Below are 57,671 nucleotides of genomic sequence, written 5' to 3' on the forward strand. Positions count from 1 at the left end.
GAGGACAGGCGGGCGCGTTATGTCGGCGATACGATTACTGTCACGATCACGGAAAGTACCTCTGCGTCGACCAAGTCGAATGACAAGCTCGACAAGTCGAATACTTCGAGTGCTTCGATTACCGGGCTGAACGGTGTTTTGGGTAAATCACTGGTTGGCCTGAATTATGGGACGAACAGCGCCAATTCATTTAGCGGCAAGGGCGAGGCGGCGAACAACAATATTTTCACCGGCAATATGACTGTTACGGTGATCGATGTCTATGCCAATGGCAATCTTCTTGTTTCCGGTGAAAAGCAGCTGGCGATTGGTCATGAGCAGGAATACGTGCGGATCTCCGGGGTGGTTAACCCGAGCTTCGTTAGTGCAGCCAATACCATCGCTTCGTCGAATATCGCGGATGCCCGCATCGAATACAAATCCTCCGGGCAGATCAGTGATGGGCTGGTTATGGGCTGGCTGGCACGTTTCTTCCTTAATGTGATGCCATTCTGAGAAATATCTCGCGGAGGCGCATCATGAAGAGCAATAGCGGCAAAGTATTCCGGCAAGCGGCAATAGTGGCCGCCTGCCTGTTGCCGTTCTGGAGCCAGATGGCTTTTGCGGAACGCATCAAGGATCTGGCCAGTATCCAGGGGGTTCGCAACAACCAACTGATAGGCTACGGGATTGTCGTCGGGCTCGATAACACCGGCGACCAGACGACGCAGACCCCATTTACGACCCAAGCAATTGGCAACATGCTTTCGCAAATGGGGATCAATCTGACCTCCGATCAGGCATCCAAGCTGCAGTTGAAAAATGTCGCGGCGGCGATGATTACCGCAACCATGCCGCCTTTTGCCAAGCCCGGGCAGCCGATCGACGTGACTGTTTCATCCATGGGTAATGCCAAGAGTCTGCGTGGCGGCACGCTGTTGATGACGCAACTCAAGGGGGCGGACGGGCAGGTATATGCGATTGCCCAAGGCAATATCCTGGTGGGTGGTGTGGGGGCTTCTTCCGGTGGCTCAAAGGTTACAGTGAATCACCTATCGGCTGGACGCATACCTGATGGGGCGACGGTTGAACGAGCCGTCCCCTCGGCGCTTGGTCAAGGTGGATTCGTCTATTACGAGTTGAGTGCGACCGACTTCGGTACGGTGCAGAACGTCGTTGATGCCATCAACAAGAGCATGGGGCCGGGGACGGCCAATGCGGTTGATGGTCGGCGCATTGCTGTCCGAGCTCCGGAAGAGAGTGATGCACGGGTCTCCTTTCTCGGTCGGGTCGACAATCTCGATGTGAAGCCGGTGCAGAGTGCAGCCAAGGTCATTGTCAATCCGAGAACCGGATCCGTGGTCATGAATCAGCGTGTGACCCTGGATGCATGTGCTGTTGCGCATGGTAGTCTGTCCGTGGTTGTCGATGCGCCCAATCCGGCTATGGGTCAGGGCGCCGATATCCAGGTCAAGCAGGAGGGGGGCAGCTTGATGAACGTGAAGGCAGGAGCCAGTCTGGCCGAGGTGGTCAAGGCACTGAATGCACTGGGGGCGAATCCCCTGGATCTGCTGGCCATCCTGCAGGCCATGAAGGCCGCAGGTGCGCTGCGCGCTGATCTCGAAATCATCTGATTCATCACCATGTCGTTCAAAATTCAGGACAGTCCGAATCGGGCAGCGTTCGACGTCACGTCGGCCCAGGATTTGCGCGCCCAGTTCAAGAAGGATCCGCAGCAGGGGCTAAAGGCGGCAGCCCAGCAATTCGAGACCTTGTTTCTGCAAATGGTCATGAAAAGCATGCGTGATGCAACGCCTCAGGATGGCATGCTTGATAGCGATTCAACACGTTTCTACAACGGCTTGCTTGATCAGCAGATGGCGCAGAATTTGTCGACCAGTGGCAAGGGAATTGGTTTTGCGCGTTTGATCGAGCAGCAGCTTGGACGCAACATGATTTCTGCGGAGGGGCAGGCGGCTCTTGGTGCGCCGGCAAATGCTGCCGGCAATGCCTTGCCGCTGACCGCCGCGGATGCGCGTCATCTGCAATATACGCCAGTGCCAAGCAGTCTACCGACGTCTGCCGCGTACTCTTCCATCAATACGCCAACTAATTCAGCCGCCACCTCCGCGGCGGTGGATGTCCCTGCATCATCAAAAGACTTTGTTAATAGAGTTTGGCCAAATGCGGTGGAAGCGTCGCGGTCGACCGGAATTCCCCCTCAGTTCCTGGTTGCCCAGGCTGCACTTGAGAGCGCCTGGGGGCGCAGCGAGATACGTAGAAGCGACGGTTCGACCAGTTACAACCTCTTTGGCATCAAGGCCGGCAAGAACTGGAATGGGGCAACGGTCGATGCGGTAACGACCGAGTATGTCGATGGTCAGGCGCAGCAGAAGATCGAAAAGTTTCGTGCTTACGGCTCATACGATGAAGCATTCCGCGATTACGCATCCTTGCTGCGCAGCAATCCGCGTTACAGCGGCGTGATCGGCTCGCAGGATGGCGCGGAGTTTGCTAAAGGATTACAGAAGGCCGGATATGCAACCGATCCGGCTTACGCCGAAAAACTGAGCCGGATCATTAATGGTCCTACCTTGCGTATGGCATTGGTTGGTTAGGGATCAAGTTAATCCTGCTGGTGTCGTTAACAAGCAGGAAGGAGAGTGGAAATGGGCGGTTTAATCAGTATTGCGGTCACAGGAATCAATGCAGCTCAGGCTGGCTTGCTGACCACCGGCAATAATATTTCCAACCTCGGTACGGCGGGGTACTCCCGTCAGCGGGTGGTGCAGGCCTCTAATCCAACCATCATGACCGGGGCTGGCGGCATTGGTCAGGGCACGCATGTCGTGACTGTCGAGCGTATGTATAGCGAAGCATTGACCAAGCAGGTGCTGAATGCTCAGACCAACGTCAGTTCGCTTGATACCTATAATGCCCAGATTTCCCAGATCGACAATATGCTGGCGGATAAAACCTCGGGCTTGACGCCTGTGGTTCAGGAGTTCTTTGATGCCATTCAGTCGGTGGCAACCAATCCGTCTTCCGCCTCTTCGCGCCAGTCGATGCTCTCCGCTGCCGATACCATGGTGACTAGTTTTCAAAGCATGTATAGCCGCCTGGATGAATTGAAGAATGGTGTCAATTCGCAGATTTCAAGTTTGGTAACTTCCATCAATACCTATACCCAGGAAATTGGTGATATCAATCAACGCATCATTTCTGCCAGTTCGCTGAATGGACAGGCGCCGAACGACTTGCTGGACAAGCGTGATCAACTGGTTTCCAAGCTCAACGAGCTGGTCAAGGTCAATGTGACGACCGATACCGACGGCAGCTACAACGTATTTGTTGGGAGTGGCCAGCAATTGGTGGTCGGCAGTCGGGTGACCCAGATGGCTGCGGTTGCCTCCTCGGCCGATCCGTCCCGGATTGTGGTTGGACTGGTCGGTGCGGCGGGTAACGTGCAGGAACTGCCGGAGTCCTTGATTACTGGCGGGGAACTGGGGGGATTCCTGAGCTTTCGCTCGCAGGCGCTTGATGCCTCGTTCAATCAACTTGGCTTGATGGCGAGTTCAATGGCGCTGACCTTTAATTCCCAGAATGCCTTGGGTCAGGACATGCTAGGCAATATTGCCGGAGATACCGGCTTCATCGCCGATTTCTTCAAGATCAGCCAGCCAACTGTAACTTCCCGCTCCAGTAACGCGGTTGGTAGTCCGACAGTTTCTGCTAGTTTCGATGCGGCTTCCTATAACGGAACGAATTTCTACACAAACCTGACCTCCAGCGACTATCAGCTTTCTTATGATGGCAGCAATTTTTCATTGAAGCGTCTCTCTGATAACACTGCCTGGTCCGGAGCCTCAATCGCCGATATCAATACCGCTTTGGCGGCTGATCCCCAAGGCTTCAGCTTGAGTTCAACCGCCGGCGCTTTCGCTGCCGGTGATAGCTATCTGATCCAGCCTACACGTTATGGTGCGCGCCAGTTTTCTGTTGATAGCAGTGTTGCTGCTGATCCCCGACTGGTTGCAGCGGCCGCCCCTGCAAGAGCTTCCGCCGCATTGACCAATACAGGAAGTACTACGGTAGGTTCAGTCAGTGTCGGCCCCAATTATTCGACAAATGGCTTGCCACTGGCGATCAGCTATGACGGAACCGGTTTGACCGGCTTCCCGGTGGGGTCGGTAACGGTATCAGTCGGTGGTAATCCGCCTGTGACTTATCCGATTACGGCGACAACCGATACGGTTACTTTTACTTCGGGGGCCACCTACACAATCAATGCAGCCAATACGGCAGCTTCGCCGGCAGGAGTGTCGCTGGTGTTTTCCGGTGTGCCGGCTACCGGAGACACGTTCACCGTTGCTGCAAATACCAGTGGCGTTGAAGATGCCAGCAATATGGTCCGCCTTGGCAATTTGCAGACCCAGAATACGATGTTGGGTGGCTCGGCAACCTATCAGGATAACTACGCCGCTTTTGTTAACGATATTGGCAACAAGACTTCAGCCTCCGAGATTTCTTCATCTGCCCAGACTACTTTGCTGTCGCAGGCTACTGCTGCGCGTGAATCGGTTTCCGGAGTCAATCGTGACGAAGAGGCGGCTAAATTGATCGAGTATCAGCAGGCGTATCAGGCCTCTGCGAAAATTCTCGAAATTGCCTCCAATATTTTTGACACCTTGATCTCACTTGGGTAACACCAGAGGTAAATCATGAGCATGAGAATTAGCACCCAACAACTCTATAACGGTGGAACCAGTGGTATCCAGCGTCTGCAGAGCGAGGTTTACACCTTGCAGAATCAGGTGGATACCGGACGGCGGATCGTGACGCCCAAGGACGACCCGGTTGGTGCGGCGCAGGTTCTGGTGGTGACGCAGACCCAAGCGGTTAACGAGTTGTATATCAAGAACCAACAGACGGCTACCACCAAGCTCGGGGCGCTTGATAACGTATTGGGTGGGGTTGGTGATGAGCTGAAAAACATTTACGACAATGCTCTGGCGGCAGGTAATGGCAGCTACTCCGACTCCGAGCGAGCGGCAGTGGCGAGCGAACTTGCCGAGCGGCTAAAAAATCTGGTGTCTCTCGCCAACTCGCAGGACGGAACCGGACGCTACATATTTTCCGGCTTTCAATCAACGACTACGCCATTCGCCTTGAGTGCAAATGCTTCACCCTATTCGTTGAGTAATGGTTACATGAATTACAGCGGTGACGATGGTGTTCAAACCTTGCAGGTCAGTGCCAGCCAGAATCTGGAAACCAGCGTGCCGGGGAGCGAGGTCTTCATGCGTGTCAAGGATGCTGCTGGCAATGTGACCGGACGAAGCATGTTTGATGCGGTCCAGAATATGGTGAACTTTCTCAAGACTCCGGGGGCAAGTGCTTCCTCTGCGACCTACACCCAGGCGCTCGGTGATATCACAGCTTCGATGGACAATGTTTTGACTGTTCGTGCCGCGGTCGGCTCGAAACTCTCCTCCCTTGAGACTATTTCGAACATGGCTGCGGATCAAAAGCTTCAATACAAAGAACAACTTTCCAATCTTGAAGATCTTGATTACGCCTCGGCACTTACCAGTGTGTCACAAAAGAAACTCCAGCTCGATGCGGCCATGGCATCATTTACGCTGACTTCCAAGCTCAGTCTTTTTGATTACATATGAATACTGTCAAGGTGTTGCTGGCCAGCTTTCTGTCAGCATTGATTCTCGCTGGCTGCAGTACGACGGGTGACTCCAGTGCGTCGCCTCTGATTCCGGACAAGGCGCTGAGGTTGACCGCCCAGACCTCGATCTCCCTTTCCAATCTGGCAACCGGTGCGCTGATTGTTGGTGCCATACAGTTGATTTATGACCCTCTGGCGCCCAACTGGGAAATTGAGGAAGCTCGCCTTTCGGAAAATACCTATCGGTTTTCGATGAAAATGAAGCGCTACCATACCGGTGGTGCTGGCGAGTCAATCCAGATACTTAAGCGCCGGGCGCGGCAGTTGCAGTTGGCACAAGGCTACACTGCGTATCAGCTGATGGAGTTTACCGAAGGTATCGATTCGCAGACGTTAGGTGCACGCCGGATTGCCGAGGGAACGGTTCGTCTTGTGCAGCGGGATCAGGCTGACTCCTTCATGCAGAACGAGCTTTACTGAGCATGCACGCCTTAGTGTGAGGGAACCGCGAAACCGAGCATGGCACTCATGCCGAATTCGAAGAGAGCCTGGAGCGGTTCGGCAAGGTAATTGAGGCTGATCGCCAATCCGACGAAACCGATGCTGAGGGTCAGGGGGAAGCCCAAAGCGAAGATGTTCAACTGTGGTGCTGCCCGTGTCAGCACAGCCAGGGCGACGTTGGTAATCATCAATGCAACGACGATCGGCAGGGCCAGCAGAAGCCCGGCAGAAAATATCTTGCCGCCCAGTTCGGCGAGGTTGAGCCAGCTTTCGGCTGCGAGTGGCAGTGCGCTGACCGGAATGGCTGTAAAACTTTGAGCCAAGGTGCCGACATAGAGCAGGTGGCCATTCAGCGAGAGAAACATGAGCAGGGAGAGAAGACTCATGAATTCAGTGATCACCGCAGTTTGTGATGAGTTGAGCGGGTCGTAGGAGGTAGCAAATCCCAGACCCATCTGGGCGCCGATGAATTCCCCGGCAAAATCTACTGCACTGAATACGATCTTTGCAGCAAAGCCCATTCCCATTCCGATCAGAACCTGCTGAACCAGAATCCATAGTCCGAACAAGGATGCCGGCTGTACCGTCGGCATCGCCGGGAGTCCTGGTGCGATTGCAACAGCGATACTGATGCCGAGCACCAGGCGAGTACGGCGAGGAATGCCTGCCGTACTCCAGAGCGGGGCCGCAGCGATAAAGGCAAGGATGCGAGCCAGTGGATAAATGAAGGCGGCAATCCACGTATCGAGCTGAATTGAGGTCAGGCTGATCATCTCAGCCGATCAGTTGTGGAATGCTCTCGAACAGGCGCTGGATATAGTCCATCAGGTATTGCAGCATCCAGGGACCGACCAGAAGCAGGACGAGAAACATCACGACCAGCTTGGGAACGAACTGCAGTGTTGCTTCGTTCAATTGAGTGGCGGCCTGGAAGATGCTGACGATCAGGCCGACTACCAAAGCTGCCAGAAGCATCGGGGCGGCAATGGTCAGCGTGACTTCGATGGCCTGGCGGCCGATTTCCATGACGGTGCCGGGGGTCATGTGCCAAAACTCTGAATCAGTGAACCAATGACGAGATGCCAACCGTCAACCAGCACAAAAAGCATGAGTTTGAACGGTAGAGCAACCATGACTGGCGACATCATCATCATACCCATGGACATCAAGAGACTGGCCACCACCATGTCGATGACTAGAAAGGGAATGAAGACGATGAAACCGATCTGGAAAGCTGTTTTCAGTTCGCTGATGACGAAAGCGGGTACCAGGATGCGCAGCGGTGTGTCTTCGGGCTTTTCTATCTTGTCGATCTTGGCTATGCCGGCAAACAATGCCAGGTCTGACTCGCGGGTCTGCTTGAGCATGAAGCCGCGCATCGGAATGGCAGCTCGATCCGCTGCCTGCATGACGTTGATCTTGTTTTCGGCGAGTGGTACATAGGCATCGGTATAGACCTTTTCGAGCACAGGGGACATGACGAAGAAGGTCAGGAACAGCGATAGCCCGACAATCACCTGATTCGGAGGCGAAGTCTGGGTTCCCATCGCGTGCCGGAGGAGGGAGAGGACAATGATGATGCGAGTAAAACCGGTCATCATCAGCACCACGGCCGGGATGAAGGTCAGCGCCGTCATCAGCAGCAGTGTCTGGATTGTCAGCGAATAGGTGGTGCCACCGCCTGATGCCGGGCTGCTGGTCAGCGCCGGCAGGCCGCCAACTTGCGCGATAGCAAGCGTGGTCGGTACCAGGAGTGCGAAAAGAACGAGCCCCCGTTTAAGCACTGTCGTTACCTCGCTCGGCAACCGTTTTAAACCATTGGGCAAATGGCTTGTCGTCTGCAGAGCCTTGTTTGTCTGTTGTTTGGCTATCTTTCGGCAGTCTGTGCAGTGTGCGAATCTGGCCGGGAACAATTCCGATGACCAGCCAGTCTTCGCCAACCTCGACGAGAACGATGCGCTCACGCGGGCCGAGTGCAACGCCACCGATGACTTTCATGTTGCCCTGGCCGAATCCCTTGCCTCCGGATACCTTTCTTGCCATCCAGGCTGTGCCGAACAGGATGCCTACGATCAGCACCAGGGCGAGCCCTGCCTGCAGGTAGGTGCTGGCCGAAACGCCTGTATTGACGGCTTCGGCCGCGTGGACGGAAAAAGGAAGCAGCAGGAGAAGGATGCGCAACAGACGGCCCGGCATGAGTGGTGGTCAGGGCGCTATCTTAATGCAAAGCAGCCCGCAGGTTAGCGATTGAGTTTTCGCATCCGCTCGGATGGCGTGATGATGTCGGTCAAACGTATGCCGAACTTGTCGTTCACGACAACAACTTCACCTTGGGCGATCAGGGTGCCGTTTACCAGTACGTCCATCGGTTCGCCGGCCATGGCATCAAGCTCGACGACCGAGCCGTGGGCCAGTTGCAGCAGGTTCTTGATGGTGATTTTGGTGCGCCCCAATTCGACGGTGATCTGGACGGGAATATCCAGAATCATGTCGAGCTCGTTCATCATGCCGTTGTTGCCGGTGGTGCCGCCGAAAGAAGGGAATATGTCGGCGGGCTGGGCTGCCGGGGCGGTATCAACGATTGCCTGTTCCGCCATGGCTGCAGCCCAGTCATCTTCACTGATTTGTTCTTCTTCTGCCGCCGGGTTCTCGATATTTTCCATTTCTTCAGCCATTTTTTTCTCCCATCGCCGGTTCTCCGGGCGGTGCGTCGGGCAATGCAGCGATGAATCGCTCGACTTTCAGTGCGTATTGGCCATTGAGCTGGCCATAGGTGCATTCCATCAGAGGGACGTTGTCGACCAGTGCCTGAATTTTTTCCGGAATGTGAAGCGGAACGACATCGCCCACTTTCAGGTTCAGGATCTGTCCCAGCGTGATTTTTCCGCCACCCAGGTGGGCAACGATTTCAACTTCAGCGCCTTGTAACTGCTTGCGCAAGGTGCCGATCCAGCGCTTGTCAGTTGATAGCTGGTCGCTCTGCATGGTGCTGTACAAGAGGTCGCGGATCGGTTCCAGCATCGAGTACGGGAAGCAGATGTGCATATCAGCCGTGGCGCCGCCGAATTCGAGGGTAAAGGTCGTTGAAACGACGATTTCCGATGGTGTGGCGATGTTGGCAAACTGCGAGTTCATTTCCGAACGAATGTATTCGAAAGTGATGTTGTGTACCGGTTTCCAGGATTTCTCGTATTCAGTGAAAACAACGGTGAGCAGGCCCTGAATGATGCGCTGCTCAGTCGGCGTGAAGTCGCGCCCCTCGACCCGGGTATGGAAGCGGCCATCGCCGCCGAACATGTTGTCCACTACCAGAAAGACCAGGTTCGGATCGAAAACAAAGAGTGCTGTTCCGCGCAGTGGCTTGGCCACGACCAGGTTCAGATTGGTCGGTACGACCAGATTGCGGATGAACTCGCTATATTTCTGCACCCGGATCGGACCGACCGAAATTTCTGCATTCCGGTGCATGTAATTGAACAGGCCAATCCGCAAATATCGGGCAAATCGTTCGTTGACCAGTTCCAGCGTCGGCATGCGCCCGCGGACGATGCGTTCCTGGGTGCCAAGATTGTACGAGCGTATGCTTCCGCCGTCGCCCTCGGCTTCTTCGGGCTCGTCAGATTCCCCGGTGACGCCCTTGAGTAGGGCGTCAACCTCGTCCTGGGAGAGAAAATCGCCCGCCATGACTCCTTACTGGATGATAAAGGAGGTGAACAAAACCGACTTGGCCGGACCCTCAGGCATGACCAGCTCGCCCTTCCGGTTTTTCTTCGGCGGTTCAATTACCGAGTTGATTTCGTCTTTCAAAGCTTCGGCCAGATGTTCCTTGCCTTCCTTCGACAGGAGTTCCGAAGACTTCTTTGACGACAGCAACAGGGTGATGTTGTTGCGAATCTTTGGCATCTGCGCCTTGAGTGCCGGTTCGGCCAGCGGGTCTTCGAGTTCGAGCGACAAAACAACCTGCAAATATTGATCGCTGCCAGCAGTTTCCGGGATCAGATTGACGGTAAACGGTTCCATATTGATGAAAACCGGTGGTACTTCATGGCCGTCTTTTTTCTTTTCTTTTTTGGCCGGCTTTTCGGTCTCTTCCGCAGCCTCTTCGTCGTCCGGATTGTCGCTCTTCTTGAGCAGCATGAAGGCCGCGCCTCCACCGCCGAGTACCAGCAGGAGCACGACAGCCAGAATGATGATCAACAGTTTCTTGCTTTTTTTCTTGGGGGCTTCTGCCCCTTCTTCAACTGGTTTGGCATCTTTGGCCATATGTTTCCTCTCTTGTTACCTTGTGGTCGCTCAGGCGAACAGATCAACCATGCCCCTGCCGCGCTGGACCGGGGTGCTGACCGTGTTATCCACGGTATTTCCGATGCCCGGAAGTATAGCGTTTTCGCCCGTCGAACGGTTCCCGTTCGCTGACTGGAACGGTGCTTCGCGGTTTTGTTGGGCCATGTTGGCGCCAACGTCTGCCTGGCCAAGATTGATTCCCGCGCCGGCCAGCATTTCTTTCAGCTGCGACAACGAACTTTCAATTGCCTGGCGCACTTCGGCGTGTGGCGAGGCAAAAATTGCGGAAGCCTGATCGCCGTTTATCTGCAGGGTGATTTGCACGGGGCCCAGTTGTGGCGGGTTGATATTGATCTGAGCAGTTTGCTGGTCGTTTTTTGCCAGCCAGACGATTTTCTCGCTGAAGTTTTGTGACCAGTTGTTGGCATGCAATGGCGTGCTGACTTCAGCGTGGGCGCTTTGAGCTTGTGTTGCCTGCTTTTGTTGGGCAGCTGCAGCCCCGGCGGCAAGCGCGGCGGACGAGTCTTGTTGCGCAGGTGCCTGGGCGAGTGTCTCAGCGGCAATATTTGCCGCTGCCCCTTGTTCCGTCTGCGTTTTCAGTTTGAGGGCAGTGGCAAAATCATCCTGAGAGGCAGTTTGGCTCGGGAGTGCATTGCCGGTTTGATTTGCTTCTCCCTTTGACTGGGTGGCAAGCTTTTCGCCGAGCACATTGCTGATTTCTGCGGCGAGTCCCTTTGTGCCGGTTGTGTCTGATGAGGCGAGAGACAAGGACGGCGTTGCCGCCGGTATGGCCTGGGCAGGAATGGCCATGAACAGCGCAAGGGCCGGGTCTGTTGTGATCAGGTCCGACGTGGCCTTGTTTTCGGCGCTGCTGCCATCTTCTTCTTTGGTAGCCGTGCCTGAGGATAGGGTGCTGGCCAGCGATGCGCTGTTGCCAATCTGTCCGGAAAGCAAGGCTGCGAAACCTGCCGGCAGACCGTCGCCGGGCTGTGCACCCGCAGGCGTCGGGGAGCTTGCAGCGGTCGACACGCTGGAAGTGGAGATAATCGTGATTCCCATCATGAACCTTTACCGGGCGTTGATTTGCCTGGATATCAGCAAATAGCATGCCTGAAGCTTAGTTGTCAGGGTTCTCCGGCATGCTGTATTTGCGTGATGAAAACTCGTCCTGCAGCTTTTGTTCCTGTTTCCCTTCCTTGTAGCGTTCGCGCGCATCGTGGCGCAGGGAGAGTGTGTCGATGGCTTTGAGCTGCTTGTTCTGGTTCTTCCAGTGTTCCTGGCCTGCCTTGGTGCTGTTCTCGGAGTCCATGACGGTCAGGCGCTGCTGCTCGATGGCTTGATCGATCCTGACGAGGAAATGCTGATAGTTGTGCAGGACGAGACGGGTAACGCCTTGCGCCGTCGCCTCGCTCATTCGTTGGGCGTATTCCGCCCGGTAGTCCTCAAGCATTTGCAGCCGGCTGCGTTGATTCTGTTCTGCCGCGATCAGTTGGCCAAGCTTGCGGGTGGCTTCATCGGTTCGGGTCTGCATGACTTCGAGCAGTGGTTGCAGGGAAAAGGGCTGAGCCATGCTTTATCAGAACAATGTAGCCAATGCGGCGGTGCTGGCAGCAAAGTCCGACTGTTCGTTGAGTCGTTGCTGCAGGAAGTGTTCCATCTTCGGATAGATGGCAATCGCCTGGTCGAGTACCGGGTCGGAGCCCGGCGCATAGGCGCCAACCGAGATCAGGTCGCGGGAGCGCTGATAGCGGGCAAAAAGCACCTTGAACCGACGTATTTGATCGAGATGGGCCGGTTCGATCAGGTTGACCATGGCCCGGCTGATCGATTGTTCGATATCGATGGCCGGGTAATGGCCGGCATCAGCCAGCGTCCGCGAGAGAACGATGTGACCGTCCAGAATGGCGCGGGCCGAGTCGGCAATCGGGTCCTGCTGATCATCGCCTTCGGCGAGCACCGTATAGAAGGCAGTAATCGAACCGCCACCTTCTGGGCCGTTGCCGGCACGTTCGACAAGCTGAGGCAGGCGGGCGAAGACGGATGGCGGATAGCCGCGGGTGGCCGGTGGTTCGCCAATGGCCAGCGCAATTTCGCGCTGCGCCATGGCGTAACGGGTCAACGAATCCATGATGAGCAGAACCTGCTTGCCTTGATCGCGGAAATACTCGGCGATGGTGGTCGCGTAAGCGGCACCCTGCAAGCGCATCAGCGGTCCGGTATCGGCCGGAGCGGCGACGACAACGGCGCGGCGCATGCCTTCCTCGCCGAGAATCTGTTCGATGAACTCCTTCACTTCGCGGCCACGTTCGCCGATCAGGCCGACGACGATGACTTCAGCCTCGGTATAGCGGGCCATCATGCCAAGCAGCACGGACTTGCCGACGCCGGAGCCCGCAAACAAGCCCATGCGCTGGCCGCGGCCAACAGTCAACAGCGCGTTGATGGCACGAATGCCGACGTCAAGCGGTTGGTGGATCGCAGCACGCGACATCGGGTTGACCGGCCGGCTTTGCAGCGAACGCGATTGCGCCGTACTGAGATGCCCCTTGCTGTCGAGGGGGCGTCCAACGCCATCGACGACGCGTCCGAGTAATTCATCGCCGACCGGTACCTGCTTGGCGCGGTCAATGGCGCGTCGGCGGAACGGTGGTGGGCCATCAATGCGTGGTGGCGTGGTTGGTGTTTCGAAGGCGACAACCTTGCAACCGGGGGCCAATCCATAGACATCATCGGATGGCATCAGGTAAAGCTTCTCGCCGGCAAAGCCGACCACCTCGGCTTCGACCGGGGCGCCTCCCTGGGGGTAAATGCGGCAGGAGCTGCCGAGCGGCAGTTTAAGTCCGGCAGCTTCCATGACCAGACCATTGATCCGGGTCAGATGTCCGACCGGCCACAGCGGTTGGGCATTGGCGGCGGCAAGCCGGCAGTTGTCGAGAAAGTTTTGCCAGCGCCCGGTGTGATCCGGTGGTGTCACGGGTTTAACCATGCCGTGGGCTCGCTGCCTATGGCTTCGAGAACGCGCTTCCAGCGGGTTTCTACGGTGGCATCCACTTCACTGGTCCCGGCGCGTACCAGGCACCCGCCCGGGCTGATTTCGCTGTCGTCGATGATCTGTGTGCCGCTCTGCTGGAACTGTTCGCCGAGCTGGGCACGGACCCGTGCCGCATCAGCCGGATTCAGGCGCAGGGTCAAGTGGTTGTGTTGCAGGGGAAGGGCAGCGATTGCCTGGCGGATGATCGGGAGCAGGACGTCATCCTTGACCGCGATCGTGCCGGAGATCATCTGGCTGGCGATTTCGGTGGCCAGTGCGAGCAGATGTTCGGCAACGCTTTGGTCCAGCTCATCCAGAGCGCGCTGGAAACCGTCGGCCAGTGTTCTCAGGTTTTCAATTTCAGCCTCGGCTGCGGCACGGCTGCTTTCTTCGGCTGCCAGTCGGCCCTCTTCGTAGCCAGCCTGGTAGCCGGCGGCACGCGTTTCTTCGTGGAGGCGCTCAAGCTCTTCTGCGGTAGGCAGATGGAAAGCTTGATCTACTTCCTCGCTGCTCTCCTCGACCTGTGGCGGGGGCGGAGGGGGCGCTTGTGCGATGACGGGCTTGGGCGGGTCAAAGGAATTGACCTGCCAGCGCTGAAAGCCACCCAGTTTTTCTTTGGGAATGATCTCGGACATGGCTTAAGGTCGTCAGACCATCTGTTCCCCGCCGGCGCCACCGAGGACGATCTGTCCTTCGTCGGCGAGGCGGCGAACCACCTTGAGAATTTCCTTCTGTTCGGCTTCGACCTCGGAGAGGCGAACCGGGCCTTTCGACTCCAGGTCTTCGCGCATCATCTCGGCGGCGCGTTGCGACATGTTCTTGAAAATCTTCTCGCGCAGATCCGGCGAGGCGCCCTTCAGGGCGAGGATCAGCGAGTCGGACTGGACTTCGCGCAGGATGAGCTGGATCGAGCGGTCGTCGATGTCCATCAGGTTCTCGAAAACGAACATTTCGTCGAGAATCTTCTGGGCCAGATCGGGGTCGTACTCGCGGATCGCATCGACCACCGACGTTTCATTGGCGGTGCCGATGAAGTTGAGGATTTCGGCAACCGTGCGTACGCCGCCCATGGCCGTGCGCTTGACGCTGGCCGAGCCGGACAGGATGCGCATCATCGCTTCGTTCAGTTCGCGCAGGGCGGCCGGCTGGATGCCTTCCAGCGTGGCGATCCGCAGCACCACGTCGTTGCGCAGGCGCTCGGTGAAATGGTTGAGGATTTCACTGGCGTGGTCGTGCTCGAGGTGGACCAGGATGGTGGCGATGATCTGCGGGTGTTCGTTCTTGATCAGGTCGGCGACGGTCGGTGCGTCCATCCACTTCAGACCTTCGATGCCCGAGGTTTCACCACCCTGCAGGATGCGCGAAATCAGGTTGGAAGCCTTGTCGTCGCCCAGTGCCTTGGTCAGTACCGAGCGGATGTAATTGTCGGTATCGACGTGAACGGCGGCGCTTTCTTCGGCGACCTTGTGGAACTCGTCGAGCACGGCCTCGACCTTGGCGCGCGGCACCGACTTGAGCGCAGCCATGGCGTGACCGAGCTTTTGCACTTCGCGCGGGCCGAGGTGCTTGAGTACCTCCGCGGCGTGGTCTTCACCCAGTGCGATGAGCAGAGTGGCGCTGTTTTCCAGGCCTTCTTCAGGGCTAGCCATTGGCACCCATCCAGTCTTTCATGATGTTGGCGACAGCCTTCGGGTCGGCCTGGGCAAAGTCTCTTGCCTTCTGGACCTTGGCGGCATAGTGGTCGATCTTGACGTGATCTTCGCCCTCTTCGCCTTCGATCGCGATGTGGCCGACTGCACCGGCCACGCCTTCGGCCGAGGTGCCTTCTTCCGAGCCCGGGGGCGGCGGGAACATGACCTTCATCGAGGGCTGAATAACCTTGAAATAAAGGAAGGCGATGATGCCAGCCAGCAACAGGTATTTGACGATGTCCTTGATGTAGGAAATATTCTCCGGATCCTTCCAGATCGGCAGTTCCGTTTCAGTCTTTTCGCTGGAAGTGAATGGCGAATTGGCAATCGACAGCGTGTCGCCCCGCTCCTTGGAGAAGCCCATCGCTTCGCGGACCAGGTCATTGATCTGCTTCATTTCGGCTTCCGGCAATGCCTTGGTGATGGGTTTGCCATCCTTGCCAAGATCCTTGCGGTGATTGACGACAACGGCAGCCGACAGGCGGCGGATATTGCCGATGGCCTGTTTGGTGTAACGCACGGTCTTGTCGACTTCGTAATTGATCGTCGCGTTCTTGCTGGTGTTGATCGGTTGTCCGGCGGCATTGAGCGGCGCGGTGACGCCGGCGGCTTCGACCTTGCCCTGGATTTCGCCCGGTTTTGCCGGTTGACCGGTGGGGGCGCCAGCCGCGGGCTGGGTCACCGGCGCGGTAGCCGGTACGGGGGGCTGGTTGCTGAGGGCACCGGGAACGCCGCCCGAAGCCTGATTGACGCTCGCGGTTTCGTTGTTCTGCTGGCTGCGGATGCTGGTGTTTTCCGGCGTGTTGTTCGGACGGTAGCTTTCGGCCGTTTGTTCGGTTTGCGAGAAATCGACATCCGCGGCGACTTGCACCTTGTAGTTCTCGCTGCCCAGCACCGGCTTCAGGATTTCATCGATGCGCTTGATGATGCTGTCCTCGACTTCGCGGACGTACTTGATCTGGGCCGGGTCGAGGCCGGCTTCGGTCAACTTGCTTTTGAGCTGCGAAAGCAGGCTGCCGTCCTGGTCGATGACGGTGACGTTCGAGTTGGGCAGTTGCGGTACGCTGGAGGAAATCAGGTGGGTGATACCGGCGATCTGGCCATTGTCGAGTGTGCGGCCGGGATAAAGATTCAGCAGTACCGAAGCCGTTGGCTTTTGTTCTTCACGGACGAAAACCGACGGTTTGGGAATGGCCAGGTGTACCCGCGCCGCCTGTACCGCGCTGATCGACTGGATGGTGCGCGCCAGTTCGCCTTCCAGGCCACGCTGATAATTGACCTGCTCGGCAAACTGGCTGGTGCCGAATTTCTGGTTCTCCATCAACTCGAAGCCGACCATGCCGCCGCGCGGCAGGCCCTGAGTGGCCAGTTTCAGGCGGACTTCATGGACGCGGTCACCGGATACCAGCAGGGAGCCGCTTTCGTTGAACTTGTGCGGAATATTCTGCTGTTCGAGGATGGCAACGATCGCACCGCCATCCTTTTCGTTCAGATTGGAGAACAGTACTTTCCAGTCTGGCTGGCGGCTCCACAGGATGCTGCCGACAATCACCGCAACAATGGCCGCGATGGCGACCATGAAAATGATCTTCTGTTGGTTGCCGAGCCGGTTGAACGCCTCGCGCAGGCGTTCCGCCGGGTTGCCTTCCGGTGCGGTTCCTGCCGTCGTTTCAGTCGTTGCTGCCATCAATGCCCGGGTAAAATTCTTGGAAACAGAAGAAGAATCAATTGGGAAGCCAAATTATCCTAGAAATATTCTACTATTACCCGCGCAGAATTCCCCCAAAACTTTTTTGATGCCCATTTCTCAAACCCCCTCAATTCCTCTCGATTCCGACACCAAAGCCGCTGAGTTGCAACGGGCTTTCGCCATGTTCAATCAGGTTTCGGCCGAATTGACCCAGGCTTACGAAGCTTTGCAGGGGCGGGTTGCATCGTTGACCGAGGAACTGGCAATCGCCAACGGCGAGTTGCGCCGCCAGTACCAGGAAAAGGAAGCGCTTTCCGAACGTTTGTCCTCGCTGCTCGATGCCTTGCCGGCCGGGGTTGTCCTGCTCGATCAGCTGGCCGTGGTCACTGCCTTCAACCCGGCTGCCATGGCGATGTTCGGGAGTGACATGGTCGGGCGGCACTGGGGGGATGTTGTTCGCCAGCATCTTGAGCCAACACTGACGGTGGGTGAGTGGCTGCTCGGTGAGGGGCGGGTATCCATTGCGGAAAGCGTACTGGCTTCGGCCGGCGGCAAGATCCTGCTGATTCATGATGTGACCGCGGCACACAGGATGAAGGCGGAGCTTGAGCGTAACCATCGTCTGGCCGCGATGGGAGAAATGGCTGCGTCGCTGGCGCATCAATTGCGCACGCCGCTGGCTGCTGCCTTGCTGTACACCTCGAACCTCGGGCAGGCTGGCGTGCCGGATGAGGCGCGGGCGCGCTTTTCCGAAAAGGCGAGCGGGCAGTTGCGACGGTTGGAGCGACTGATCCAGGATGTTTTGCTCTTTGCCCGCGGCGAAAGTATTGGTCGCGATATCATCCCGGCCAGCGACTTGTTGCTTGAGGCGGCGCAAACCGTTGAACCGCTGATGCGCGAGCATGGCCTGGAATTCGCTACGGTCGACGCCTGCGCAGGAGCAAAAATCGTCGGCAGCCGCAAAGCCCTGTTTGGTGGCCTGGTCAATCTCCTGGAAAACGCCATGCAGGCGACTCCGGCGGGCGGCAAAATTTGCCTGTCCGGCAAGCGCAGCGGCGATTTGCTGGCGATTGGCGTGCGTGACAGCGGTCCGGGTATTGCACGCGAAACGCAGGCCCGCATTTTTGAACCTTTTTTTACGACCAAGGGCCAGGGAACCGGGCTGGGTCTGGCAATCGCCCTTGGTGTAGCGCGTGCCCACGGTGGCACCATCGAGCTTTTTTCCGAGCCGGGTGATGGTGCCGAGTTTGTCATCAGTCTGCCGCTTGGGTCGGCAGAGAGCGGAATTGAGGAAAATGGCTGAGCATAGTTTGCCGATCCTGGTGGTCGAGGATGATCCGAGTTTGCGCGAGGCGATCGGCGATACGCTGGAACTGGCCGGGCGTCCCTATGTCGCGGTCGACGGTGGCGAAGCGGCGCTCAAGGTGCTGGCTGAGCAGGCTTTCTCGATTGTCGTCAGCGACGTGCGGATGATGCCGATGGATGGCATCACCTTGCTCAAGGAAATTCGTGCTCGCTTGCCGCATTTGCCGGTGGTGTTGATGACGGCCTATGCCGAAGTCGAAAAGGCGGTTGATGCGATGCGTTCCGGAGCCTGTGATTTTTTGCTCAAGCCTTTCGAGCCTCAGGCCTTGCTGGCCCATATCAATAAATATGAATTGCCCGATACTGGCGAGTCGCCGGGAGTCGTCGCCAGCGATGCAGCCAGTCGGGAAATGTTTGCCATGGCCCAGCGCGTCGCACAAACCGATGCAACCGTGCTGTTGACCGGTGAGTCCGGTGTTGGCAAGGAAGTGGTTGCCCGTTTCATTCACCGCAATTCGGCACGCAAGAGCGGGCCGTTCGTTGCCATCAATTGCGCCGCCATTCCCGATACCCTGCTTGAGGCGACGCTGTTCGGTTATGAGAAGGGTGCCTTTACCGGCGCGCAGCAGGCGCAGGCCGGAAAATTCGAACAGGCGCAGGATGGAACCCTGCTGCTCGACGAAGTGACCGAGATGCCGATGAGCCTGCAGGCCAAGTTGTTGCGCGTGTTGCAGGAGCGTGAGGTCGAGCGGGTTGGCGGCAAGAAGCCGGTGCCTCTGAACATCCGGATCATTGCGACCTCGAATCGCGATATGGCGGAAGCGGTCGCCAAAGGCACTTTCCGTGAAGATCTTTTTTATCGCCTGAATGTCTTTCCTGTCGCAATCCCGGCCCTGCGTCAGCGGCGCGAGGATATTGTCGCGATTGCCCGGCATTTTGTCGTCGAGCATGGCGGTCGACTGGGGCGGACCGGGGTTTCCTTGTCTGCACCGGCGGAGCTCGCGCTGCAAAGCCATAACTGGCCAGGGAATGTTCGCGAACTGGAGAATGTTATTCAGCGCGCCCTGATTCTTTCCAGCGGCCCGCTGATTGGCCCCGAGCACCTCAATCTGGTACCCAGGGTTTTCTCCGAAGTTCCGGTTGCGCCTGCGGTTGTCGTTTCGACGCGGGATGTTTCCGGGCTCCCGGAATTGGAAAAAAGGGCAGATAATATGAAGGACTTGGAGCGCGACCATATCCTGCGCACACTGGCCGAGGTCGGTGGTTCCAGGCGGCAGGCAATCGAGCGCCTGGGGATTTCCGAGCGGACTTTGCGCTACAAGTTGCAGCAGTATCGGGATGAAGGCTATTTTCAGGGGTGATTCAGGCCCGGGAATTGCTTGTAATGGCCCGTTGCTAGAGGAGTGAAGAATGGATACCCAAGGGATTGAACAAATGTTGAGTGTGTTGCGGTCTACCGCGGCACAAGCTACCGGCAAAACGGCAGAAACTGCCGCCGCGCCCGGCGCGCCCGACTTTGCCCAGGTTTTGAAAAGCTCCATCGACAAGGTGAATCAGACTCAACAACAGGCTGATCAGATGGGCGAGAAGCTTGCCTCCGGCGATACCAGCCAGAATCTGCACGAAGTCATGATTGCGCTGCAGACGGCAAGTGTTTCATTTCAGGAAATGGTGCAGGTTCGCAACAAGCTGGTCTCTGCCTATCAGGACGTGATGAACATGTCGGTCTGATGAGGTTGTCGTGCCTGTGCGTCAGGCGCGTGCAAGCGAACAGTACGTCTGGTACTTGTCGGGGTCGGGAAACCGGCCCCGTTTGTTTTTGCGGCTACTTGAGCATTTGGTCCCTGCGGCAATACATTTTTCCGTTTTTGCCCTGAAAGGCAATAACGGAGCCGCTCAGAGAGGTGTAGGTCGAGTATTTGTCGTCAGGGTTGTCTTTTTTGAATCGGGCACCGGCCGGGGCTGCCTTGTTGACGGCGTCTGCCAGTTGCTCCGGTGGCAATGAAGTCAATACGCCAATGAAGCGATGTGCGCTGCTCTCGTCGCTGACAAATACCTCGGTCACCGCCGCTCCGTACATTTCCGCTGATGCCTTGAACCAGTAAGCACCTTGCTCCTGTTTATAGGCCGGTTTGATCGCCGTCATGTAGTTGCGAAAAAAGCCGGGCTCGACATCGTCCAGACACAGGACGGCGGTACCCACTGTGGTCGAAAACGTGCTGCCCTGTGCCATTGAAAACTGGGCGGCGAGTGGCAGGGGTAAACAAAGGAGCAGCCTGAAGAGGGCAAATATCCCGGGGTTTTGTCGCGCATTCCTGCCGTGCCGTACTGTTGGGGGTGAGGGCTGCGTCGGCATTGGTGGTCTTTAATCACTCAGACCGGTGTCGCGGGCTTTGCGTTCGCGTTCGATACGGGTGATGTAGCGTTCGATAAATGCCAGTTTGGTTCCGCTCAGGTTAACAAATTCGCAACCGACGCGCAGGCTGTGCTCGCCATTGCGGCTTGATATTTCGATGGTCTTGCGTACCCGAAGATTGACCTGAATAACGCCTTCGCCGGGGATTTCCAGGCGACAGTCCTGAAACAGGGAGTCACGAGGAAAGTTTGCTGCCTGTTCAACCGCAGCAATCAGGCTGACACCACCGCCGCTGATGTCTGACAAGGTAAGTTCAAAAGTCTGGGTCGAGCCATCGGATTTTGTGGTTGCCAGCTTGCACTGAATGGGATGTGAGAGCGGGGGCTCAAGGCGGAAGAACTCCCGCCGCTGCAACCGCAGCAAGAGTCCCGGCATGTTCGAGCTGAGCGTATTCTGCCCCTGGTAGGTCAGTTTCTTCAGGTTGCTCAGACGGACTTGCATCTTGACGCGGTCAAGGGTGGCCACCAAGGTTATCCGGCTTGCGGCAAGGGCGGCCAGATTGCTTTCTTCCGTGTGTGACGGGTCGAGCAAAATCAGGTTTTCTGACAGGTCGACCGCTACAATTGAACTGAGGAAAAAATGGCGGCCATCATCAAGGTATACGGTGACGATGCTGCGTTGCTTGGCCAGCAGTTGCAGGTAGAAGGCGATTTCGCGTGGATTGGTCAGCAGGAACTGGCTGAACTCTTCCGGCTGGTCGATTTCAAAAACCGGGTTGGCGAGTTGTACTTCGTTGGCGCTTGGCATGCCGATAGGGGAAAGTTTTGATTCTGTCCATGGTAATCCATGCGGGCGATACTTGCTGAATGCCGCGATCAGATTGGTGGCAAAGTGCTCTTGTCGCCATGCTCGATACGATAGAGCCAGGCCAGCAGTTCGGCTACTGCCATGTAAAGTTGTGGTGGAATACTTTGGTCGATGTCCACCTGGGTCAGGAGTGCGACCAGTTCGGGGGATTCATGCACGTAAATGCCGTGCTCACGTGCGCGCGAGATGATTTCTTCCGCAATCAGCCCCTTGCCGCGGGCGACAACCCGTGGCGCGGCATCGGTCTGCCGGTAGGCGAGGGCAATAGCCTCGCGCACGCTATCACTCGGTGAGCGTGCCATGTTTGATCGAAAGCCTGATGAGGTTCAGTCCGGCTGCCTCGAATTGCTGCTTTAGCTGGGTGGCTGCGCTGCTGAGGGCTGCTTCACTATTGCCGCTGCTCGCCGAGAGGGCAATTTCAACTTCGTTGCCAGGGCGAAGGCTTAGTGTTGCATCAATCCCGCCCAGTTGAGGGAGATTCAGTTTCAGGCGAGTTTGCCACTGACCAGCGGTTTCCCCGTCGCTGCGAGTGGTATTTTCTCGCTGCTCGTCGATTTCCCAGTGCATTTGTTGGCCCGGCCAGACTTGTCCCTGCCAGGCGAAGGTTTGCGTCGCCAGAGATTCGAGTTGCTGTTGAACCAGCGGCGCAAGGTCTGCTGGAATGCCCACCGCCTGGAGCTTGTTGCCGGTTGTGTTCAGGTCATTGGGTGTCGTCGTGATCAGCGGAGATGCCTTGGATTCGAGTGCGTTTTTTTCGCTGCTGGCAGGTTGGGCTTGCGAGGTGTTGGGGGAGGCCGTTGGCGAAGAGTGCTTGCCTTGCGGTTCCTGCAACAGTTGCTCGGTGGGCAACTGTCCGGCTACCCAGCGTGCCTGATGCGCTTCGTAAAACACGCCGCTCTTGCTCAACGCATCTTTCAGGAGCGGCGCGAGATCGGCTGCGCTGGCCGGGAATTTTTCGACCAGCGGCTGGTTTCCGTTCAACGGTGCGGGAGCAGCCCTTTTTCCTTGACCATCAATATCCGCCAGCAAGTCGCCGATCAGTTTTCCCGTCTGGCTCAAGGTCGTTGCAACAGAATCTTGTGCGCCGCCAGCTTGGGCGCCACTTGTCCTGTTTGATACGACGGCAAGGGCAAGTTTGCCATCGTTTTCAACGACTTCAAGTTCGAGGCTGTCCCCTGGCTTTGCGGCGAAAGGCAGTGCCAGGGTGATGTCACGCTGGGCAACGACAGCGCGGTAAGTACCATTGGGTAACATGGCCTGGATCTCGGCCATGATGCGTTGGCCGGGAACGAGGTCTGAAAGTACATCGCCGAGATTCTTGACCGGGGTGACCGGCTGAGGTGCTGAGGGTTGATCCGGAACAGCCAGCCGCAAATGGCTGGCAATGTCAGCCGGAATCATCCATTGGCTCCAGAGCCTGCATCTGCAAATGCATCAAGTAAAAAAGCGATGTCGCTACGTCGGTCTTTTACCCGGCGAGTGATTTCCTGATTGCAGTCGAGCAGGCTTTGCAAACTTGTCTTTAGCAACGATCGGGAAACATTGCTTTTCCCGATGTTGAGCAGCATCGAGCGGGAGTCGTTCTCAAGGCTGGCCAGCAATGCCCAGTTCTCGGACTTGGCTGCCTGCAGCATTTCCTTGAATGTCTGCTCCAGCCTGGCAAGTTCGGGGGCTATTTGCATGGCTCAGTTATTTGAATTGTCCGGGGTGATTTCAATCCATGCTGAATGAATCTCGTCAAGCAGGGTGCTGACTTCATCAAGTGCAGCGATGTTGTTTTCCAGGTTGGCAGACAGCAGGCGGCGCGCCATGTAGTCATAAAGCGCTGCCAGTTGCTCGGCCAGCTTGCCACCTGCCTCAATGTTCAGGCTGGCCTTGAGGCCGTTGGAGATGATGTCGATGGCCTGGGAAATCAGCTTGCCTTTTTGCGCTATTTCACCGCGCTCAATGTGCAGCTTGGCAACCGAGATTGCCGAGGCGGCGCCTTCAAACAGCAGCAAAATCAATTGGTGGGGCGTTGCTGACTTGATCTTGGCAGCAACCCCTACGTCGGCGTAAGCCGCGACCGGATTTAGGTTTCTTCCGAACATGGGGGTTAGTTGCTCGAGTTAAGGCTGGAAATGAAGCTGGTCAGGTAGTCACCGGTACTGCTTAGCGAAGCAACCAGAGTGTCCAGTGCAGTAAATTGGGCCCGGTAGCGGGTTTCGATGGCGTCGAGCCGCTCCTGCAGTTTGGTTTGTTGCTTTTCAAGATCATTAACCGTCGTGGTGAGGCCTTTGGTCGCGATGGTCAACGATCCGTCGGTATCCATGAGATTGGTGAGCGTGGTGTCAAAAGCTTCGCCAACGTTGGCAACAAGATTTGATACGGTGCCCGAGTCGGCCTTGATGGCGGCATTCAGTTTGCTGCTGTCGATTTCCAGTTTGCCGCTGGAATTGATCGTCACACCAATATTGGAAAGGGTCTGATAGGAAGACGATGCGTTGCCGGAAGTGGCGCTGAAAACAGTTTGACGAATCTGACCCATGGCGTAACGCAAGGTGCTGTTGCCCTGCAGATTTCCTGCCACCTTGGTTTCCGGATCGTAGGCGCCGAGCGCGCTCATCGTCGTTTGTGAACTGTTGTAGGCAGTGACGAATGCTTCAAGTGCCTTGGTCAGATTTGTTGTCGACTCTTCGGTAATCTTCAGCGTGGTTGCCGAGCCAATATTGGTGCTCGCCAGTTCCAGCGTTACGCCTTCCAGCACGCCGGTGACCGTGTTCGAGTGGCTGGTTGCTGCAATGCCGTTCAGGGTGAACTCGGCGTCCAGTGCCGCAAGGCTTTGCGTCATGTCCTGGCTGCCGCTGACATCCGGATCGTAATTGACGCCGCTAATGTCATTTGTCTGTACCAGGGCCGGATCCGTGGTCACGCTGCTGGCAAGGCGCATGACATTGTTGTTCCCCTCGGGGCCGTTAAGGACGAGCTGGGCGCCATTCGTGCCATTGATGATGCTTGCCGTAACGCCAGAGCCGGAGTCATTGATTGCGTCGCGCAAGTCGGCAAGCGTGGCGCCGGCATCAAGTGCAATGTTGTAAGTTCTCGCGGAGTCAGGCTCGTAGTCTCCGGTGGACGCATTCATGCTGCCCAGACTCAGGGTCAGTGTTCCGCCGTTGGTCGTGATACTGGTCGTTGAGGATGCGACTACGCCGCCGGTCAGGCGTTGGCCTTGGGCCAGCTTGCTGACTTCCAGTGAATAACTGCCGGCAACTGCGCCTGTCGAGGCTGTCGCAGATGCGACAGCGGTATTGGTGACCGAGGCCGTATACGAAGCGAATTTCTCGCTGGCGCTTTGCAGCGTGGAGGGCTTCATGCCGGTTGCGGCTGTTTGCAGGGCTGCCAATGAACTGCGCAGCGTACCCATGGCCGAAATCTTGGTTTCGTAGGAGGCCTGTTTTTTTTGCAGCGTGGTCAAAGACACGCTTTCGGCACCCATTAACTTGGATACCAAAGACTCGAGCTCCAGCCCTGAGCCGGAGCCGAGTGATGTAATTGTGGCCATTTTTTCCTCCTAACTGCCAGACGCCAGCATCTTACGCCTTTTGATGCACCAGCAAGCCCTTCAGTTTATCAACAGCTTTGGCGATGGCGACCATTTCTTCCGAAGGAATCTGCTTCAGGACTTCTTTCGTTTCGGAATCCATCACTTTAACGATGGTTTTACCGGTGTCGTGGTCGACACTGAAATTAAGGCTGCTGTTGAGCGTGCTGGCAGCAAAATCGTTCATGCTCTGCACGGCGTCTTGGACTTGCTCCGGTGAAGACTCATTCTGTACTGCGGGCTGAGCGGTTTCGCTCTGCGCCGCCTGAGTTTGTTTGGTAGCAGCCTGAGTTTCTGCCGGCATTGAAAAAGCCGGGGCGCGATTGCCTATGGACTGGATACTCATGTGCTTCTCCTTCCTGATGTGAAAGCAGGCGCGTTAGCTTTGCCGCCAACGCGCCCCATAATTCGAGCTAACCCGGAAACCGGGTAACCGGAGTTATTGCAGCAGCGACAGCACGTTCTGCGGCAGCGCGTTGGCTTGAGCCAGCATTGCGGTACCAGCCTGTTGCAGAATCTGCGAGCGGCTTAGATTGGCGGTTTCAACTGCGTAGTCGGCATCCATGATGCGGCTGCGGGCGGCTTCGGTATTTTCCTTGGCCGAGGACAGTTGCGACAGCACGCCTTCAAAGCGGGACTGGAGGGCGCCGAGGTCGGCACGGGAGGAACTGACCGTGTCAATGGCGGTATCCAGAGCGGACATGGCAGCGGTAGCGGAGGCAACATCACTGATGCTGGTCAGCGAGGAAACGTCAACCGAGCTGATGGTGATGGAAATCTGCGATTCGCTGGTCGTCGTCGAACCGATCTGGAAGGCGATGCTGCTGTAGTTGCCATCAAGCAGCTTGGTGCCGTTGAAGTTGGTGGCGTCAAGAGCGCGGGTGATTTCGCTGGCGAGGGCGGTGAATTCCTTGTCCAGTGCTGCACGGTTGGCGGAATCGTATTGGCCGGATGCTGCTTGCGTGGCCAGTTCGCGCATGCGCTGCAGGTGGGTGGCAACGGTGGCGAGGCCGGCTTCAGCCGTTTGAGCAGTAGAGATACCGTCATTGGCGTTACGCATGGCAACGGTCATGCCGCGCGATTGCGAGCTCATCTTTTCGGCAATGGCCAGACCAGCGGCATCGTCCTTGGAGCTGTTGATGCGCAGGCCGGAGGACAGGCGTTGCAGGGAAGTCTTCAGAGAGCTTTGCGACGAATCCAGATTGCGCTGAGCATTCAGGGAAGCAATGTTGGTGTTGATGATTTGTGCCATTTTCGATCTCCTTGAGAGGGCTTGTTCGATGGTTCCACTAGCTTCGGCGTTTCATTCGCGAAGGAAGTTTCGCCGCTTGAAATCATTAACGGATGTCACTGCTGGAACTTTAGTGTTTTTTTGATTTTCTTGAATCTGCGATCAAACGGGCTACGGAAGCGGATCAGCCGTTAAACTTCGAAACTCGGATTCATGGGGACTGAACTGGATATGAAATCGCGTCGCATGCATGAGCTGGGGCTGGCCGAAGCCGCACTCAAGGCTGGAGATTATGAAAAGGCAGGGGGCTTGTTCGAGACGGTCGTTTCGGTTCAGCCGGATTGTCACCAGGCATGGTTTGGTCTGGGCGAGTTGGCGACACGCATCGGCGACAGTGAGTCGGCATTGCCTTTTCTTGAGCACGCGGCAGGTTTGGCCCCCAAAGTGGCTCAGTACAAGCGCCGCCTGGGGGAGCTTTATTGTCGCCTGGGCATCTTCGAACAAGGTGTGGCGCAACTTGAACTGGCGGTCGGTTTGGCGCCGACCGATACAGATATGCTCTGTGCCTTGAGTGGGGCTTATGTGGCGGCCGGGAACTGGGCCTTGGCCAAGCGGGTCCTGACCAAGGTGCTGGCCAGGAAAGGTGCTCAGGCCGGCCATTACTGCCTGCGTGGCATGGCTTCCCAGCATCTCGGCGAGCTTGACGAAGCACTGGCCGATTTCAAGGTGGCGGCTCGCCTCGACTCCGGTTATGCCGATGCCTGGCTTTCGCTGGCAGATCTTTATCGACTCAAGGGCGAGCTGGATAAGGCGACTCTCGCCGCGCAGCAGGCCTTGATCCTGAGTCCGGCTGCTTCTGCGATTGTGACGATGTGTGGCGATATTGAACTGGCCAAAGGCAACTCCCGCGAGGCCGGACGCTATTTCCGGCAGGCGATTGACCTTGGCTTGGACACGCCCGAAGTCTGGGCCAAGCTGGGAATTGCCCTGGTCCAGTGTGGCGAAACGATTCCCGCCATTGATGCCCTGGAAAAAGCGCATTCCCTTGGTGTTGCCGAGGACTGGATTTTCGAGCATATGGGCTTGCTGTTTACGACGCGCGGACAGATGGATGTGGCGCGAGAGAATCTCGAGATGGCGGTGGCCCGTCAGCCCGAGAATTTGAATGCCTGGAATACGCTGATCGTTGTCTACACCAAGCTCGGGCTGAGTGAAAAGGCCAGGCAGGCAGCCGAAAACGTGCTCGCGATCAATCCGCGGCATGTCAATGCCTTGTTGAATCTGGGCAGCTGGTTCTCCGATCAGGCGAGAAATGCCGAGGCATTGGCACAGTATCGCAAGGCGCTGGCGGTCAATCCGAAGTCGGCGACGGCCTACGTTAACTCGCTTTGGGTGCTGGTGCACTCAAGTGAATCGTCCGCTGCGGATGTACTGCAGCTGGCACGCGAGTTTGATCGCAATCTTTGCCTGCCGCATCGGCGGGAAAATGCCTTTGCCGGGCGAGACAGGACACCGGGCAGGAAGCTGCGGATAGGCTGGCTGACCTCGGATTTCCGTACCCATCCGGTAGCGGCTTTTGTTTTGCCCTTTCTCGACAAGTTCGATGCCGGGAAAATCGAAAGTGTTGTTTATTTCAACTCGCCGGTCTCTGATGCGATTACCCAGCGCTGCCGTGCAGCGGTCGACCTCTGGCGCGAGGTGATTTCCATCGGTGATGACGCCCTGGCCGATTTGATCGAGGCCGACGAAATCGACATTCTGGTCGATCTGAATGGCAATACCGAAGGCAACCGCCTGCTTGCCGTTGCCCGCAAGCCCGCACCAATCGTCGTGACCTGGCTGGGCTTTCCCGGGACCAGCGGCATGTCGGCGGTCGATTACATCCTGGTTCCGCCAGATCCTGTCCTGGAAGCGGGCAACTGGTGCAGCGAAACGCCCTGGCCTTTGCCTGACTGTTATGGGGTGCGGGGAGGCATTCCCGATGTGCCGGTTCAGCCTGGTCTGCCATGTGAGCGCAATGCCAAGCCATTCATGTTTGGCTGTCTGAACAACTTCCGCAAGGTGAGCCAGGGAACAATCAGGCTGTGGGCGGAGATCCTCAATCAAGTGCCGGACTCCCGCCTGCTGGTCGTCGCTCGCGGCGGCACCGATGGTTCGCTGGTCTCCTACATCCATGAGCAATTCGGACGTTACGGCATTGACGGTCAACGCCTCGAAATCAAGGGAATTCAGCCGCAACAGGCGTACTTCAATACCTACAACGAAATCGATCTGGCGCTTGACCCCTTCCCGTTCAACGGCGGTACAACCGGTTACGACTCGATCTGGATGGGCGTGCCTTTCGTGAATTGGCCGGGCGACATGCTGGTTTCACGGATGGGCAAGGCCATTCTGGAAAACGTCGGTCTGGGCGAACTGGTGGTGGATTCGGCAGAGGCCTATGTTGCTACGGCGGTTGCACTGGCTTTTGACCGGGTAAGGTTGCAGAATCTCCGAACCGGCCTGCGTGAGCGAATGCTGTCCAGTCCCCTGATGGATGCACCGCGCCTGGCGCGTGCCCTGGAAAATGCATTCGGGGAAATGTGGCGACGCTGGTGCGGGAAATGATCTCACCTGCGTCATCTGGCGGATTCAAACAATAAAGGGGCTGAGCAAATGCCTTTTCTCTCGCAACAGCAACTGGAGTCCATGGGTTTTCGTTCCCTGGGCAGGAATGTGCGGATCAGTGACAAGGCCGCCATCTACAACCCCGAGCAGATCGAGATTGGCGATCATTCGCGAATTGACGATTTTTGCGTTGTTTCGGGCAAGGTCTCGATCGGCCGCAATGTGCATATCGCCGTTTTCTGCAACGTGGCAGGTGGCAGCGAGGGAATCATCTTCGAGGATTTTTCCGGGCTGGCCTACGGTTGCCACGTTTTTTCGCAAAGTGACGACTACACCGGGCGTACGCTGACCAATCCGACTGTGCCGGCCCGCTTCAAGCGTGAATTCAAGAAGGCGGTCAGGCTCGGCCGCCATTGCATTGTCGGGACCAATTCGCTGATTTTCCCCGGCGTCATCCTGGCCGAAGGCTGCTCAGTCGGCGCGATGTCGATGGTGACCAAGTCGACCGAAGAGTGGGGGGTTTATTCCGGTATTCCGGCCCGCCGATTGAAGGACAGAAAGCGCGATCTGCTGGTTTTGGAACAGGCCTATCTGGATAGCGAGTAGCTTCACAATGAAGGTGGTGTATGCTCCTCATCGAGTGCTTTTGCTGTGTGATGCAGGGTTGCCGTGACACGCCTGAGAATGTCTGGGTGCCATAGTTTGAGTAGTGCATCGCTATCCGGTAGCTTGGCCTGTTTTCCTTCTGCCTTTGTTCGTGGTGTTTGCGTCGGATCCTGGCTGTCAAATCCGTCAAGCTGTTGATGATGTTTGTCGCAGAAGCGCCGGGCCTGTTCGCCGTACTTCTCGTCATACTGCCCTGTTGACTCGTGAATGATCGGAATGTCACAGCAGATGCCCAGTTTGTAACCGGCGAGATAGGCAGAAAAGCTGAAATCAAGATCGTAAAGGTGAAATCCATCAAATGTCACAGCATCAAAACCGATGCTTCTGGCAAGTTCGCCGTTAGCGATCATGCATAGTCCGTCTATGGCCTTGATGCCGCTGATTACCGGCCACGAGTTTACCCCGAATACATCCAGGCTAAGTATCGGCTGCAAGGGGCGAGCGTGTGATATCACCCCATGCAGATGTGGCTGACCCGCGCCAAACCATGTTCCGTTGATTAGCCGACTGGTTCCGACGAAGCCGAGCAAGTCGAATTTCTCAAGGCGCCGAATTATTTTGCGGGCAAAAGCTTTGTCGAGAACGAGGATGTCATCGTGCGAGAAAATCATGATGTCGCCGGTCGACTGCTGGATTCCCCTGTTGTAGCCTTCGGCTAGCGAGTGCGCATCGTGAATGCCGATGATTTCGAAATCGTGGCCCACCATCAGGTTCTGGTAGTTATTGCAGACACGGGCGAATCTGCCGGCATTAATGCTGCAGATAATGATTGAGATTTTTCGGCGGGTCATTTGGCTTTCCCAAAACAGATCCTGGTCAGCGCCTTGCCAAAGTCGATCGCGAGATGCCTGGGGGTATACCGGCGATCCTCCTGGATTGAAGGTCGGAGTTCGAATTTCTGTGGGGTGCCGGCCAGGTTTCTTGCGACGCAGAGATATTCTTCCGGGGTGGCAGCAATCAGTTGCATGAGGCCGACCGAGCGCAAGAGCGCAGTTGGACGGCAGGACCATGGGAGGTGAGAAGCCAGGGCGATGAATGGGGTATTCATCCAGAGTGCCGTAGTTAAAGCCTCTCCTCCCGAACCGTGTAACGGCGCCAGACCGATGTCGATCTTATCCCACGCGGCGCAGAGTGCAGCAGAGGATGTGGCAGATACGAAGAGGAGTCTTGTTGCCGGAACGCCACCGGCGGCAAATTGTGTCGTGATGAACTCGATTGCGCTTTCATCCAGCCCTCCCAGATTGATTGTCAGTCGGCTATCGGGAATCTCGGAAAGTAGTTGCGCAAAAAAGTGCCAGTTCCGGGCGCTGATCTTTCCTGCTGGCGTCAGACAACCAAATTCAGTGTTCCCGGTTTGCGTACGCTTGGTGATGGCCACATCTGGCAGAAGGGCAACTTCACCGAGTCCGCTCAGGGTGATGCAGGTTTCCGGCAGGGACTCCTGGCGCATTTCATTGAGTTGTGCGATTCCGCTAATCGGAATGACCTCTTCGCCGTGCCAAGGCAGTGTGTCGCTCCAGGAGGCTTTGAAGGCTGCATTTGAGGCAAAGAGCAGGTTCAGTCTGTGTCTTTCCCCAAAGCCGCTTACGTCGATCAGGAGATCGAGATTAAGGGCGGCTATCGCGTTGTTCGCTGCTGCATCATCCATCTTGGAGGTGGATAACCAGTGGTCGCTGAGCAGGAAGCAACGTTGAACGAGTGGTGTCGATTTTTCAGTCGGCGAGTCGTCAATGATGGCAGTCCTGAATTTTTTTGGGGGAAGATGCAGTAGCAGCGCTTCAAGGCGGGCCGAATCCATGTTCTGCCCGAAATCGCTGACCAGGAAGCCGACGACAAGTGCTCGCCGCGGGGCTGCGATTTTATTTGTCCGGCGTGTCGTTCCCTGCGCCAGTTGCTTGTTCTTCCAGGACTCAAGCTCGGAGTAGACAAGTTCGGGAGGCGCTCCGCTATCCGCCAGAAGTTGTATGGCCTGAGCCTGCCGGTCTGTGCCATCGCGCATGCGCAGGCAGAGTTCGGCCTGCGCAGCAATATTGCCGCGCTTGTCCTGCATCGAGAACAGTACCTGTCGGATGTTTTCCTGGTCGGTCGACGGAATTTTTGCGCCACTTTCCAGAAGATCGATAGCAGCGTTCATATTGCCATTCAGCCGCAAAGCCTCGGCGAGGGCCGGATAGGCGCCGAAAAAATCTGATTGTTGCATGACCGCCATACCCAAGTATTTCTGGGCCTGCTCCGGGTGTCCAGTCTTGAGAAGCACCTCACCCAGTGCGGCAGGTAGTTCAGGGCGTTCGGGAGCTAATTCCCTGGCCTGTTCGATAAAGGTATCCGCATCGTCGAGCAGACCTTGGGTTGCGCAAATAAATGCAAGATAGGTGTAAGCAAGAGCATTTCCGGGATCCGCTTCGAGTATCTCGGTCAGGCTTTGAGTGGCTGCCTCGTAATTCTTTTCGTTGTAGAAGGCGATGGCTTGTTCGATCGATATGCATGGTGCCCGTTCGAACTCTGGTGTCGCCCTGTTGCGCCTCGCCAACGCCTGGGTTGCGGCAATAAAGGATTCCAGCTGGTTCCAGAATTGATCTTGGAGTGCGTTGTATTTTTCCTGGGCCAGGAAGACGTTTTTTTTGGCCATTTCGATGTCGGCCGGGTCCAGTCCCCAGGATGAACCACCCGGGCCAAGGTATTCACTGGTGCGCTCGGGCAGCATTGTTTCGTTGGGGATGTAAACGATCGGGCAGCCACAGAGCAATGCTTCATAGCAGGCGGTTGAGTGCTCGTAGACGTACATCAGTTCGGCCTTGCGATAAAGCTCTGCGAGCTCTTCCGGTGAACGGCGACCGACCCGAAACGAGATTTCGAGTGATTGATCGGTGACGGGCAGGAGTTGGCCTCCCCGTGTGATGAACCGATTGATGAAGAGCAGAGTCCCTTGGCGGCTTTCCGTATCCGGCTCGGGGGGGGTGTAGATTGAAGAGTCGATCAGCGGCAATTCGAGCAGCTCGCCTTTCATGCCTTCCGGAACGATTTTCAGGCTAAGACTGTAGATCAGGTCCGATGGCTGCCACTGCGGCTTTTCCTTGGTAAGGAAACCGGGAATGTTCAGCAGGTATCGGACGACGTTTCTGGCTGCGAGCGGATTGCCGCTGATGACTTCCGGATAGATGACGACAGGTTCCCTGCCGGCAGCCTTGTGCCGGTTGATCGTTTCGTTTGTCAGGCACGGTGTACGCAGTTTTTCACTGGTTGTTCCGGTCAGGACGTAAGCTTCTTCACCGACCAGATTCAGGGCATGACAGAGATAGTGCATTGCCCGAATGCCGCCAGAGTTTTGCTCGTAAGGTGGCGCATAGATATAGAACGGTGCGGTCAGTTCGCCGAAGAGTTTTTTTGTCATCGCCATTTGGGGTCCCGGTCTATGCCTGGTTAAAACTAAGCACCATGTGTCCGCGCGTAGAACTGTCTGATTTTCTCGCAGATCATCCGGACCTGCTGTGTCGTCAGCTCGGAGTAAAGCGGCAGGCGCAAGAGACGGGAAGATGTCCGGTCGGTTACCGGCAGTTCGCCACTGGCGCGGCCAAAGCTTTGGCCGGCCGGTGAGCTGTGCAGCGGCACGTAATGGAATACGGCAGAAATGCCGGCGGCGCCGAGGTGCTGGATCAATGCGGCCCGTTCATCTTCGTTGCGGGTGACGAGATAGAAGATATGGGCATTGGTCTCTTCTTCCTCTCCCATCATCGGCAGGGAAAAGTGATTCTCGGCTGCCAGGGCCGCGAGTTGCTTGGTGTATTCCTTGTACAGCTTGCGGCGGTGGGCGTTGATCCGGCCGGCATGTTCCAGCTGGGCGTAAAGGAAAGCTGCGGTCAGTTCGCTGGGCAAAAAGGACGAACCGATGTCCACCCAGGTGTATTTATCAACCTGCCCGCGCAGGAAAGCCTTACGGTTGGTCCCTTTCTGCCAGATGATCTCGGCACGTTCGATCAGTTCGGGATTGTTGATGAGCAGGGCGCCACCTTCGCCACTGATGACATTCTTGGTTTCATGAAAACTGAGGCAGCCCATGTCGCCGATGGTGCCCAGCGCGTGGCCGTCTTCATGCGCCAGGATTGCCTGCGCGGCATCTTCGATCAGGTACAGGCCGTGGCGCTGACAGATTTTCTTCAGTTCGTCCATGGCGCAGGGCCGTCCGGCGTAATGGACGGCCACAATGGCCTTGGTGCGCGGCGTGATGCTTGCCTCGATCAGGCGCTCATCAATGTTCAGCGTGTCTGGCCTGATGTCCACGAATACCGGCACACCGCCGCGCAGGACGAAGGCATTGGCGGTCGAGACAAAGGTGAAGGAAGGCATGATGACTTCGTCGCCGGGGCCGATGCCGGCGAGAATGGCGCTCATTTCGAGGGCGGCCGTGCAGGAATTGGCGAGCAAGGCCTTGCGACAGCGAAGGTTCTCTTCCAGCCACTGGTGGCAGCGTTTGGTGAACATGCCGTCGCCGGCAATGGAGCCATTCATGACCGCCTGGGCGATGTAGAAAAGCTCCTTGCCGACGATGAAGGGTTTGCCAAAGGGGATGCGGACATTCGTCATGTATGGGTTCCGGGCGTTAATGCAGGCGTGAGGGGGTTACGTGGCGGTCAGGCAGCTTGCTGCCATCAGCTGCTGACCACCCGGTTCTTGCCGGTTTTTTTCGCTTCGTACATTGCCTCGTCGGCGCGCTTGATGACGCTGGCCTGACTGTCTTCCGGCAGCATTTGCGTGACGCCGGCGCTGAATGTGATCAGGACTTTCTCGTTGTCGTGCATGAAGAATTTCTTGGTCAGTTCGCGCTGCAGGCGGGTGAGGGCGCTGATCGCATCTTCCAGCGGCGTTTCCGGCAACAGGACGATGAACTCCTCGCCGCCGTAGCGGGCCACGGTGTCCTGCGGGCGCAGGGTTTCGCGGCAGACCGTGGCGAGGTGGATGAGGGCTTCGTCGCCGGTGTCATGCCCCATCGTGTCGTTCAGTTTCTTGAAATTGTCGATATCGAGCAGGCCGACGCAGAGCAGGGTGTCATGGCGCTTCGAGCGGGCTGTTTCCTTCTCGAACATTTCTTCCAGGCCGCGCCGGTTGAGCGTACCGGTCAACTGGTCGTAACGCACCAGATTGCTGGTGTTCTCCAGTTCGGCTTCGAGTTCGCGAATGCGCGCTTCCGATTCTTGCACTTTTTTCTGGGTCGACCGCAGCTCGTCGCGCGAGCGCAGTGCGTTGATCTGGATATTGCGCGTTTCGTGCATGACTTCGCCGAGCACGCTTTCCAGTTCGCTGATGTCGTTGGCGGCGCTGATCTTGCCGGCGTAGCCCTCGATCTTGTCGTGATAGTCCGAGGTGACTTCGGCAAAACTGGCCAGCTGGTCCACAAAACCGGCCAGCATCTGCTTGATCGATTCGCGGGCGTCGAACAGGCTGGCCTTGAGCATGCTCTGCTTGTACAGCACTTCCTTCAGGCGGCGCTCGGCATCGTCGACGGCGCGCTGGGAGAGCGGCTTGTCGATGATTTCGCGGACGACTTCAATCTGGCCATGCAGCCAGCGATCGTCGAGCACCAGCTCGGTCATGTTCTCGACCAGCAGACGCAGCAGGCTGAGCAGGCTGCGCCGCAGTTCGGCCTGATCCTCGGCGAGCAGTTCCAGCTTGAAGGCAAAGCGCTTCAGGCGGGTGAGGAACTCGGCGATCTGGTCTTCGTTCCTCGCCTTGCGGATATCCGCGGCGAGCGCCTTGGCATCGGTCGACAGCACCGGACTTTCAACCAGTTGCGCCGCGATCGCGGTTTCCAGCGTGAAGGCAAACAGCTCGCGCAACTCCGGCAGCAAATTGGTCGGCTCAGCGGTCGACGCACGGGAAACGGCATTTTCCGGCGGGGCGGGTTCGCTGCCATTGCCGTTCTCCTGTTCGCGGCCCTGGCCCCAGGAGCGCAACAGGTTCTGCAGGCGGGTGAACAGCGTTTCCGGGTTGTTGGCGCTGCTACTCAGGACGTGCTCGAGCGACTCGCGCTTGCGGGCAACGGTCAGGCCGACGTGCTTGGCATCCCATTGCCGGACGAGGTCGGTAATCAGCTCGGACCAGGTCAGTTTCTGGACTTCGGTCAGGGCGCTGACGAACTCGACCAGGCGGTTGCGGTAATCGTCCCAGCTGCCGGCCTTGACCGCTTCATCCAGTTGCCGGGCGAGGCGCAACTGTTCGTTGCTGGCCTTGGGCAAGGCTGCGGCCAGTGTGCGCAGCTGCTTTTCCGGGAAGGGCTCGGGGGCGGCCTTGATGCCGGCAATTTCCTGGTACAGGGTCAGGTAATTGTCCGGCGTCGGGGGGACGCGACGGGCCGCCAGCAGGCGGAGCGTTTCACGGGCAATTTCGAATGGGTTGCTTAGCGTGCTCATGTTGTTGTGCGATCGATCAGGCTATAATTCGGCCCGATTGTTCCGGGCCCCCGTAGCATGAAGGTCGTGCAGTTGATTTGTAATCATCAGGTAGCGGTTCGATTCCGTTCGGGGGCACCAGTAAAATCAAGCATTCAAGCCATTCTTCGGAGTGGCTTTTTTGTTTTCCGGCGTCTTTCCCGATTTGTCGCATCGCTGTGCCGTTCTGGTCATCCATGACTGATCCAAGATCATAACCGGGGTGGCGGTTGCAGAAAACGCAATTTGCACAGACTTGCAGTTTGCTGCCCCGGCAATTTTTGCCTAGGCGCGCAGATTGACCAGCGTTCCCAGCATTGCGTCACCGGTCTTGATTACATTGGCGGCGGCCTTGGCATCGATCGCGCTGCGGCTGAGCTCGACCATGCTGCTCGCCATCGCACTGTTGTCGCTGCTGCTGCCGAAGCCGGCGATACGGGCGCCGGCGATGGCGCTGCGGTTCATGCCGGCCTGCATGCTTTGCATGCCGTAGGACAGGATGGAGCTGACGGACATGGGGGGCCTTTCGTGAATTGATCTGCAGGCAAAAGCATCTCTTGTGCCTGAAAGCCGTTGTGCCGCAGGTGTTTTGGCATTTTTCCGCAGTCGGGAAACAAATCTTGCAAGGGGGGCTTGCAAATCCTGATCGGGAATTTATAATGCGCGCCCTTCCCCGATGATTGTTGCGTGGAAGTACAGGGCGGCAGTAGCTCAGTTGGTAGAGCGATACCTTGCCAAGGTATAGGTCGAGAGTTCGAGACTCTTCTGCCGCTCCATTTTCCCATGCGTCCTTAGCTCAGCTGGTTAGAGCGCCACGTTGACATCGTGGAGGTCGGCGGTTCGATTCCGTCAGGACGCACCAGCCCCGCCATCCGTTTGCCGGATCAGGGGGCGGTACTGTTCAGCAGGCTGCTGATCAGCAGAATCTCTTCTTCGTCCAGCATGTTTGCCATGGCCTTCAGGCGCAGGCGGCTCATCACGAACTCGTGGCGCGAGCGCGACAGCTCGAGCTGCATGTTATAGACCTGGCGCTCGGCATTCAGGACATCCAGTGTATTGCGCGTACCGGCCTCGACGCCGCGCCGGGTCGATTTGAGTGCCACCTGGCTGGCAAGCAGGGCCTGGTTGAGCGAATTGAGCCGTTCGCGGCCCTGCATGATGCCGTTGAATTCCTTCTGGACCCGGGTTTCCAGGTCGCGACGGATGCCTTCATAAACGGCCTGGGCGCGCTGATGCCGGGCGCGCGCCTGGGTGGTTTCGGCGTTGACGTAACCGCCTGCGAAAATCGGCACATTGAGCTGGACACCCGCCGAATTCAGGTCGTAGCGCGAGTTGACCGTTGAGACGGTTTCGCTCTCCGAGCGCGATTTGGTAACTACCAGGTCTACGGTGGGCAGATGTCCGGCCCGGGCGCGATTGACGGTCCACGCTGTTTCATCGATGCTTTTGCCCGCGGCCTGCAGTTCGGGGTTGGTCTGCAGGACCAGGTCGCGCCACGCGGCAAAGTCGGCCGGCGCGAGTTGCAGAGCGCTCAGCCTTTTTTCATCCAGGGCAACAATCCCTGTGACGTCGACGCCGAGCAGGGCGGCGAGTTTCTGGCGCGCATTGGCGAGCAGGTTTTCCGTGGCGAGCACTTCCGAGACGGCAATGGCAAGCCGGGAGGCGGCTTCGTCGATTTCAATGCGCGTGCCGGCACCGCTGCGGAATGACTTGCTGGCGGCGTCCTGCTGCGCTTCCAGCGAAGCAACCAGGAAGCGGGCCAGGCGTAGCTGGTCTTCGGTCAGCAGTGCGTCGAAATAGGCCTGGGCGACCCGTACGGTCAGTTGCTGTGCTGCTGCGCTCAGGGTGAAATCGGCCGCTTCGCTATGCGCAACGGTGCGCTTGTAGTCGGCGATGTTCTGGAAGCGGATCAGCGGCTGGCGCAAGGACCAGGCATCGACGCTGGAGTCGTAGCGGGTCGGATTGTTGCTCGCGCCCTGGCGATCGAGTTCATTCTTGTAGCGTGATGCCGAGAAGGACAGCGACGGCAGCAGGCCGGCCAAGGCCTTGCCTTGCTCGGCGCGCTCGTAGCCGGCATCGGCCTGGGCGACCTGCCAGGTCGGGTCGTTTTGCAGCGCATATTGCCAGGCCTGGCGCAGGTTGACCGTCTCGGCCCGGAGCATGGATGCGGCAAACAGCGGCAGCAAGGCCGCAACGAGAAGTCGCTTTTTCATCTCAGGGTTCCCGCAGCGCCGAGAACATGCGCTGGGTCAGCGGTTTCATCAGGTAAGCGGCAAAGGTGCGTTCGCCCGCCTTGATGATGACATCGACCGGCATGCCCGGGTGCAGGTGGTGGTTGCCGAGTTTTTTCAGGCCTTCCGGTGTGACTTCGACGCGGGCCAGGAAGTAGGGCAGACCGGTCAGCGGGTCGGTGTGGCGGTCGGAGGAGACCGAGCTGACCCGGCCCTCGACCACCAGTTGCGGCCGATCGGTGAAGGCATTGATGCGGACATCGGTGGCCTGGCCGGGATGAATGCGGTTAACCATGCCCGGCTGCACCTGGACATCGAGCAGCAGCGCATCGCCTTGCGGCACGATTTCGAGAATGCGCCCGCCCGGTCCGACAATGCCGCCGATCGTCTGGGTTTGCAACGAGACCACCTGGCCGTCGGCGGGGGCGCGTACGACCGTACGCGCGTATTCATCGCGCACCGCCTTGAGGCGTTCGGTCAGTGCCGACAGGTCGCGCTGGGCCTCGACCAGTTGCGCTTCGACATCGCGCAGGAAGTCCTGGCGCAACTGCAACTGGCGCAGGCGGATTTCGGCGGCCTGGCTGGCGTTTTTGGCAATGCTGGCCTGCAGTTCGCTGGTCACGCTGGACAGTTCTGCCTGGGTGCGTTCCTGGGCGAGCAGTTGGTTGCGCGACGCATAGCCTTCGGCAACCAGACCGCGCATGCCGTCGATTTCCTGCTGCAGGAAGCCGGACTGCTGGGTGCGGGCGCTCAGTTGCTGGCGGGTGCCCTGCAACTGCTTGTCGAGGGCAGCCAGATTCTGGCCGTAGATCGCCTGTTCGTTGTCGAGCGCCGACTTGCGGGTCTTGAACAGGTGTTCCTGCGCGTTGACCAGTTCCTTGCCCCAGGGCTCGGCAAAATACACCTTGATCTCTTCCGGATACTGGATGCTGCTGCCCTGGCTTTGCTCTGCCTTCAGGCGGGCGAGGCGCACCGCCGCGGCAAAATATTGCTGCAGTATGGTGTCCTGCGCGGCCTTGGCCTGCACGTCCTCAAAGGTGACGAGGATGTCGCCGGCCTTGACCTCCTGGTTTTCCTTGACGCGGATGCTGGCAACGACGCCGCCGGTCAGGTGGGAGACGGTCTTGCGCTTGGATTCGACGGCCACCGAACCGCTTGCCACGACACCTTCTTCAAGGGGGGCGAAAAAGGCCCAGATCAGGAAACCGCCGAAGCCGAAGATGATGATGTTGCGGCCCAGATTCATCGCCTGGCGCGGATTCTCCCAGTCGTCGAGCGCTGGATCGATGTTTTTCACGCGCGGGAAAATGAAGCCCTTGAAGGCGATGCGCAGCTGTTGCAGGAAACGGCGAAGGGGAGATTTACTGGGGCGCATGGCCATTTTCCACGGCAGGCGGTTGCTGGGGCAGGGTCTTGGCGGACGCATTGGCCAGGCTCTGCAGCACGAGGTCGCGCGGGCCGAACAGCGCCACCTGGCCATCCTGCAGCATGAGGATCAGGTCGCAGTTGCGGATCGCATTCGGGCGATGGCTGACCAGGACGATGGTCTGGCCGCGTTCATGGGCCAGCTTGAGGGCTCCGTCAAGGGCCAGTTCGCCGGCCTCGTCGAGATTGGCGTTCGGTTCGTCGAGAAAGACCAGGGCGGGGGTGCCGTACAGCGCACGGGCCAGGCCGATGCGCTGGCGTTGACCGCCGGACAGGAAGGTGCCGCCGCTGCCGACTGGCGTGCCATAACCCTGCGCCAGACGCCGAATGATGTCGTCGACGCCGGCTGCCGCAGCGGCGGCGAGGATGGCCTCGCTGTTCAGTTCGCCATGGCGGCAGATGTTTTCGGCGACCGTGCCGTCGAACAGTTCGACATCCTGCGGTAGATAGCCGATATGCGGGCCGAGGTCGGCGCGCGGCCAGTGCTGCATGTCGGCGCCGTCGATGCGGACGAGGCCGTTGAGCGGCTTCCAGACACCAGCCAGAACACGCAGCAGCGACGACTTGCCGGCGGCGCTGGCGCCAACCACGGCAACGCTGGCGCCGGCCGGAATGCGCAGGGTGATGTTCTTGAGCGTCGGCGTCGTTGAGCCGGGCGGGCCGGCATAGACGTTTTCGAGGAAAATCTCACCCTTCGGGGCCGGCAGCTTGACGCCGGAAAAGCCGGGCTCGGGCAGTGACAAGGCGTGGTCGATCCGCTTCCAGGCTTCGTGCGCATCGATCCATTGCCGCCAGGAGGCGATCAGTTGCTCGATCGGCAGCATCATGCGGCTGGCCAGGATGCTGCCGGCGATCATGCCGCCGGGGGTGAGTGAACCGTCGACGGCGAGCATCGCACCGGCGCCGAGAATCAGGCCCTGCTGCAGCAGGCGGAAGAAGTGCGTGAAGGACGAGACATGCGCGGCGCGGTCGCTGGCGCGGGCCTGCTCGTAGAGGTGGCCGTCCTGGGCGGCCTGCCAGCGCCCGGTCAGGGCGGGCAGCATGCCCATCGCCTCGACCACTTCGCCGTTGCGCTGATTGACGTCGCTGATCTTCCTCGCTTCATGGGCGTGCGCGTTGGCGCGTGACAGCGGATGCTGGGTCAGCAGTTCGGTGACATAGGTCAGGATGGACAGGATGACGGCGCTGACCAGGGCGATCAGGCCGAGCCAGGGGTGCAGCATCATCGTGACGACAAAGTAGATCGGCACCCAGGGCGCGTCGAGCGCGGCGAGCATGGCCGGGCCGGTCAGGAAGTAGCGGATCTTCGCCAGGTCGCCGAGCAGCGAGCGGCCGGCGCTGCTGCCCTGGTCGATGTTCAGGCGGTGCGCGGCGGCGAGCAGGCGCTTGCCCAGTACATGGTCGAGACGCACGCCAACGCGGACCATGATGCGGCTGCGCGACCATTCGACCAGGCTGAGCACGCCGAAGAGAAACAGCGTGATCAGGCTGAGCATGAGCAGGGTCGTCATGTTGCGGCTGGTCAGCACCCGGTCGTAGACCTGCAGGCTGTACAGCGACGGCGCCAGCATCAGGAAATTGATGACCAGGGAGAAGGCGAAGACCGAAACCAGTGTCGAGCGCATTTCCCAGAGGGCCGCGATCAGCGGTGAAGCGAGCAGGGTGCTGCCCGGTGTCTTTTGTGCTTGGCTCATGCGTGATCTTTCTTGTCGCCGGCGCAGGCGTCAGCCCAGATGTCGGTGTACAGCGCCTCGATGTCGCGGACAAAGCCGGCAGTGTCGAAAAGCGGCGTCGTCAGGCGGTTGACCGCCAGTTTTTGCCGTAAATCGGCGAGTTGTTGCGGCTGGCGGCCGAGTTCGATGGCGAGTGCTTCGTAGTGATCGAAATCGCCGGCGATCATCTCCGGCATGCCGACCGCACTGACCAGGCTGGCGCCGACCCGCGAGGCAAAGCGCTCGCCGGGGAGGGTGAGGACGGGAACGCCGGCCCACAGCGCATCGCTCGCCGTCGTGTGGCCGTTGTACCAGTAGGTATCGAGAAAGAGGTCGGCGTGGCGCAGGCGCGACAGATGCTGCGCCTTGGACATGATCTTGCCGAATACCAGTCGCGTCGCGGCAACACCGTGTGCTTCGGCTTCCCGGCGCAGATTGGCTTCGGTCTGGACCTGGCCGGCGCACAGCCAGAGCACGCTGTCCGGTACGGCCTTGAGGATGTTCATCCAGCGCGTCCAGATCAGCGGGTCGATCTTGTAATGCGTACAGAAGCAGGTGAACACCACGCCGCTTTCCGGCAGGCCGCAGGCGGCGCGCGTCGGTTGCGGTTCGGCGATTTCCTGCTCGCGGTCATTGACCTGGTAGCAGTGCGGCAGGTAGGCGAACTTTTCCGAATAGGAAGCCTGTGCCGCCGGCGGAGTGACGATGCGGTCGGTGATGATCCAGTCGATGAAATCGGCGCCCATGCTGCCCGGATAGCCGAGGTACTGGACCTGCACCGGCGCCGGGCGGAAGGCGAAAATCTCGCTCTTGCAGTCGCGGGTATAGCCCTTGAGGTCGATCAGGATGTCGATTTCGTCGTCATGGATGCGCTGCGCGATGGCCGCGGCGCCCTGGCCGCGCAGCTCGTTGAAGTGCTCGATGTCGTGCAGGGCTTGCCGGCGGTAGTGGCTGCCGTCGTCCGGGCCCCATGAATAGGCGTGGATGGAGAAGCGGCTGCGGTCGTGCAGCTTGAACAGCCCACGCATCAGGTGCATCGTCGCGTGATCGTGGAAGTCGCTGGAGGCGTAGCCGATGCGCAGTTTGCTGCGGTGTACCGGTCGACGTGGTGAAAAGGGCAAAATTCCCCTGGCCAGATTGGCGGCACTGCGTTTGGCGGCGACCAATTGCAGGCTTTCCGGGATGTCGACTGGTAGCGAGAGCAGCACGAAGGGCGGAATCTCGGCTTGCAGATTGCCATCCGGCGCCATGTGTTCGACCAGGTGGCGGGCTTCCGGCAGCACCTGCTGCCAGTCGCAGAATTTCATCGACAGGTGCAGGGCCTCGGCGCGGGCGCCGAGATGGCTGGGATTGAGCGCCAGGCAGCGCTGCTCGCAGGCGAGCGCCTCGGCAAAGCGGCCGGTGAAGCCGTAAAGGGCGCCGAGGTTGAACAGCGCGCTGAAGTAATTCGGGTCGATGTCGATGGCGCGCCGGTAGGCGGCTTCGGCAGCCGGGAAATCGCCCAGCCCCTGATAAACCACGCCGAGGTTGTAGCTGGCGCGCGAATGCCCCGGGCTGCGCGCGAGGACGGACTGGAAGTGAGTAACCGCTTCGTCGTCGCGTCCCTGTTTATGTTGCAGGACGCCGAGGTTGTATTCCGACTCGATATGCTGCGGATCGGCAGCCAGCGCTTCGACGAGGGCGGCTTCGGCTTCTTCGTGGCGGCCGAGTTCCGACAGGGCGGCACCCAGGTTGTTGAGCAGGGCCGGGTTGCCGGGCGCCATGGAAAGTGCCGTTTTTGCCATGTCGACCGCTACGTCCGGCCGGCCGAGCTGGCGTTCGACATCGGAAAGCTCGCGCAGCGCGGCGAGGTGCTTCGGTTCCCTGGCGAGCGCCGCAGTGTAGCAGTCGCGCGCTTCGGCGATGCGGCCGGCGTCCTTGTGCAGGTTGCCGAGATTGCACAGCGCATCGTGGAAATCGGGCTTGAGGCGCAGGGCTTCCTGGTAGGCAGCCTGGGCGCAGAGGGTGTTGCCTTCGCGCCGGCAGATCATGCCGTACAGCGTCCAGATGTCCGGGCGCCGCGTTTCGAGGTCGAGGGCGCGTTCGATCAGCAGGCCGGCGCGCGGGCCATCGCCCTGCTGGTGCGCGGTCAGCGCATCCATGACGACCGGGTGGGCGGCTTGCCGGTTGGCGAGCAGGGCCTGCAGTTCGCCATGCAGGGCGTGGCTGACGCTGGCCCAGTCGCCGCTGCTCGCCTGGCGGAACAGGCGGGCCGACGGATACCAGTAGCTGCGCGTCGGCGTGCCCAGCCAGCGCCAGTCGGCGACATGCATGAGCATGACCCAGACGCGCTTGCCGAGGGCGCCGGCAAGATGGGCGACCGAGGTGTCGGAGGTGATGACCAGGTCGAGCGCCATGATGTAGTTGGCGGTATCGGTGAAATCCTGGATTTCCTGGTCGAGATCGATGATCGGGTCGGTCGGGCGCAGGTCGTTGCGACCGTCGCCCTTCTGCAGGCCGAAGAAGCGCACGCCGGGCTGGTCCCACAACGGGCGCAGTACATCGAGGCGTGGCGAACGGAAACGGTCGTTCTTGACGCCGGGATTGCCGGCCCAGACGATGCCGACCTTGAGCGCAGCCGGATCGCCGGCCAGTTCGTTCAGGCGGCTGGCGGCGGCGCCGGGATTCGGGGCGCTCAGGTAAGGCAAGCCGGGAACGCCGGCGAGTTCGAGCTGCAGCACATGCGGCAGGCTCATCACCGAGAGCTGGCAATCGAAAGGCGGCAAGGCCTCGCCCATCGGAATAACTTGCGCGACACCCGGCAGGCGGGCCACCAGGCGGGCGAGCGGGGGCAGGACTTCGAGCACGACCCGGCCGCCACGTGCCGCGACCCAGGGCACGAAGCGCAGGAACTGCAGCGCGTCGCCGTAACCTTGTTCGCAGTAGAGCAGGATGGTCTTGCCGGCGAGCGGTTCGCCGTTCCAGCGCGGCTGCGCGAATTCGCGCGGCACCGGTAGACGGCGCAAAAAGCGCGATTCGTAGCCGGCGAAGCCTTCCCGGTAACGGCCGCCGGCAAGCAGGGCGAGGGCGCGATCCCATTGCGGGTCGGCCGCGCCGGCCTCGAGTTCGAGCGCCTTGTCGTGCCATTGCACGGCTTCGGCAAAGCGGCCGAGGTCGGAGAGCACGCAGCCGATATTGTTGGCCGCACCACTGTTCGGGCGCAGCTTGAAGGCGATCAGGTAATGCGCCAGCGACTCGTCGGGCGAGCCTTCCCAGCGTTCGAGATTGGCCAGGTTGGTGTGCGCGTCGGCATAGTCGGGCGAGCGCGCAATCGCCTGCAGGTAGGCGTCGCGGGCACCGGCGATGTCGCCCTGCGCCTTGCGGATCATGCCGCACAGCGTCCAGGCGTCGGCCCGGCTGCTGTCGACCTGCATGTAGCTGGCGACCAGGGCGGCGGCCTGGGCGTATTCCTTTTGCTCGTACCCGGCGAGTGCCGCGGTCAGCAGGCTGTCGTCAATGGGTGCTGGCATCCGGGGCGTTGGGCGCTTGGTAACGGGAGGGCTTGATCGCCTTGAGGGCGAACGAGAAGGTGGTGTTGTCGTCCTGGCTGAAGGCGGTGCTGAAATCCGCCTTGAAAATGTAGCGGAAATCGCTCATCGCGGTGCGACCGACCTGGGCGATGTACTGCGCCTGATCGAGGAAGATGAAGTTTTCCGGCTGGATGACGCGGGTGTGCGAGGGATCACCCCAGGCCCACGGCGAATGGCGTGATGGGCAGGTGCCGATGAGCAGGCCGCCCGGCCGCAAAATGCGCCACAGTTCGGCGAACTGCGCGAAGAAGAACTTGTAGTCGCCCTGCTGGCCGGTGTGTTCGAGCACTTCGTAGGCGTGGATCTCGTCGAAACTGTTGTCCTCGAAGGGCAGCGGCAGTTGCGTCAGGTCCCAGACCAGGTCTGGTTTATGGTCGGCATTGATGTCGAGCGTGGTCAGGTTGTGCCAGTCCTGGCGGCCGTTGGCGGCCAGTTTCTTGACGCGGCTGGAGCCTGCGCCGATCAGCAGTTCGCGGTAATCCTGCACGGGTGATGCCTCCTCGTCGGCGGGCAGCGGGTGGATCGTTGCCGGCGCCTGTCCTTTTTCATGGCGGGCCTGCATGGCCCGGTACAAACCTTCCAGATCCCGGGTAAAGGCCCGGGAGTCGAACAATTGACTGTTGCTGCGTGCCGCGACCAGCCGGGCAGCGACTTCGCCGCGCCAGACCGGATCGGTGGCCAGTTGCATGACGCGCGCGAAATAGCTGTCGGCATCGTGCGCGATCAGTTCCGGCAGGCCGACTGCACTGAGCAGGCTGGACGAGACGCGCGACTGGAAACTGTCGCCTTGCCAGGCCACCACCGGCACACCGGCCCACAGCGCATCGCTGGCCGTGGTGTGCGCATTGTACGGCTGCGTGTCGAGAAAGACATCGGCTTCGCCAATGCGCGCGATGTGCTCGGCGAGCGGCGCGACCGGCGCGAAGATCAGGCGCTGGCCGGAAATGCCGGCTGCTTCCGCGGCGGCACGCAGATTGGCTTCGGCTTCCGGGTTCGAACGCAGCAGCCACAGCACGCTGTCGGGCAGCGCCTGGAGCAGGCGACACCAGACCGCGAAGACCTCGCGGCGAATCTTGTAGGTGTGGTTAAAGCAGCAGAAGACGAGGCCACTCGGCGGCAGGCCGCAGGCGGCGCGACCCGGCCGGTTGCCAAGCGGGCGCTGGCGGTCGTTGCACTGGTAGCTGCCAGGCAGGTAGGCGGCGGCTTCGTCGTAGGCGGCGAGATGTTCCGGTGGCGTGACGATGGCGTCGGTGATCACGTAATCGACGAAGCCGGCGCCGAGTGTGCCCGGATAGCCGAGGTACTGCGCCTGCACCGGCGCCGGCCGCCAGGCGAGGATGCCGGTGCGTGAGTCGCGGGTGTAGCCCTTGAGGTCGACCAGGATGTCGATGCCGTCGGCCTGGATCTGGCGTGCGGCAGCCTCGTCGGTGAGGCGCCCGATTTCGCTGAAGTGGTCGAAGGCCTGCTTGAGGCGCTGGCGCATCCTGCCGCCATCGTCCGGGCCGCTCGAATAGGCGAACAGCTCGAAGTGCCGCTTGTCGTGCAGTTCGAAGACTTCGGCCATCAGGTAGGCGGTGGCGTGGTCGTGAAAATCGGAGGACAGGTAGCCGATGCGTAATTTGCCCGTTTTTACCGGTCGACCGCTGGCAACAGGCAAAAATGGCTGCACCGAACCGTAGCGGCGTTGTGCCCACGAGCGGGCGCATTGCTGCTGTTCTTCGCGCGTTGCCGGAATGGCGAGGAAGGCGAACGGGAATACCGTGCCGCCCTGGCGCACGCGCTGGCGGGCTTTCTCTTCGAGCGGTTCGGAAATGTCCCAGGCGCACAGCGACTGCGCCAGACGCAGCAGCGAGGCAGCCGCGTCGGCGTAGTCCGGGTCGATGCGCACGGCTTCGCTCAGGTTGTGCAGGGCTTCGCCGTTCTGGCCGGCATCCATGAGCAGGCCGCCGAGGTTGTAATAGGCGACCGCGGCCTGCGGGTCGAGACGGATCGCGTTGCGGTTGGCTTCGGCTGCCTCGCCGATCTTGCCGCGCGCCTGCAGGGTGGCGCCGATGTTGACCCAGGCCGTGGTGCTGGCCGGATCGGCGGCAAGCACGGCGCGCAACACCTGTTCCGACTCTTCCAGACGGCTCAGGCGGCGCAGCGCATCGCCGCGGCCAATGGCTGCCTGCGGGTTACCCGGGTTGAGTTGCAGGGCCTTGGCGAAACAGGCCTCAGCCTCGCTGTTGCGTTCGGCGGCGAGCAGGGCATTGCCCCAGTTGCCGAGCACGACGGCGCTGGCGGCCGGTGAGTCGGCGAGTTCATTGGCCCGGCTGTAGTGCCGGCAGGCATCGTCGATGCGGTTCTGCTTACGCGCGACCAGGCCGAGCAGGTGGTGGCCATCGGCCAGTTTCGGCTGGTTGGCGACCAGTTGTCCGGCCAGCTTGCCGGCCTCCTCGATGCGGCCGGCCGAGAAGGCCTGCATCGCGGCATTCAGCTGTTTCACTACGCTATCTTTGGCTTTGCTCATCGGGAAGTCGGTGGCGTTGTACTGAGGCGGGCGAGTTGCTTGCGCATGCCGGCAAGCGGCGCGGCCCAGTCGCCCAGGCGGGTCTGGTGGAAAAGGCGCATTGTCGGGTACCAGAAGGTTGTCTCGCCATCGCGCGGCCAGCGCCAGTCGACATTTTGCGGCAGGAACATCCAGGTCGGCAGGTTCAGGCTGGCGGCGAGGTGGGCTGGTGCCGAGTCGATGCTGATCAGCAGGTCGAGCTGGCTCAGGGCGGCCGCGGTGTCGGCCATGCTGCTCAGTTCCGGACCGAGGTTTTCCAGGCGCGGCAGCCAGGGACTGTCTTGATCGCGCGCCGGCAGGTCGCGCTGCAGGCTGACCCAGCAGACGTCGAGCGCGAGCAGCGGCGCGAGCTGGTCGAGTTGCATTGAGCGGAAACGGTCATTCGCATGCACCGGATTGCCGGCCCAGACCAGACCGACCTTGAGGCGCCCGCCGGCGACGGCGGCGAGGCGCGCCGCGAATTTTGCCGCCAGAACGGCGTCGACCGTAAAAGGCGCCGGGCCGGGGGCCAGCTTCGCCGGCGTGTCGAGACCGAGGTGCAGGGGCAGCGAAAGCAGGTAAACCCAGTAGTCGAAATCGAGATGGCGTGGCCGTGCCGCATGCACGGCCTTGAGGCCGGGCAGTCCGGCAAACAGCTGCGGCAGTCCGGGCGAAACCAGCATTTCGACTTCGCTCGCCTGGGCTGCAAGCAGCGGCAGCAAGGAGGAAAACTGGATCTGGTCGCCCAGGCCCTGTTCCCCGACCACCAGCAGGCGCTTGCCGGCCAGCGGTTCACCGCGCCACATCGGCCATTGCGTCTCGTCCATGATTGCCCAGGACGGCTTGTCTGGGCGTTCGTAACGGCTTTCATAGAGCGGCCAGGCGGCGCCAAACTTGCCGGCGTTGAGCAGGGTCAATGCCAGGTTCCAGCGGATGTCCGGCGTGTCCTGGCCGAGGGCGCAGGCCTGGCGCAACAACTGCTCGGCGGCATCGAGTTGTCCGGCCTGACGCAGGACAACGCCTTCGGCAGAAAGGCTGGCGATACCCTGCTCGGGTGACTGCAACGCCGCAGCCTGGCGGAATGCCGTTGCTGCTGCGTCGAAGCGGCCCAGCAATTGCAGGGCTACACCGTGATTGTGCCGGGCGACCGGGTTGTCGGCATGGCGGCGGACCGTTTCGGCAAAGACGGCACAGGCCGCTTCATTTGCGCCCTTGCTGATCAGCGCGGCGCCCAGCGCGAGCAGGGCTTCCGCCGGGAGTGCCAGGGTTTTCAGCCATGCGCAGACGAAGCTTTCCGGCGCCTCCAGCGATGCCAGGCGTTCCAGCAGGGGCTGGATTGCGTCAAGCACGGATTGCGCGGTCAGTTCTGTTTGCTGCATCGATAAGCGGATGAAAAAGGGCCGTCCGGATCGGACGGCCCCAAGATTAACGCATTCGCCGCTGATTCTGACGACTTAGACGAAGTCAGCCTGGGTCAGCGTCGTAGTCAGACCAACCAACTTCACTTCCATATCCACCGTGCCGTTGCCATCCTTGTCAATCTGCAGGACGGTGGCGACACCGGCGGCCGAGGTGGCTGCCGTCAGGCGGGCTTCCGGTCCTCCCAGGGTGCCGGTAAAGGCGGTAGTCCCCTTGAAGGTCAGGCTGGCCACGATATCGGTGAAGTCCAGCTTGTCGGCACCATGCACGAAGCCGGTGATGGTGTCGGCTGCTGCACCAACGCCGGAGTGCGCGAGGGCGCCGAAGACGAAGGTATCTGCCGCGCCGGCGTTGGCGACGAAGATATCCGCGCCGGTACCGCCGGTGACGTTGGTTGCCACCGAACCGGTCAGCGTGATGCTTTCTGCACCGCTGGTGCCGATGATGGTCTCCACGCCGCCGATCCGGAAAGTGCCTCCCGCCAGCAGGGTCAGGGTATCGGTCGAACCCGAGCCGGTGATTGTTTCAACACTGGAGGTCGAGATGGCACCACCGGCACCGCTGATGATCAGGTTGTCTGCGCCAGCCGAACCAAGCACCGTCTCGAAACCACCCGCCGTTACCGTGCCAGCCGACAGCAGGGTCAGCGAGTCGGAAGTTCCGGCGGTGCCAGTCACCGTTTCGACCAGCGACACCTTGATCGCACCACCAGCCAGCATGGTGACGACATCCGTGCCGGTAAAGCCAATCACGGTTTCAACCGAACTCACGCTCAGCGTACCGGAGGCGCGCAGGGTGACGGAATCCGCCCCGGTGGTACCGATTACCGATTCGATCGCGCTCAGGCTGAGCGCATCGGTCGTCAGCATCGTGATCCGGTCGCTGGTGCCGGCGGTGCCGGTGAGGGTTTCAATATCGGAGATGGTCAGCGTGCTGGTCCGCATGGTGACAGTATCAACACCGATCGAACCGAGCAGGGTATCGACGTCGGAGACCGAAATGCTGCCGGCCGCCATCATCTTGACCACATCGACGCCAGCCGAGCCGGTCAGGGTTTCGATACCGTTGATCTGCAGGTCAGTGATTGCAGCCGACAGGGTCACGGTATCGGTCAGGGCTGCCGAGCCGACCATGGTTTCAACACCACCGATGGTCAGGCCTGCCGAGGCGGTCAGCAAGCGGACGATATCCAGACCGGTGCTGCCGGTGACGGTTTCGACCAGGGAAATGCCGAGGTTGCCACCGGCCAGCATGGTCACCACATCGGTGCCGGAGGTGCCGATCACGGTTTCAATCACCGAGACGGCCAGCGTGCCGGCGGTCAGCAGCGTGACGATATCGGCCCCGGCGCTACCGATCAGCGTTTCTATGGCGCTGACCTTGATTGCTGCGGTGGTGAGCAGGGTAACGACGTTGGTACCGGCGCTGCCAGTCAGTGTTTCAACTCCGTTGATCGAGATTGCATCGGTGCTGTTCAGGGTCAGGGCATCAATGCCAACCGAGCCAATGAAGGTTTCGACGGCTGAAACCTTGATGCTGGTGCTGGCGGCAAGCAGGGTAACGATATCGGTACCCGTTGTGCCAAGCACCGAGTCGATGGCGCTGACCCTGAGATTGCTGCTTGTGCCGAGAAGCGTGACCTGGTCAGCAAATGTCGTCCCGATGACGGTATCGACCAGGGAAACTGAAACCGTACCGGCTCCTGCCAGGGTGATGACATCAATGCCACTGGAGCCGACCACGGTTTCAATCAGCGACACCTTGACACTGCCGGCGGCCATCAATTGCAGGACGTCGGTGCCGGTCGTGCCGGTCACGGTTTCGAAGGACGATACATTCACCGTTCCGCCTGCGCCCAGCAGGGTTACGCCGTCCGCACTGGCCGTGCCGATCAGGGTTTCGACGGCACTGCTGTTGAGGTTGGTGCTGGCGGCAAGCAAGGTGACGATATCGGCGCCGGTTGAGCCAACAACCGTTTCAATACCAAAGAGCTTGATGTTATCGGCATTGAGCAGGGTGACGATATTGGTGCCTGTGCTGCCGGTTACCGTTTCGATATCGGAGACATTGACGTTGCCACCGCCGAGCAGTGTCACCGCTTCCGTACCCGTGGTGCCGGTCAGGGTTTCAACCGAAGAGACAGACAGCAAGCCGGCAGCGAGCATGGTTACGGCATCGGCACCGGTGGTGCCGAGCACCGTCTCGATACTCGATACGCTTACCGTGGCGGAGGCCAGCGCGGTCAGGTTCAGGATGTCGATTCCGACCGTACCAACGATGGATTCAACTGCCGTGCCGGCGACCTTCAGTGTGCCGGCAGAAAGCAGGCTCACGATGTCGGTGCCGGTGGTGCCGCTGATGGTCTCGATAGCCGAAACCTTGATTGAGGCGGAAGCGCCGGTCAGCGAGACGCTGTCTGTCGTGGCGACCGTGCCAATCACCGTATCGACGCCGGAAAGCGTGATACTGCCGGCGGTCAGCATGGTGACCGTTTCGTTGGCCGTGGTGCCAATGACGGTTTCGATTCGGGAAACACGGACAGCATTGGCATCGAGCACGGTCAGGACGTCACCGGTGCCGGTAGTGCCGATCACGGTTTCAACGCGCGAGGTGCTGATGGCAACACTGCTTGTGCCAAGCAGGGTGATCGCATCGACGCCCGAAGAGCCGATCACGCTTTCAACCTGACTGACTTGCAGGCTGGCGGTTGCACCAAGCAGCGTTACGATATCGCCGGTGCCGGTCGTGCCGGTAATCTTCTCGATGCCGGCAAGGCCAATGTTGACTCCCGAAACTTCGTCCAGGGTCACTGCATCGGTGAGACCGATGGTCCCGATCACGCTTTCCACATCGCTGACCTTCAGCGCCGTGGTCAGGCCGCTCGTGGTCAGCATGGTGACGACATCGGTGCCGGTTGAGCCAATGACCGACTCGATGACCGAGATGGAAACCGCATCGGCGACCAGCATGGTGACCGTGTCGGTACCGGTGGTGCCGATCAGGGTTTCGATGTCGGATACCTTGAGGCCGGTTTCCAGCATGGTGATGATGTCGATACCGGTTGAGCCGAGCAGGCTTTCGACACCGGTGACGCGCAGGCTGGTTGCTGCGGCGAGCAGGGTGACCGTATCCGCCGTACCGGTTGTGCCGGCCAGCGTTTCAAAGCCGCTGATGCTCAGGGTGCCCGGGGTCAGCATCTTGACCGCGTCGGCGCCAATGCTGCCGATGACGGTTTCGACACTGGAAACCCAGACGGCGCCGGCGGTACCCAAAGTAACCACATCGGTGCCGGTGGTGCCGGTAACATATTCGACGCCACTGAGCCTGATTTCGCCCGAGGCGCCCAACAGGGTGACCGATTCAACCGCAGCGGTACCAATGACCGATTCGACGCCGGAAATCTGCATGGTGGTCGAAGCGCCGAGAATCGTGACGACGTCGGTGCTGCCGGTGGTGCCAATTACTGTTTCGATATCGGAAACCGCCAGGTTGGTCTGGGCGGCCAGCAGAACCACACCATCGGTGGTGCCTGCCGTGCCGATCACCGTCTCGATGCCCGACACCTTGAACTGGGTATGGGCGGCGAGCAGGGTGACAACATCAGCGCCGGTGCCGCCGATCAGCGTGTCGATATCGGACACCTTGAGAGCACCTGCGCCGCGCAGGCTGACGCTCTCCTGGCCACCCGTCGTGCCGATCAGGGTTTCGATGGCCGAAGCCGAGAGGCTGCCGGTGGTCAGCATGGTGATGACATCTGTGCCCGTGCTGCCGGTGATGCTTTCGATCACCGAAACGTTGAGGTTGCCGGCGGCCAGCATGGTGACCGCATCGGTTCCGGTCGATCCAACCAGTGTTTCGATGCCGGAAACCTTGAGCAGGATGGAGGCTGTTGCCAGGGTGATCACGTCGGTGCCTGTGCTGCCGAGCACGGTTTCAATATCCGAAACCTGGAGCTGAGCTGCGGCAAGCAGGGAAACGGCATCGCTGCCGGCCGAGCCGATCAGCGTTTCGACACCGGAAATCTTGAAGGCGGTCGAGGCGGCGAGCAGGCTGACCTGGTCGGTGCTGCCGGTGGTGCCGATCACCGTATCGATGCCGGAAACGGCAATGTTGCCGTTGAGCATGGTGACCGCATTGGGTGCGACGGTACCGAGCACTGTTTCGATATCCGATACAGCCATGCTGCCGGAGAAGGCCATGGTCAATACGTCGGTGCCCGTGCTGCCGGTGACGGTCTCGATCCGCGAGACAGAAAGGCTGCCGGCGGTAGCCATGTTGACAAGGTCGGTACCGGTGCTGCCAACAACGGATTCAACAGCGGATACGCTGAGCGTACCGGCTTTGAGCATGGTGACGATGTCCGTACCAGCGGCACCGATCACGGTGTCGATGTCGGAAATCTTCAAGGTGGTGCTGGCGGCAAGCAGTTGCAGTACATCCGCCGCGGTCGATCCGGAAACTGTTTCAATGGCAGAAACGGAGAGGGCAACGCCATCCGTGATGGTCAGGGCGTCGACACCGGTCGACCCGATGACGGAGTCAATTTTCTCGATCTGCAGTGCAGTCGTCGCGGCAAGCAGCGTCAGGACTTCAACGCCGGTCGTGCCGACCACCGATTCGATTGCCGAGGTCCGCAGGTTGCCAGCGGTCAGCATGGTGACCGTGTCGGCGGCACCGGTTGTACCCAGTACGGAGTCGACGCCGGAGATGCTGACCGAGCCAGCCGAGAGGAGTGTGACGATGTCGGTGGTGCCGGTTGTGCCAATGACGCTGTCGATGGCATTTACACCCAGGTTGCCACCGGACAGCATGGTGACGATTTCGGCCGCGGTAGTGCCGACCAGGCTTTCGATCGACGAGATCGACAGATTGCCGGTCGTCAGCATGGTGACTGCATCGGCGCCGGTGGTGCCGATCAGCGTGTCGATGCTGTCGATCTTCAGGCCCGGACTGGCGGTCAGCAGCGTGACAACCTCGACGCCGGTGGTGCCGGTCAGGGTGTCAATTGCGGAAATGGACAGCGCACCGGCCGCGGAAACGGCGACCGAATCCGCACCTGTACTGCCGATCACGGTTTCAATGCTGGAAATCTGTACGGTAGCGCTGTTGGCGGTGACCAGGGTCAGGACGTCAGTGCCAGTGGTGCCGCTAATGGTTTCAACGCCGGAAACGCGCAATGAACCGGTGTTGAGCATGGTGACGGCATCCACGCCGGTCGAGCCGACGACGCTGTCGATGTCGGAAACCTTGAGCGTGGTCGTGGCTGCCAGCAAGGTAACGGTTTCAACACCGGCCGTGCCAAGCAGTGTGTCGATGGCGGAAATCGCCATATTGCCGGCAGTCAGCACGGTGACCACATCGCTTGCCGTGGTGCCGGTCAGCGTTTCAATGGACGAGACGCTGAAGCTGCCGCCGCCGAGCAGGGTCAGCTGATCGGCACCGGTCGAGCCGGTAATGGTTTCGATGGCCGAGACGCTGAGCGGGGTCGTGGCGCTGAGCATCTGCACGCTGTCGGTGCCAGTCGAGCCGACGACGCTTTCAATGGCGCTGACCGCGATGTCGCCGGTTGCCAGCAAATTGACTGTGTCGCTTCCCGAACTGCCAACAATGGTGTCGACTTCGGAGATCGAGAGTGAACCGGCATTCGACATCGTGACGGCGTCGACACCAAAGGTGCCGAGCACGGTTTCGATATCCGAAACCTTGACCGGTGTGCTGTCCAGAAGGGTCAGTTGATCGGTGCCGGCTGCCGTACCAACGACAGACTCGACGCTTTGCACGGACAGGGTCGTGCTGACCATGGTAATCGTATCTGCACCGCCCGAGCCAACCACGGTGTCGATCTGGTCGACGCGCATTTGGCCACCCGTCTGCATTGTCACGACATCAACGCCCGTCGTGCCGTTCAGGGTTTCGACACCGGAAACGCGCAGGACGGCAGATGCGGTCAGCAGGGAAACGATGTCCTGGCCGGAACTGCCGGTGACAGCTTCGACGCCGGAGATGTTGATGGTGCCAGCAGTCAGCATGATGACTGCGTCACTGCCGGTCGAGCCGGTAATGGTGTCGATGTCGGATACTCTGACCGTCGATGCGTTGAGCAGGGTGATCGCGTCGGTGGTAGCGGTTGTGCCGGTCACCGACTCGACGCCGCTGATTTGCAGGTTGGTGGTGGCGACGAGCAGGGTCAGCGAGTCGGCCGTGCTGATCGAGCCAGTGACCGTGTCGATGTCGGAAATCGCCAGATTACCGCCGGTCAGCATGTTGACCGAGTCAGCCGCCGTAGTGCCCCAGACGGTTTCGACGCTGGACGTCGAAATCGCAGCGGCGCCCGCCTGCAGTTTGACGATATCGGTACCGGACGAGCCGACCACCGTTTCGATTGCCGAAATCAGGACGGTGCCCTGGGTCAGCAAGTTGATTGTTTCTGTCCCGGAGGTACCGGTAACCGTGTCGATCAGGGAGACGCGTACGCTGCCAGTCGTGGTCAGGGTCAGACTGTCGGCGCCGCTGGTGCCGATGATGGTTTCGACGCTGCTGGCGGTCAGTGCACCGGCAGCAAGCAGAGTGACGGTGTCGTAGCTTGCCGTGGTGCCAATCACCGTATCGATTGCATTGATCTTGAGCAGGGTCGACGGCGTCAGCATGGTGATGATTTCGGCACCGGTCGTGCCCGAAACCGTTTCAATGCCGGAAATGGCGAGCGAGCCGCCGGTCAGCATGGTCACCGAGTCGCTGGCGCCTGTGGTGCCGAGGATCGATTCAACGGAGCTTAGCGCAATATTGCCGGCATTCAGCATGGTGACGGTGTCGCTGCCGGTTGAGCCGGTAACCGATTCGACGGCAGAAACAACCAGCGGGCCGGAGGTCAGCATGGTGATGCTGTCGACGCCACTGGCACCGACGACGGTCTCGACGTCGGAAATGGAGACGGTTTCACCCGTTGCCAGAGTCAGGATGTCGGTGCCTTCCGTGCCGAGCACACTGTCGATCTGGGAAATCTTGATGCTGCCGGAAGTAAGCATGGTCAGCGTTTCGACGCCGCCCGTGCCGACAATGGTGTCGAAGTCGGAGGCAGCGATGGCGCCCGCCGTGAGCAGCGTGACGCCGTCGGCACTCGCCGTGCCGAGCAGGGTTTCAACCGAGGAGGTGACCAATGTCGTGCTGGCGACGAGCAAACTGACCGTGTCGGCGCCGGTCGAGCCGGTTACCGTATCGACGGCCGAGATGGCCAGCGAACCGGCGTTGCTCATGGTGACGCGGTCGACGCCGGTGGTGCCGACGACGGATTCGACGTCGACAATCTTGATGTCGGCAGCCGTCATCAGTACAACAGCGTCAGTGCTGGAGGTGCCGGTGACGGTTTCGATGTTGCTGACGGCGACGGACCCGGCGTTGAGCAGGGTCAGGCTATCGGCACCGGCTGCGCCGATCACGGTTTCGACTTCGGATACGGTCAATGCGCCAGCATTGCTGACGGTAACGATATCGGTGCCGATCGAACCCATTACGGTTTCGACCAGATCAATCTTGAGCGAACCAGCCCCTAGCATGGTGACAACGTCGGTGCCGCCAGCGCCGGTGACAGTTTCCACACCGGAGACCTTCAAGGTGGTCATGGAATTGACCAGGGTAACGCTGTCCTGGCCGACACCGCCAATGACGGAATCGATGGCATCAATGCTGATGCTACCCGAGGTCAGCAGGATCACTGTTTCACTACCGGTCGTGCCGACCAGTGATTCGATCGCCGAGGCGCGGATGGTGTCGCCGGTATTCAGCGTGACGGTGTCGCTGCCGGCCGAGCCCAGCACGCTTTCAACGGCGGAGACGGTCAGGCTGGTGGCATTTTGCAGGCGCAGGACGTTGATGCCGCCGGAGCCGATCACCGATTCAATGGCGTCAATGTTGACGGTGCCTGCATTGAGCAGGGTCAGGGTATCGGTGGCGCCGGTGCCGGTGACTGTGTCTACCGAGGAGGTCGAGATCGTGGTCGAGCCGCTGGCTAGCGTAATCGCATCGCTGCCGGAAGTGCCAATGACGGTGTCGATTTCGGAAACATTAAGGCTGGCTGCGGTTTGCAGGCGAACGATGTCAACATTGGTCGAGCCGGTAACGCTCTCGATCTGGGAGATCTTGATATCGACGCCACCGCTCAGGGCCAGTGTGTCGGTGCCGGTGCTGCCGGTGACCGTGCCGATCTGGGAGACATTGAGTGTGCCGCTGGTGAGCATGGTCACGGCGTCGGTGTTGCCCGTGCCGATCAGGGTTTCAACGCCGGAAATCTTGAGTTGGGTCGTCGCTGCAAGCAGGGTCAGCGTTTCCGTCGCGCCGGAGCTGATGACGGTTTCGACGCTGCTCACCGACAAGCTGACACTGCCGCTGCCTGTGGTGATGGTGATGTCGTCGGCGCCAGTCGTGCCAACGACCGTTTCAATTTTGTCGATCTTGACGGAGGCTGCGGTGCCGAGCAGGTTGAGCAGGTCTCCGCTGCCGGTTGTGCCGGTGACAGTTTCAACACGCGAAGTGGTCAGCGAACCGCCGTTGAGCATGGTGATAGCATCGGCGCCGGTGGAGCCGATGACCGTGTCGATATCGGAAACTGTCAGCGAGCCGCTGGTGCCGAGGAGGGTCAGGACTTCGTTGTCGGCAGTGCCGAGAACGCTTTCGATCTTGGAAATTGCGACATTGCCGCTGGCAAGCAGGGTCAGTGTGTCAGTGCCGGCGGTGCCAGTGACAGTTTCCACGGCAGAAGCTGCCAGCGTGGTTGTGGCCATTACGACCGCATCGGTACCACCCGAGCCGATGATCGTGTCGATGCCATTGAGTTCGATATTGCCGGCGTTGTTCAGGGTCACGATGTCCGTGCCGGTGCCGCCAATCAGTGACTCGACACCG

The 57,671-nt window shown here is 59.5% G+C and carries 45 protein-coding genes and 3 tRNA genes (2 of these 48 only partly in view); 14 read left to right on the forward strand and 34 right to left on the reverse strand.

What is annotated here, in order from left to right; translation table 11 throughout:
* The 6 genes in view from KI612_RS04440 to KI612_RS04465 are tightly spaced (at most 51 nt apart) and all read left to right on the forward strand, a layout consistent with a single transcriptional unit that may run on beyond the window.
* On the forward strand, positions 1 to 495 hold the 3' portion of the coding sequence (locus tag KI612_RS04440) for a flagellar basal body L-ring protein FlgH (RefSeq protein WP_226442624.1). The gene continues 162 nt to the left of window position 1, outside the view; the window shows 495 of its 657 coding nt (coding positions 163–657); its start codon lies beyond the left edge, outside the window; the stop codon is at positions 493 to 495.
* Positions 496 to 518: 23 nt separating this feature from the next.
* A complete protein-coding gene (locus tag KI612_RS04445; protein WP_226442625.1) occupies positions 519 to 1,613 on the forward strand; it encodes a flagellar basal body P-ring protein FlgI in 1,095 nt (364 codons plus the stop codon).
* Positions 1,614 to 1,622: 9 nt separating this feature from the next.
* Positions 1,623 to 2,597: a flagellar assembly peptidoglycan hydrolase FlgJ gene (gene flgJ, locus KI612_RS04450; RefSeq protein ID WP_226442626.1), complete on the forward strand. Its 975-nt coding sequence runs from the start codon at positions 1,623 to 1,625 to the stop codon at positions 2,595 to 2,597.
* A 51-nt stretch (positions 2,598 to 2,648) separates the two neighbouring features.
* Positions 2,649 to 4,685 carry a flagellar hook-associated protein FlgK gene (flgK, locus tag KI612_RS04455; protein ID WP_226442627.1) on the forward strand — a complete coding sequence of 679 codons (2,037 nt, stop codon included), beginning with the start codon at positions 2,649 to 2,651 and terminating at the stop codon, positions 4,683 to 4,685.
* A 15-nt stretch (positions 4,686 to 4,700) separates the two neighbouring features.
* Positions 4,701 to 5,657: a flagellar hook-associated protein FlgL gene (gene flgL, locus KI612_RS04460; protein WP_226442628.1), complete on the forward strand. Its 957-nt coding sequence runs from the start codon at positions 4,701 to 4,703 to the stop codon at positions 5,655 to 5,657.
* A complete protein-coding gene (locus tag KI612_RS04465) occupies positions 5,654 to 6,139 on the forward strand; it encodes a hypothetical protein (protein ID WP_226442629.1) in 486 nt (161 codons plus the stop codon). The genes flgL and KI612_RS04465 overlap by 4 nt, the downstream gene beginning before the upstream one ends.
* A gap of 11 nt (positions 6,140 to 6,150) precedes the next feature.
* Here the strand turns inward: KI612_RS04465 and fliR are convergent, their stop codons facing one another.
* From fliR to fliF, 13 genes are read right to left on the reverse strand one after another with little or no spacing between them, the layout of a single operon-like run.
* Entirely contained in the window at positions 6,151 to 6,933 is a 783-nt protein-coding gene (gene fliR, locus KI612_RS04470; RefSeq protein ID WP_226442630.1) for a flagellar biosynthetic protein FliR, read from the reverse strand.
* A 1-nt stretch (position 6,934) separates the two neighbouring features.
* Positions 6,935 to 7,204: a flagellar biosynthesis protein FliQ gene (gene fliQ / locus KI612_RS04475; RefSeq protein ID WP_226442631.1), complete on the reverse strand. Its 270-nt coding sequence runs from the start codon at positions 7,202 to 7,204 to the stop codon at positions 6,935 to 6,937.
* Complete coding sequence (gene fliP, locus KI612_RS04480; RefSeq protein WP_404818074.1) at positions 7,201 to 7,944, reverse strand: flagellar type III secretion system pore protein FliP; 744 nt, start codon at positions 7,942 to 7,944, stop codon at positions 7,201 to 7,203. The genes fliQ and fliP overlap by 4 nt, the downstream gene beginning before the upstream one ends.
* Positions 7,937 to 8,341, reverse strand: coding sequence for a flagellar biosynthetic protein FliO (gene fliO / locus KI612_RS04485; RefSeq protein WP_226442632.1), 405 nt, complete (start codon positions 8,339 to 8,341; stop codon positions 7,937 to 7,939). The genes fliP and fliO overlap by 8 nt, the downstream gene beginning before the upstream one ends.
* Positions 8,342 to 8,400: 59 nt before the next feature.
* Complete coding sequence (gene fliN, locus KI612_RS04490; RefSeq protein WP_404818075.1) at positions 8,401 to 8,835, reverse strand: flagellar motor switch protein FliN; 435 nt, start codon at positions 8,833 to 8,835, stop codon at positions 8,401 to 8,403.
* Positions 8,828 to 9,844 carry a flagellar motor switch protein FliM gene (fliM, locus tag KI612_RS04495; protein ID WP_226442633.1) on the reverse strand — a complete coding sequence of 339 codons (1,017 nt, stop codon included), beginning with the start codon at positions 9,842 to 9,844 and terminating at the stop codon, positions 8,828 to 8,830. Before fliM ends, fliN begins: the two co-directional genes overlap by 8 nt.
* A gap of 6 nt (positions 9,845 to 9,850) precedes the next feature.
* Positions 9,851 to 10,423, reverse strand: coding sequence for a flagellar basal body-associated FliL family protein (locus KI612_RS04500; RefSeq protein ID WP_226442634.1), 573 nt, complete (start codon positions 10,421 to 10,423; stop codon positions 9,851 to 9,853).
* 30 nt (positions 10,424 to 10,453) lie between these two features.
* Positions 10,454 to 11,506 (reverse strand): flagellar hook-length control protein FliK, encoded by a 1,053-nt coding sequence (locus tag KI612_RS04505; protein WP_226442635.1) that lies wholly within the window; start codon positions 11,504 to 11,506, stop codon positions 10,454 to 10,456.
* Between the two features lie 55 nt (positions 11,507 to 11,561).
* On the reverse strand, positions 11,562 to 12,014 hold the full coding sequence (fliJ, locus tag KI612_RS04510; protein WP_226442636.1) for a flagellar export protein FliJ: 453 nt from the start codon (positions 12,012 to 12,014) through the stop codon (positions 11,562 to 11,564).
* 6 nt (positions 12,015 to 12,020) lie between these two features.
* Positions 12,021 to 13,430, reverse strand: coding sequence for a flagellar protein export ATPase FliI (gene fliI, locus KI612_RS04515; RefSeq protein WP_226442637.1), 1,410 nt, complete (start codon positions 13,428 to 13,430; stop codon positions 12,021 to 12,023).
* Entirely contained in the window at positions 13,415 to 14,110 is a 696-nt protein-coding gene (locus KI612_RS04520) for a flagellar assembly protein FliH (protein WP_226442638.1), read from the reverse strand. The genes fliI and KI612_RS04520 overlap by 16 nt, the downstream gene beginning before the upstream one ends.
* A gap of 12 nt (positions 14,111 to 14,122) precedes the next feature.
* Positions 14,123 to 15,124, reverse strand: coding sequence for a flagellar motor switch protein FliG (gene fliG, locus KI612_RS04525; RefSeq protein ID WP_226442639.1), 1,002 nt, complete (start codon positions 15,122 to 15,124; stop codon positions 14,123 to 14,125).
* Positions 15,117 to 16,853 carry a flagellar basal-body MS-ring/collar protein FliF gene (gene fliF, locus KI612_RS04530; protein ID WP_226442640.1) on the reverse strand — a complete coding sequence of 579 codons (1,737 nt, stop codon included), beginning with the start codon at positions 16,851 to 16,853 and terminating at the stop codon, positions 15,117 to 15,119. The genes fliG and fliF overlap by 8 nt, the downstream gene beginning before the upstream one ends.
* Before the next feature lie 184 nt (positions 16,854 to 17,037).
* Between fliF and KI612_RS04535 the strand changes: the two genes are divergently transcribed.
* Genes KI612_RS04535 through fliE form a run of 3 tightly spaced genes read left to right on the forward strand, consistent with a single transcriptional unit; the run spans position 17,038 to position 19,892 of the window.
* Positions 17,038 to 18,159, forward strand: coding sequence for a sensor histidine kinase (locus KI612_RS04535; protein ID WP_226442641.1), 1,122 nt, complete (start codon positions 17,038 to 17,040; stop codon positions 18,157 to 18,159).
* Complete coding sequence (locus KI612_RS04540; RefSeq protein WP_226442642.1) at positions 18,152 to 19,522, forward strand: sigma-54-dependent transcriptional regulator; 1,371 nt, start codon at positions 18,152 to 18,154, stop codon at positions 19,520 to 19,522. The genes KI612_RS04535 and KI612_RS04540 overlap by 8 nt, the downstream gene beginning before the upstream one ends.
* Positions 19,523 to 19,571: 49 nt before the next feature.
* Positions 19,572 to 19,892 (forward strand): flagellar hook-basal body complex protein FliE, encoded by a 321-nt coding sequence (gene fliE / locus KI612_RS04545; RefSeq protein ID WP_226442643.1) that lies wholly within the window; start codon positions 19,572 to 19,574, stop codon positions 19,890 to 19,892.
* A 94-nt stretch (positions 19,893 to 19,986) separates the two neighbouring features.
* On the opposite strand, the gene KI612_RS04550 is transcribed toward fliE, so the two are convergent.
* The 9 genes from KI612_RS04550 to KI612_RS04590 form a co-directional block, all read right to left on the reverse strand.
* The gene (locus KI612_RS04550; protein ID WP_226442644.1) at positions 19,987 to 20,394 is read right to left on the reverse strand and encodes a hypothetical protein; all 408 of its coding nucleotides are present in this window, start codon (positions 20,392 to 20,394) and stop codon (positions 19,987 to 19,989) included.
* A gap of 132 nt (positions 20,395 to 20,526) precedes the next feature.
* A complete protein-coding gene (locus KI612_RS04555; RefSeq protein WP_226442645.1) occupies positions 20,527 to 21,324 on the reverse strand; it encodes a flagellar brake protein in 798 nt (265 codons plus the stop codon).
* A 68-nt stretch (positions 21,325 to 21,392) separates the two neighbouring features.
* Positions 21,393 to 21,686, reverse strand: a complete 294-nt coding sequence (locus tag KI612_RS04560; RefSeq protein WP_226442646.1) for an EscU/YscU/HrcU family type III secretion system export apparatus switch protein — start codon at positions 21,684 to 21,686, stop codon at positions 21,393 to 21,395.
* Entirely contained in the window at positions 21,667 to 22,785 is a 1,119-nt protein-coding gene (gene fliK, locus KI612_RS04565) for a flagellar hook-length control protein FliK (protein ID WP_226442647.1), read from the reverse strand. The genes KI612_RS04560 and fliK overlap by 20 nt, the downstream gene beginning before the upstream one ends.
* Positions 22,782 to 23,066, reverse strand: coding sequence for a hypothetical protein (locus tag KI612_RS04570; protein WP_226442648.1), 285 nt, complete (start codon positions 23,064 to 23,066; stop codon positions 22,782 to 22,784). The genes fliK and KI612_RS04570 overlap by 4 nt, the downstream gene beginning before the upstream one ends.
* A gap of 3 nt (positions 23,067 to 23,069) precedes the next feature.
* Positions 23,070 to 23,474, reverse strand: a complete 405-nt coding sequence (fliS, locus tag KI612_RS04575; protein WP_226442649.1) for a flagellar export chaperone FliS — start codon at positions 23,472 to 23,474, stop codon at positions 23,070 to 23,072.
* Positions 23,475 to 23,479: 5 nt separating this feature from the next.
* Complete coding sequence (fliD, locus tag KI612_RS04580) at positions 23,480 to 24,838, reverse strand: flagellar filament capping protein FliD (protein WP_404818076.1); 1,359 nt, start codon at positions 24,836 to 24,838, stop codon at positions 23,480 to 23,482.
* 118 nt (positions 24,839 to 24,956) lie between these two features.
* Positions 24,957 to 25,310 carry a flagellar protein FlaG gene (locus KI612_RS04585; protein WP_226442651.1) on the reverse strand — a complete coding sequence of 118 codons (354 nt, stop codon included), beginning with the start codon at positions 25,308 to 25,310 and terminating at the stop codon, positions 24,957 to 24,959.
* A 93-nt stretch (positions 25,311 to 25,403) separates the two neighbouring features.
* Positions 25,404 to 26,216 (reverse strand): flagellin N-terminal helical domain-containing protein, encoded by an 813-nt coding sequence (locus KI612_RS04590; RefSeq protein ID WP_226442652.1) that lies wholly within the window; start codon positions 26,214 to 26,216, stop codon positions 25,404 to 25,406.
* 210 nt (positions 26,217 to 26,426) lie between these two features.
* On the opposite strand from KI612_RS04590, the gene KI612_RS04595 reads away from it, so the two are divergent.
* Together KI612_RS04595 and KI612_RS04600 are read left to right on the forward strand one after the other, a co-directional pair.
* Positions 26,427 to 28,802 (forward strand): tetratricopeptide repeat protein, encoded by a 2,376-nt coding sequence (locus KI612_RS04595; RefSeq protein ID WP_226442653.1) that lies wholly within the window; start codon positions 26,427 to 26,429, stop codon positions 28,800 to 28,802.
* A gap of 48 nt (positions 28,803 to 28,850) precedes the next feature.
* Positions 28,851 to 29,408, forward strand: coding sequence for an acyltransferase (locus KI612_RS04600; protein WP_226442654.1), 558 nt, complete (start codon positions 28,851 to 28,853; stop codon positions 29,406 to 29,408).
* Positions 29,409 to 29,410: 2 nt separating this feature from the next.
* Here KI612_RS04600 and KI612_RS04605 read toward each other — a convergent pair whose 3' ends face one another.
* The 4 genes from KI612_RS04605 to KI612_RS04620 form a co-directional block, all read right to left on the reverse strand.
* The gene (locus KI612_RS04605; protein WP_226442655.1) at positions 29,411 to 30,259 is read right to left on the reverse strand and encodes a glycosyltransferase; all 849 of its coding nucleotides are present in this window, start codon (positions 30,257 to 30,259) and stop codon (positions 29,411 to 29,413) included.
* The gene (locus KI612_RS04610) at positions 30,256 to 32,865 is read right to left on the reverse strand and encodes a tetratricopeptide repeat protein (protein ID WP_226442656.1); all 2,610 of its coding nucleotides are present in this window, start codon (positions 32,863 to 32,865) and stop codon (positions 30,256 to 30,258) included. Before KI612_RS04610 ends, KI612_RS04605 begins: the two co-directional genes overlap by 4 nt.
* 29 nt (positions 32,866 to 32,894) lie before the next feature.
* Positions 32,895 to 34,049 carry a dTDP-4-amino-4,6-dideoxygalactose transaminase gene (gene rffA, locus KI612_RS04615; RefSeq protein ID WP_226442657.1) on the reverse strand — a complete coding sequence of 385 codons (1,155 nt, stop codon included), beginning with the start codon at positions 34,047 to 34,049 and terminating at the stop codon, positions 32,895 to 32,897.
* A 65-nt stretch (positions 34,050 to 34,114) separates the two neighbouring features.
* The gene (locus tag KI612_RS04620) at positions 34,115 to 35,872 is read right to left on the reverse strand and encodes a GGDEF domain-containing protein (protein WP_226442658.1); all 1,758 of its coding nucleotides are present in this window, start codon (positions 35,870 to 35,872) and stop codon (positions 34,115 to 34,117) included.
* A gap of 46 nt (positions 35,873 to 35,918) precedes the next feature.
* On the opposite strand from KI612_RS04620, the gene KI612_RS04625 reads away from it, so the two are divergent.
* Positions 35,919 to 35,992: transfer RNA gene (locus tag KI612_RS04625), tRNA-Thr, on the forward strand.
* A gap of 183 nt (positions 35,993 to 36,175) precedes the next feature.
* Here KI612_RS04625 and KI612_RS04630 read toward each other — a convergent pair.
* The gene (locus KI612_RS04630) at positions 36,176 to 36,406 is read right to left on the reverse strand and encodes a hypothetical protein (RefSeq protein WP_226442659.1); all 231 of its coding nucleotides are present in this window, start codon (positions 36,404 to 36,406) and stop codon (positions 36,176 to 36,178) included.
* A gap of 184 nt (positions 36,407 to 36,590) precedes the next feature.
* Between KI612_RS04630 and KI612_RS04635 the strand changes: the two genes are divergently transcribed.
* Together KI612_RS04635 and KI612_RS04640 are read left to right on the forward strand one after the other, a co-directional pair.
* Positions 36,591 to 36,666: transfer RNA gene (locus KI612_RS04635), tRNA-Gly, on the forward strand.
* Positions 36,667 to 36,675: 9 nt separating this feature from the next.
* Positions 36,676 to 36,752 (forward strand) — tRNA-Val (locus tag KI612_RS04640).
* Positions 36,753 to 36,774: 22 nt separating this feature from the next.
* On the opposite strand, the gene KI612_RS04645 is transcribed toward KI612_RS04640, so the two are convergent.
* From KI612_RS04645 to KI612_RS04675, 7 genes are all read right to left on the reverse strand, one after another.
* Positions 36,775 to 38,103 (reverse strand): TolC family outer membrane protein, encoded by a 1,329-nt coding sequence (locus tag KI612_RS04645; protein ID WP_226442660.1) that lies wholly within the window; start codon positions 38,101 to 38,103, stop codon positions 36,775 to 36,777.
* A gap of 1 nt (position 38,104) precedes the next feature.
* Positions 38,105 to 39,496, reverse strand: a complete 1,392-nt coding sequence (locus KI612_RS04650; RefSeq protein WP_226442661.1) for an HlyD family type I secretion periplasmic adaptor subunit — start codon at positions 39,494 to 39,496, stop codon at positions 38,105 to 38,107.
* Entirely contained in the window at positions 39,483 to 41,240 is a 1,758-nt protein-coding gene (locus tag KI612_RS04655) for a type I secretion system permease/ATPase (RefSeq protein ID WP_226442662.1), read from the reverse strand. The genes KI612_RS04650 and KI612_RS04655 overlap by 14 nt, the downstream gene beginning before the upstream one ends.
* A complete protein-coding gene (locus KI612_RS04660) occupies positions 41,237 to 44,767 on the reverse strand; it encodes an O-linked N-acetylglucosamine transferase family protein (protein ID WP_226442663.1) in 3,531 nt (1,176 codons plus the stop codon). Before KI612_RS04660 ends, KI612_RS04655 begins: the two co-directional genes overlap by 4 nt.
* Complete coding sequence (locus KI612_RS04665; RefSeq protein ID WP_226442664.1) at positions 44,751 to 47,312, reverse strand: O-linked N-acetylglucosamine transferase family protein; 2,562 nt, start codon at positions 47,310 to 47,312, stop codon at positions 44,751 to 44,753. The genes KI612_RS04660 and KI612_RS04665 overlap by 17 nt, the downstream gene beginning before the upstream one ends.
* A gap of 20 nt (positions 47,313 to 47,332) precedes the next feature.
* Positions 47,333 to 48,733 carry a tetratricopeptide repeat protein gene (locus tag KI612_RS04670; RefSeq protein WP_226442665.1) on the reverse strand — a complete coding sequence of 467 codons (1,401 nt, stop codon included), beginning with the start codon at positions 48,731 to 48,733 and terminating at the stop codon, positions 47,333 to 47,335.
* Positions 48,734 to 48,808: 75 nt separating this feature from the next.
* Positions 48,809 to 57,671, reverse strand: partial view of a beta strand repeat-containing protein gene (locus KI612_RS04675; RefSeq protein WP_226442666.1) — the 3' portion only. The gene runs 1,844 nt beyond the window's last position; 8,863 of the gene's 10,707 nt are visible here — the last part of the coding sequence; its start codon lies off the right edge, out of view — the gene reads right to left on this strand; its stop codon occupies positions 48,809 to 48,811.

It is taken from the genome of Quatrionicoccus australiensis, from assembly GCF_020510525.1.
In the GTDB taxonomy this organism is placed as follows: Bacteria; Pseudomonadota; Gammaproteobacteria; order Burkholderiales; family Rhodocyclaceae; genus Azonexus; species Azonexus australiensis_B.

Bases quoted from the DNA above. Each gene is read 5' to 3' on its own strand.
- KI612_RS04585 (WP_226442651.1), bottom strand. From the start codon at position 25,310: ATGAGTATCCAGTCCATAGGCAATCGCGCCCCGGCTTTTTCAATGCCG.
- KI612_RS04500 (WP_226442634.1), bottom strand. From the start codon at position 10,423: ATGGCCAAAGATGCCAAACCAGTTGAAGAAGGGGCAGAAGCCCCCAAG.
- fliJ (WP_226442636.1), bottom strand. From the start codon at position 12,014: ATGGCTCAGCCCTTTTCCCTGCAACCACTGCTCGAAGTCATGCAGACC.
- KI612_RS04600 (WP_226442654.1), top strand. From the start codon at position 28,851: ATGCCTTTTCTCTCGCAACAGCAACTGGAGTCCATGGGTTTTCGTTCC.
- fliI (WP_226442637.1), bottom strand. From the start codon at position 13,430: ATGGTTAAACCCGTGACACCACCGGATCACACCGGGCGCTGGCAAAAC.
- KI612_RS04570 (WP_226442648.1), bottom strand. From the start codon at position 23,066: ATGCAAATAGCCCCCGAACTTGCCAGGCTGGAGCAGACATTCAAGGAA.
- KI612_RS04610 (WP_226442656.1), bottom strand. From the start codon at position 32,865: ATGGCGATGACAAAAAAACTCTTCGGCGAACTGACCGCACCGTTCTAT.
- KI612_RS04505 (WP_226442635.1), bottom strand. From the start codon at position 11,506: ATGATGGGAATCACGATTATCTCCACTTCCAGCGTGTCGACCGCTGCA.
- fliF (WP_226442640.1), bottom strand. From the start codon at position 16,853: ATGGCAGCAACGACTGAAACGACGGCAGGAACCGCACCGGAAGGCAAC.
- KI612_RS04560 (WP_226442646.1), bottom strand. From the start codon at position 21,686: ATGGCACGCTCACCGAGTGATAGCGTGCGCGAGGCTATTGCCCTCGCC.
- KI612_RS04630 (WP_226442659.1), bottom strand. From the start codon at position 36,406: ATGTCCGTCAGCTCCATCCTGTCCTACGGCATGCAAAGCATGCAGGCC.
- KI612_RS04650 (WP_226442661.1), bottom strand. From the start codon at position 39,496: ATGCGCCCCAGTAAATCTCCCCTTCGCCGTTTCCTGCAACAGCTGCGC.
- flgL (WP_226442628.1), top strand. From the start codon at position 4,701: ATGAGCATGAGAATTAGCACCCAACAACTCTATAACGGTGGAACCAGT.
- flgK (WP_226442627.1), top strand. From the start codon at position 2,649: ATGGGCGGTTTAATCAGTATTGCGGTCACAGGAATCAATGCAGCTCAG.
- KI612_RS04540 (WP_226442642.1), top strand. From the start codon at position 18,152: ATGGCTGAGCATAGTTTGCCGATCCTGGTGGTCGAGGATGATCCGAGT.
- fliS (WP_226442649.1), bottom strand. From the start codon at position 23,474: ATGTTCGGAAGAAACCTAAATCCGGTCGCGGCTTACGCCGACGTAGGG.
- KI612_RS04550 (WP_226442644.1), bottom strand. From the start codon at position 20,394: ATGGCACAGGGCAGCACGTTTTCGACCACAGTGGGTACCGCCGTCCTG.
- fliE (WP_226442643.1), top strand. From the start codon at position 19,572: ATGGATACCCAAGGGATTGAACAAATGTTGAGTGTGTTGCGGTCTACC.
- KI612_RS04465 (WP_226442629.1), top strand. From the start codon at position 5,654: ATGAATACTGTCAAGGTGTTGCTGGCCAGCTTTCTGTCAGCATTGATT.
- KI612_RS04535 (WP_226442641.1), top strand. From the start codon at position 17,038: ATGTTCAATCAGGTTTCGGCCGAATTGACCCAGGCTTACGAAGCTTTG.
- fliM (WP_226442633.1), bottom strand. From the start codon at position 9,844: ATGGCGGGCGATTTTCTCTCCCAGGACGAGGTTGACGCCCTACTCAAG.
- KI612_RS04445 (WP_226442625.1), top strand. From the start codon at position 519: ATGAAGAGCAATAGCGGCAAAGTATTCCGGCAAGCGGCAATAGTGGCC.
- KI612_RS04520 (WP_226442638.1), bottom strand. From the start codon at position 14,110: ATGTCCGAGATCATTCCCAAAGAAAAACTGGGTGGCTTTCAGCGCTGG.
- KI612_RS04555 (WP_226442645.1), bottom strand. From the start codon at position 21,324: ATGCCAAGCGCCAACGAAGTACAACTCGCCAACCCGGTTTTTGAAATC.
- fliK (WP_226442647.1), bottom strand. From the start codon at position 22,785: ATGATTCCGGCTGACATTGCCAGCCATTTGCGGCTGGCTGTTCCGGAT.
- fliQ (WP_226442631.1), bottom strand. From the start codon at position 7,204: ATGACCCCCGGCACCGTCATGGAAATCGGCCGCCAGGCCATCGAAGTC.
- KI612_RS04620 (WP_226442658.1), bottom strand. From the start codon at position 35,872: ATGAGCACGCTAAGCAACCCATTCGAAATTGCCCGTGAAACGCTCCGC.
- KI612_RS04645 (WP_226442660.1), bottom strand. From the start codon at position 38,103: ATGAAAAAGCGACTTCTCGTTGCGGCCTTGCTGCCGCTGTTTGCCGCA.
- KI612_RS04590 (WP_226442652.1), bottom strand. From the start codon at position 26,216: ATGGCACAAATCATCAACACCAACATTGCTTCCCTGAATGCTCAGCGC.
- KI612_RS04670 (WP_226442665.1), bottom strand. From the start codon at position 48,733: ATGCAGCAAACAGAACTGACCGCGCAATCCGTGCTTGACGCAATCCAG.
- fliR (WP_226442630.1), bottom strand. From the start codon at position 6,933: ATGATCAGCCTGACCTCAATTCAGCTCGATACGTGGATTGCCGCCTTC.
- rffA (WP_226442657.1), bottom strand. From the start codon at position 34,049: ATGACGAATGTCCGCATCCCCTTTGGCAAACCCTTCATCGTCGGCAAG.
- KI612_RS04605 (WP_226442655.1), bottom strand. From the start codon at position 30,259: ATGACCCGCCGAAAAATCTCAATCATTATCTGCAGCATTAATGCCGGC.
- KI612_RS04595 (WP_226442653.1), top strand. From the start codon at position 26,427: ATGAAATCGCGTCGCATGCATGAGCTGGGGCTGGCCGAAGCCGCACTC.
- flgJ (WP_226442626.1), top strand. From the start codon at position 1,623: ATGTCGTTCAAAATTCAGGACAGTCCGAATCGGGCAGCGTTCGACGTC.
- KI612_RS04660 (WP_226442663.1), bottom strand. From the start codon at position 44,767: ATGCCAGCACCCATTGACGACAGCCTGCTGACCGCGGCACTCGCCGGG.
- KI612_RS04655 (WP_226442662.1), bottom strand. From the start codon at position 41,240: ATGAGCCAAGCACAAAAGACACCGGGCAGCACCCTGCTCGCTTCACCG.
- fliN (WP_404818075.1), bottom strand. From the start codon at position 8,835: ATGGCTGAAGAAATGGAAAATATCGAGAACCCGGCGGCAGAAGAAGAA.
- fliG (WP_226442639.1), bottom strand. From the start codon at position 15,124: ATGGCTAGCCCTGAAGAAGGCCTGGAAAACAGCGCCACTCTGCTCATC.